Origin of the sequence: Nonomuraea sp. NPDC049684, assembly GCF_044465345.1 — a bacterium.
Lineage (GTDB): Bacteria > Actinomycetota > Actinomycetes > Streptosporangiales > Streptosporangiaceae > Nonomuraea.
The window spans coordinates 1-56,281 of sequence record NZ_JBITLO010000016.1; the positions used below are offsets into that span (position 1 = coordinate 1).

Below are 56,281 nucleotides of genomic sequence, written 5' to 3' on the forward strand. Positions count from 1 at the left end.
TCCGGCACGATCCACGGGGGCTGCTCGCCCTTCCTCACACCGTGATCAACTCGAAGGCGATCACCAGTATTCCTAGATCATTTTGTTAGGAGTTCTAAGGTGACGGGGAGGCTGTGGGGGCTACAGCGCGAGGGGGCATGGCTGTCGAGGCTCCATGCGGCCCCTCGTGCACCCCGGGCGTTCTGATGAGGCTCACTGCGGCAAACGCACGTGCTCACAGCGCCCCCAACCAAGACGCCAACCGCTGGCGCAGCCGCCCTCGCGGAAGTGCCACTCCCAGCCGCCCGAAGCGTGATCTTCTGACGCCTGTCTGAGCGGGAGCTTGCGGAGCTCGTTCGAAGTGGCGGAGTTAGCCGTTCGCCTCGCCGGTGCCCCTGGCTCGCCGCGCGTCCTGGCATGGCCTGGGGGTGCGGGGTGCTGTTCAGCGAGGGGGGACAAGCCGGTCAGGTGGTAGATGCGGGGGTGGAGCGGCTGGTCGTCGTACGTTGGGTGCGTCACTTCCGTGTATGGCGCGGATCGGGTCGCAGGCTTCGTGGGGCGAACTTTCAGAGGGTTGATGTTCGTGCGCCTGGGGTGAGGGCCGGGTCATCGGAGGTGAGGTCTAGATCTCTGGAGAGTCATGAAGAATCCGGTGCAGTCGAGCGAGGGCGTGCCCGCAGTGCAGGTGATGCTCTCGCCTGCCAACGTCTGGCGTGCCGGGCTTGCCATGGCGGCCGTCGTCGCGGTGGCGTTCTTCGTCCGGTTCGTGATCACGGACGCGGGTGCGCTGATCGCCATGCTGGTGATGGCGTGGTTCCTCTCGCTGGCCATGGAGCCCGCCGTGCGGCGCATGTCGCGGCACATGCCCCGAGGCAGAGCGACGCTGCTGGTGATGACGCTGTTCATCCTGGCTTTCGTGATCTTCATGCTGCTGTTCGGCAGCATGTTCGTGCAGCAGGTCGCGGTGCTGCTGAAGGCTCTGCCCGACGTCATCGCGGGCGTGGTCGAGTGGGTCAACGCCCGTCTCGGCACCCGTTATGAGATCTCCGACATCCTCAAGTCCATCAAACTCACCCCGCAGCAGGCGGCCGAGTACGCGCAGGGCGCGCTCGGCGGGGTGCTGGGTCTGCTGGGCACGGTGACCGGAACGCTGTTCAACCTGTTCACCCTGGCGCTGCTGACGTTCTACTTCTCGGCCGACGGGCCGAGGCTGCGCCGGTGGCTCGCGCAGCTGCTGCCGGGCCGGCTCCAGCAGGTCTTCATCAGCGTCTGGGACGTCTCCACGATCAAAACGGGTGGATACGTCTCCTCCCGGCTCATCCTGGCCGCCATCAACGGCACGGCGTCGGCCCTGGTGTTCCTGCTGCTGGGCATGCCCTCCTGGCTGGCCCTCGGTGCGTGGACGGGGCTGGTCGCCCAGCTCGTGCCCACCATCGGCACCTACATCTCCATCGCCCTGCCGGTGGTGGTGGGACTGGTCTCGTCGCGTCCCTGGATCGGAGTGGCGGCGCTGGCCTGGGGCATCGTGTACCAGCAGGTGGAGAACCTGACGCTGGAGCCGAAGATCAGCTCGCGGGCGGTGGACATCCATCCCGGGGTGTCCTTCGCCGCAGTGATCGCGGGGGCGTCGCTGTTCGGCGCGATGGGCGCGCTGCTGGCCATCCCCATCGTGGCCATGCTGCTGTCGCTGATCGACACGTTCGCCACTCGTCAGGAGCTGCGGGAGGCCATGGCCGCCGAGTCGGCGCCGCCGAAGGGCGAAGGCGGGGAAGCGTCCTCGAAGGGCGGTTCCGGCTCGCCGCCGCCGAAGTGACGTGGGTCCGTGCGGATGGACGATCGTTCCGGCGGCGGTGCCGGGCGGAGACCGCGCCGGGCCCTCCGGCCGGTGTGCACGTGCGACGGTACGGGCGGTGGCCGGTCAGCCGCGGGGATAGCCGGGGATCTGGCGACGTTGGCTCGCGGTGCCGATCCAGTGGAAGAGGTCCAGCGCGACCGATACGGCGATCCAGAACCAGTCGGCTCCTCGCAGTCCGACGCCGGGCACGTAAAGGATCACGTACATCAGCGTGGTGAACGGCAGGAAGATCAGGCCGAGGAGAGGCCAGATCCACGTGTCGAAGGCGGCGCTGACCAGAGCGGGCCGCGCCACCCAGATGATGAACACGGCAAGTCGCGGAAAGAGGCCCGCGAAGATCGCGAACAGACATCCCATGGCGGCCCACGTCCCTCCATCACGCCTCGCCGGAAGGTAGGCGAAGTGGATGGTCCCCGCAGCTAGGGCTGCTCATCCTCGACGTTGTGCATGGAAAGTCCCTTTTTCTCGGCGCGCTGAGGGTTGTTTTCGTAGAACGCCCAGATTTGTCCGAGGGGAATCTTTGCCTTGTCGCGGTGGCCGCCCGATCGGGAACAGGGGATCAGAAGCATGAACGGCGGCTTAGCCGGGCGATGCCGTCCTGTGTGCCGCGATGCGGCTGTTGCGGGTCTTCCACGGAGGGCGCTGGACACCGGAAAGCCGGTCACGGACCTGTTCCGGCGGCGGCCCGCACTGCCTTCCGGGGCATCCGCAGCTGCTCGTCGATGCAACCGATCAGGAGGAACAAGCCCAATGAGCCATCTCATCGCGATCTCCTATCCCGCCCTCAGCGCCGCCATCGCCGTCCGTGACCGCCTTGCTGACCTGAAACGGCAGAACCACGGATCGGTGGCGCGTACGGCTGTCCTTCGCGGACGGCGCGGCGGCGACGCGCCCGGTCACGCCGCGTGAGCCCGACGCACCCGCTCTGCCGTTCGAGCGCACTGCACCTGCTCTGCCGCATGAGCGCGGTGGATTCGCCCCGCCGCGTGGGCGCGGCGCGTCCGCCTCACCGCGTGCGCGCAGCGCGCGTCGCGTGGGCGTGGCGCGGTCGCTTTCGTCGCGAGGGTGAGAGTTGAGCGCCCTTTGTTGAGAGATGGTCAGGTAACCACCGAGAGAGGTCGTCATGGGGAAGGTGCCCGATCCGGCCGACGGTCATCGGTCGCCGGCCGATGGCGCCCACAGGGACTACACCGGTGCGGTCTACGGATCGCTGCTCGCCGCCTCCGTGGTGGCCGGTGCCGCGTCGCTCGGCAGGTTCCCGCGTCTGGAGATGATCGTCTTGCTGCTGGGGACCAGCGCGGTGTTCTGGGCGGCTCATGTCCACGCCCGCCTGTTCGGCGCCCGTACCGTCTTCCAGAGCATGAGCGTGGCCGACATCCGCCGGGCCTGCGCCGAGGAGTGGCCGATCGTCACGGCGGCCGTTCCGCCGGCCGTCGCCGTGGCCGTCGGGCCGCTGCTGGGCCTCGAAGCGCGGGGCACCGCCTGGCTGGCCCTCGGGGTCGCGGTGGCCGGGCAGGTCGGCTGGTCGGCCGCGGCGGCCGTGGGGATCGGCGCCTCCTCCCGCATGGTGCTGGTCACGAGCGTGATCAATCTGCTGCTCGGGCTGGTGATCGTGGTGCTGAAGGCCGCGTTCCACCATTGACCGGACGCCCGCCGGCACGGCCGCCCCGACCGCAGAGGCGGCCGGGCATCCGTGGCGGCGACCACCCGGGAGGCGGCCGGCCATCCGTGGCGACCACCCCGGGGGTGGCTGTCAGAGAGGCGGTTACCCCGGAGGCGGCGAACATCGAGGTGGTCATGTGCAGGTGGATGATGTGCCGCGACGATCCCGTCCTTGAAAGGGCCGGCGCCGGTTCGTACGGCGAAGGCCCCGACCCCGTAGCCACCGATCGACCTCAGCGAGCGCGACGGCGGGGTGGACCATGACCGGACCCGCAGCCCCCGGGAATTCGGCCGCCTTCGCGAAGAGCCCGCTGGCCCCGCTGGCCCTCGCCCAGTTCATCTGCAGCTTCGCCGGCTCGAACATGAACGTGATGATCAACGACATCGGCCGGGACCTGAACACCACGGTCAAGGGCGTGCAGAGCACGATCACGCTGTTCCTGTTGATCATGGCCGTGCTGATGATCCCGTGCAGCAAGCTGACCGATCGCTGGGGTCGCAAGAAGTGTTTCCTCGCGGGCCTCACCCTGTACGGGATAGGCGCTCTGACCAGCGCGTTCTCGCCCAGCCTCGCGGTGCTGATCCTCGGCAACTCGGTCCTGGAAGGGGTGGGGACCGCGTTGCTGATCCCGCCCGTCTACATTCTGGCGACGATGGCCTTCGACGATCTGCGGTCGCGGGCCCGCGCCTTCGGCCTGATCAGCGGGCTGGGGGGTGTCGGCGCGGCCGCGGGCCCGCTGATCGGCGGCTTCATCGCGACGGCGATCACCTGGCGTGCCGCGTTCGCCTTCCAGGCGGCGGTGGTCGCGGTGATCGTCTTCCTCAGCCGCCGGATCGCCGACCCGGTGCCGCCGGATCCGAGCCGGCCCTTCGACGCCGCCGGCGCGGTCCTGTCGGCCGTCGGCATGTTCTGCGTGGTGTTCGGGATCCTCCAGGCCGGCAAGAACGCCGTGCTGATGACGGTGTTCCTCGTCGCCGGAGCAGGCTTCCTGATCTGGTTCTTCCTGCACATCCGGGCCCGGGAACGCGCCGGGAAGGAGCCGTTGCTCACGACAAGTCTGTTCCGGAACCGTACGTCCGATCTCGGCCTCGTCACCCAGAACATGCAGTGGCTGGTCCTCATGGGGACGTCCTTCGTCGTCGCGGTCTTCCTGCAGAAGGTCCGCGGGTACAACGCGATCCAGACGGGGGTCGTCTTCACCGCGGCGACCGCGGGGATTCTGGTGAGCTCCCTGGCGGCGGAGCGGCTCGCCAGGAAGCACTCCCAGAAGAGCCTGATCTCGGCGGGTTTCGCCATGACCGTGGCCGGGATCGCCGTCCTGCTCGCCCTGGTGGAAGCGTCGTCGCGGGTCGTCGCCTTCGTGCCGGGGCTGTTGCTGATCGGGCTGGGCGTGGGCGTGATGCTCACGCCGTCGGTCAACGTCGTGCAGTCCAGCTTTCCCGAGGAACAGCAGGGCGAGATCTCCGGATTGTCGCGCAGCGTGTCCAATCTCGGCTCGTCGTTCGGGACGGCGATCGCCGGCACGATCCTCATCTCCGGGCTGGCCGAGGGGAACCGCTCCTACGCCCTCGCCATGATCGCGCTTGCGATCTTCGCCCTGGTGGGCCTGGCCGCCGCGATCCGGCTCCCCGCCGACCCCCGGTGAGCTCCGGGGACGTCGTGTGCGGTCTACCGGCCGCCCGGTTCGGCACGGTCGAGTTGCTCGTCGAGGGCGATGGCCGCGGCGATGAGCGCCAGATGGGTGAACGCCTGCGGGAAGTTGCCGAGCTGCGCGCCAGACGGGCCGATCTCCTCGGCGAACAGGCCGACGTGGTTGGCGTAGGTGAGCATCTTCTCGAAGGCGTAACGGGCCTGCTGCAGCCGTCCGGCGCGGGCCAGGGCCTCGACGTAGAGGAAGCTGCACAGGTTGAACGTCCCCTCCGAACCGCGCAGGCCGTCGGGGGACGCGGCGGGGTCGTAGCGGTAGACGAGGCTGTCGCTGACCAGCTCCTCGTCGATGGCGTCCAGGGTGCTCAGCCAGGCCGGGTCGCGGGGGGAGATGAACCCGACCCGGGGCATGAGCAGCAGCGAGGCGTCCAGCACGTCGGTGCTGTAGTGCTGGACGAAGGCCTGCCGGTCCGGGCTCCAGCCGCGGTCCATGATCTGGTTGAAGACGGCGTCCCGGACGCTCATCCAGCGCACGAGGTCGGCCGGACGCGAGTGGGTGGTGGCCATCCGGATGCCGCGATCGAAGGCGACCCAGGTCATCAGCCGGCTGTAGGTGAAGTTCTGGCGCCCGCCGCGGGTCTCCCAGATGCCTTCGTCGGGACGGTCCCACGTGTCTGCCAGCCAGTCGAGCAGCCCGGCGAAGGACCGCCAGCCGCGGATGCCGCCGATCTCCTGGGCCTGGGCCAGGGCGTCGGCGACTTCGCCGTAGATGTCGAGCTGGAGTTGATCGGAGGCGGCGTTTCCGGCCCGTACCGGTCGGGACTGCCGGTATCCCTCCAGATGGTCGAGCACTTCCTCGGTCAGATGGGGATCGCCGTCGATCCGGTACATGATCTGCAGCGGCTCGCCGGAGGCGCGGCCGGCGAGGAGCCGCTCGTGCAGCCACGTACGGAACGCCTGGGCCTCCTCGACGAAGCCGAGGCCGATCAGGGCCCGGACGGACAGGGAGGCGTCGCGGACCCAGGTGTAGCGGTAGTCCCAGTTGCGCTCGCCGCCGATCTGCTCCGGCAGCCCCATCGTGGCGGCGGCGATCGGGGCGCCGGTGGGCGCGTACGTGAGGAGCTTGAGAGTGATCGCCGACCGGTTCACCATGTCACGCCAGCGCCCCCGGTACCGGGACGCGCGCAGCCAGCCGTGCCAGAAGGCGCGGCAGGCCTCGAAGCTGTCGCGTATCCCGGCGGCGGTCACGGGCGGCACGGCCTGGTCATCGCCGCTGCAACTGGTCAGGACGATCGCGGCGGTCTGGCCGGCGTGGAGGGTGAAGTCCGCGACGATGTCCTCACCGTCAGGGCGCAGGGCGACAGGGCCGGCGGCCTGCAGGTGGAGGCTCGTGCCGGGGCCCTGGAAGACCGCTGATCCGGCGTCGCCGAGCGCGAGGGTGTGCGGCGCCCGCCCGTAGTCGAAGCGGGGACGGCAGGCGAAGACGAAAGGCAGGCTCCCGCGGACCACCCGCACGAACCGCACCAGGCGGTGCCGGCCGGAAGGGGTGCTGGACGTGTTCGGCTCCATGAAGTCGGCGACCTCGCCGACGCCGCCGGAGGCCATGAAGCGGGTGACGAGGACGGCGGTGTCCGGCAGGTAGAGCTGCCGCACGGCCGCCTCGTCGCTGCCCCCCATGTCGGCGGCCAGCCGGCAGTGGCCTCCGCGCCCGCTGTCGAGGATGGACGCGAAAAGGCTCGGGGAGTCGAACCGGGGCGTGCACCACCAGTCGATGGTGCCGTCGCTGGAGACGAGCGCGGCGGTCTGCAGGTCTCCGATCATGCCGTGGTCTGCGATCTGCGGGTAGCCGTTCATCGATGCCTCCGTTGTTCGCCGGACATACCGGACGACTGCCTCCGGACGGGTCGACCGAACGACCGTCACCGGGGGGACGGAGCAGCCTTTTCAGGCTAACTCCTGGCATCACAGGAAGTCATCCGGGGTGACGCGGTGTGTCCCTCCTGCCGCGATCGCCGGACGGCGTCCAGGGGGTGTGCCCGCGCCGTCGGTGGTTGGCTGGTGTGGTGCGCAACCATCGCTCGTGGGGAGCCCTGCCGACCATGCCGGGTTCGTCTCGGTACGGGTCCGCGGAGAGGCGGGCGTACGAGCCCATGGGCCCGCCGTCCGGCGCCACCAATGGGCCGGTGGCGAGCGGGCGGGCGTGGAGAAGCCGGAGACGCCGGAGACGCGGCGGGGGCCGGTGGGCACGGCGGCTGCGCCGCGTCGTGGCCGGGGTCGCGGTGCCGGTGGTGCTTCTCGCCGGTGGGTGTGGCCGTCCTGAGGAGCGGGCGGGGCGGGGGATCGGCTGGTCGGGCTGCGGGGACGGCTTCGAGTGCGGGACGTTGCGGGTGCCGCTCGACCACGACCGTCCCGACGGTGAGTCGCTTGGGCTGGCGGTCGTCCGGCTGCCCGCCACGGGCGACCGGATCGGCTCACTGGTGGTGAACCCGGGCGGTCCGGGGGCGTCCGGGGTCGAGTACGCCAGGGCCGCCCGGCTGGTGGTGGGTGAGAAGGTACGGGAGCGGTTCGACGTCGTCGGGTTCGACCCGCGCGGGGTCGGCCGGTCGGCGCCGGTCGAGTGTCTCGACGACGAAGCTCTCGACGCGTTCGTCGCCATGGACACCACCCCCGACACCCTTGAGGAGCGGGGTGCGCTGGAGGCCGCGGCGCGGCGGTTCGCGGACGGCTGCCGGAAGCGCTCCGGCCGGCTCCTGCCCCACCTGGGCACCATGGACGTGGCCCGCGACCTGGACCTGCTGCGCCAGGCCCTGGGCGACCAGAAGCTGACCTATCTCGGCAAGTCCTACGGCACCTTTCTCGGGGCCGTCTATGCCGACCTGTTCCCCGGCAACGTGCGCGCCCTCGCCCTGGACGGCGCCCTCGACCCGGCCGGCCCGCGGATGCTGGTGAACACCGAGCAGGCCGTGGGGTTCGAGGCGGCACTGCGCGCGTACGTCCAGGACTGCCTGGGCGACCGCGACTGCCCGCTTGCCGGCCGGACGGCCGAGGAGGCGATGGACGAGGTCGGGGCCCTGATCCGCCGCGCCGACACCCGGCCCCTGGCAGGCGGCGGCCGGCTGGTCACCGAGGCGCTGGCCACCCTCGGCGCGCTGACGCCGCTCTACGACCGCGCCTCCTGGCCGGAACTCACCGAGGCGCTACGCCGGGCGCTGCACGGCGACGGCTCACTCCTGCTGCACAACGCCGACCAGCTCGCGGGCCGGCAGGACGACGGCACCTACTCCAACCAGCTCGCGGCCAACCTGGCGGTGAACTGCGTAGACGGACCGTATCCGGCCACGGCTGCGGCCTTCGCGGAGGATGCGGCGGAGGCGTCCAGGAAGGCGCCCCGGTTCGGGCCGTACATCGTGTGGTCGTCCCTGCCGTGCGCGTTCTGGCCGGCTCGGCCCACCTTCTCGCCGCATCGCCTGACCGCCGCCGGAGCCCCTCCGATCCTGGTCGTCGGTACGGAACGGGACCCGGCGACGCCGTACGGGTGGGCTCGGGCGCTGGCCGGTGACCTGCGGTCCGGCGTCCTGCTCAGCTACGACGGCGACGGGCACACCGCGTACGGGAACGGCTCCCCATGCGTGGACGACGCCGTGGACCGGTATCTCGTGGAGGGGGTGCCGCCGAAGGATGGCGCGATCTGTCCGGGCATCCGGTGATCAGGAGGAGCAAGAACCCTTCGATCTCCTGTAGACTCTTTCAAGCCGTACAGGCACGCCGCCTTAGCTCAGTCGGCCAGAGCACTTCACTCGTAATGAAGGGGTCTGGGGTTCGAATCCCCAAGGCGGCTCCCAGTTCAAAGGCCCTTCCGGATGATCCGGGAGGGCCTTTTGCGTGGGCGTACAGCCACGGGGACGGGTCACTACTCGAAGAGGTCCTGGCCCTCGCGGCCCGAGGGGTCCATGCCGAGCAGGTCCTCATGGAGCGATCGGACCGCGCGGCCGGTGAGTTCGCCCGTCGCTGTGGTCTCCATCAGTCGCCAGCCAGGAGAGTTGTCAGGCGCTTCGTCGTCCTGGCCGTGGGCGGTGAGGCGGTACAGCAGGCCGAAGACCGCTTCATAGGCCGAGGCGCGCGCGAGCCGGGCGAGGTCGTCGCGGTCGGCGCCGTGCGTCATGGAAAGGCCCCGAGGGTGATTCCTGGGGCCTTTCCCCCAGGGGGCGAGGTGGACGGCGACGCCCAGCGACATGGTGATCACCTGAGCCTGCTGCACCACCCGCGGCGCCCCTCCAGCACGGGTGCGCCTGCATGCGCTGCCCCATGCCGAACGTCGATCCCAGGGCGTGTCGATCGGCTCTACGCCCGCTCGGCGAGGACGTGGGTCAGAGCCGCAACGCGTCGATAGGGATCTGTGGCGCCGGCTTGTTCCTCGCAGTCCAGCAGCGCGGCCAGAGCCTGGTCGTCGGGGAGTTCCGCGTCGGCCGGCGCGGTGTCGGTGAACACGCGCACGCCGTACCAGGCGCGTACCTTCAGCCGCCGGTCGGCGAGCGCGGCGGTCAGGGCCTCCAGGCGGTCGGCGCGTGCCGTGACGCCGATGCGGTTGTCGTACGTCAGTTCCCGGAAGGCTCCCTGCGCTGTGGCCCAGTCGCCGAGCAGGCCCGGCCGCATCGCCAAGGCGTCCCCGTTGCGGACCAGCAAAGACGCCATGCCCCCGGGGGCCAACAGCCGCGCCAGATCATCCAGCAACGGCCCGGGGTCGGCGAAGTACATCAGAACGCCATGGCACAGCACGACGTCGAAGCTCTCGGGCCGGAACAAGCTCGCGAGGTCCCGTACGTCGCCTTGGCGGATCCGCACGCGCTCCCGGACGCCCTCGGGCTCGTCCGCCAGAGCATGTTGAAGGTCGCCAAGGAGTGCCGCCGAGGAGTCCAGCCCGGTCACGTCGTGTCCGCGCCGGGCCAGCCGCAGCAACTGGGTTCCCTGGCCGCAGCCCACGTCCAGAACGCGCTGCGGCACCGCATCGGGCAGGTGAGCCGCCAACTGCCGGGCCACCAGCTCCTGGCGGACGATCTGCCGGAGTGTCCCCAGGCGAGCTCGCCACTCCTGCTCGCCGGCCGCGAAGCCAGAAGTCATCGCGCCTCCCTCTGCATGCCACCAGACCCGCGGCGAGCCTATGACGTCGTGGTTCCAGGTCGAATGCCGGGGGAAGGGGAGTGTAAACGGAAGGTGATTGATCGAACACCCTGAGTTGCGACATGGTGCATGAGCCCTGTTCAACGCACCCTCGGAGGGACACTCATGCTGGTTCGTCGCCTTCTGTCTGGAGCCGTCCTCGTCGTCACCGCCAGTGCGGGTCTCGTTCTGCCTGCCGCGGCTGCCGCTCCGAACCCCATGTGCATCGACGTCACCAACGACCGTGGCAACGGGGTCCGGATCTACCAGTGGGAGTGTCAGAGCAACAACAACAACCAGAAGTTCGTGATCGACGAGGGTCAGATCAAGATCAAGGACACTCTGGGGACGTCGCGGCCGATGTGTGTGGATGTCACCAACGATCGCGGTAACGGGGTCCGGATCTATCAGTGGGAGTGTCAGAGCAACAACAACAATCAGAGGTTCGTGATCGACGGGGGTCAGATCAAGATCAAGGACACTCTGGGGACGTCGCGGCCGATGTGTGTGGATGTCACCAATGATCGCGGTAACGGGGTCCGGATCTATCAGTGGGAGTGTCAGGCCAACAACAACAATCAGAGGTTCGTGATCGACGGGGGTCAGATCAAGATCAAGGACACTCTGGGCTGAGCCGGTGGGTCGGTGGCGGGGGCCGGTCCGCGGTGAGCGGGCGGGCCCCCGCCGTCCTTGTGTCGGACATCGGCCCCCGCTCGCCCTGTGCCGCGGGCCGTGGCGGGGCCGGAGGTCAGGCGGTGGCGTCGCGGGCGAGGGGGGTGAAGTCCTGGACGAGGGGGGTGAAGTTCCGGACGAGGGTGACGAAGTCGTCGGGGCGTTCGGCGCTGGAGACGTGGCCGGTGTCGAGTTCGAGGTACGAGCTGCCGGGGATGGCGGCGTGGAGCTCGCGGGAGTTCTCCACCGGGATCAGGCCGTCGCGGGCGGCGCCGACGACCAGCGTGGGGGCCTTGACGCCGGGCAGCAGGCGGCGGAGGTCGACGCGGCGGCCGAGGTCGATCTGGCGCAGGCGGTTGGGGTGCGGCTGGAAGTACGTCGCCCGGCTCTCCAGGTCCTCGGGGGAAAGGGAGTTGAGGTAGCGGGGGCTGAAGGCGGTCAGCATGGAGAAGCGGGCGAAGGCGTCCGGGTTGCCGGCCAGGCCGAGCCAGGTCTGCAGGGCGGTGCGCAGGTAGGCGTCCTCGGTGTGGGCCCAGCCGGAGACCGGGATCAGGCGGCGGACGAGTTCGGGGCGGGTGGCGGCGAGGGACAGGACGACCACCGCGCCCAGGGAGAAGCCGAGCAGATCCACGGGGGCCTTGCCGGAGTCCTCGATGACGGCCGCGAGCTGCTCGGTCAGGCCCTCGACGGTCAGCGGGGCGCCGTCGTCCTCGACGAGGTCGCTGCCGCCGAGGTCGGGCAGGATCACGGTGTTGCGGTCGGCGAAGCGCTCGGCGACGCCGTTCCAGGTCGACGAGCCCGGGCCGGTGCCGTGCAGGAGCACCAGGCCGGGGCCGTCGCCGAGGGTGCGGTAGGCGAGGCGGGTCCCGGAGACGGTCAGGTGTCGGGTCATGGGCGTCACCGTGCCAGGCGGGGGCGCGGATGAGGAGCGGACCGGATTCCCTAGGACAGATGGTCCTTGGATGCGATATTTCGCGGTATTGCAGGATGGGCTCATGGATCGTACGGAGCTTGCCGACTTCCTTCGCCGCTCGCGCGAGCGGCTGCTGCCCGGCGAGGTGGGGCTGCCGTCGGGGCCGCGGCGCCGTACTCCGGGGCTGAGGCGGGAGGAGGTGGCGCAGCTCGCGGGCATGTCGGCCGACTACCTGATGCGGTTGGAGCAGGCGCGCAGCCCACAGCCGTCCACCCAGTTGCTGGGCGCGCTGGCGCGGGCGCTGCGGCTGACGAGCGACGAACGCGACCACCTCTACCTGCTGGCCGGGCACCGGCCCCCGGCCGGGCCGCGGGCGGGCGAGCACGTCAAGCCGAGCCTGCTCTACCTGCTCGACCGCCTCGTCGGTACGCCCGCGCAGGTGCTGAGCGACCTGGGCGACGTGCTGGCGCAGAACGCCATGGCCGAGTCCCTGTTCGGATGCAGCTGCACGGTCGAGGAGCCCGATCGCAACATCGTGTGGCGCTGGTTCACCGACCCGTTCAGGCGCGCGGCCTACCCGGAGGAGGAGCACGCCGAGCGCTCCCGCGCGCACGTGGCCGACCTGCGCGCGGCGGTGGTCCGCCGGGGCAACGACGAGCAGGCCAGGGCCCTGGTCGAGCGCCTGCGCCGGGCCAGCCCGGAGTTCGTCTCGCTGTGGGAGCGGCACGAGGTCGCGGTGCGCCGCGGCAGCCGCATGCGGGTCCGGCATCCGGCCATCGGCGCGATGGAGTTCGACTACGAGGTGCTGCTGGCGCCGGCCGAGGACCAGCGGCTGCTGATCTTCACGCCGCCGCCCGGCTCGAAGACGTTCGAGGCGCTGGAGCTGCTGAGGGTGGTGGGGCCGGAGACCGTGCACCGGAGCCATCGGTAGCCGTACGAGGGACGCCGCGTCAGCGGGCGCGTCAGGACGGCGACGGTCCCGTGTCAGCGCGGCCGGGGATGGTTGGACCATCACCGGTTCGGGGAATCGGCCCGAAGGCTCTGAAAGGCGTACGAAGCATGACGAACGACAGCGTTTCCGTGAACGACGTGACCGAGCGCCCGGAGCTGCAGAAGATCCTCCAGGAGATCGTGGACTCCGGTTTCGTCGGCGTGCAGCTGCGGGTGAACGACGAGCGGGGCGAGTGGGTCGGCACCGCCGGGGTGCGCGAGCTGGGCGGCCTCGCCGAGCCGCCGGCGGACGGGCGCTTCCGGGTGGGCAGCGTCACCAAGACCTTCACCGCGGCCCTCGTCCTGAGCCTGGTGGCCGACGGCGTGCTCGGCCTGGACGACGTCGTGGACGACCACCTGCCCGAGTTCGGGCTGGACCGCCGGATCACCCTACGGATGCTGCTCCAGCACACCAGCGGCGTGTTCAACTTCACCGGCGAGTACTACGAGGACGGCACCGTCGTGCCGGGGATCGTCTGGTCGGGCAAGGAGTGGGTGGAGAACCGCTTCAGGACCTACCAGCCGCAGGAGCTGGTACGGCTGGCGCTGTCCAAGCCCGCCCGCTTCGAGCCGGGGGCGGACTGGAGCTACTCCAACACCAACTACGTCCTGGTCAGGCTGCTGGTCGAGAAGGTCACCGGCCGCACGCTGGCCGAGGAGATGCGGCTGCGCGTCCTGGACCCGCTCGGGCTGCCGGACACCGTCGTGCCGGGCACCGACACGGAGATCGCCGGGCCGCACGCCCACGCCTACTACCGCTACGAGGAGGACGGCCAGGAAAGGACGGTCGACGTCACCCGTCAGAACCCCTCCTGGATCTCCACCGGCGGCGACATGATCTCGACCACCCGCGACCTGCACACGTTCGTCTCCGGGCTGATGGGCGGCCGGCTCCTGCCGGCCCCGCTGCTGGCCGAGATGCGCGACGCGCATCCCAAGGTCGGCTACGGCCTCGGGGTGTTCGTGCAGGACGCGGACCCCGACACCGGCACCCTCATCACGCACAACGGCGGCATCTCGGGCTCGGCGGCGCTGATGTACAGCACGCCCGACGGCCGCAGGACCCTGACCGCCTCGGTCACCTACGTGGACGACGCCGCGATGTCCCAGGCGGCGGCGTTCCAGGAGGTCCTGCAGCGGCTGGTCAAGGAGGTCTTCGGCGGCGCGGCCGCCTAGGGCCGGGCCGGACGGCAAGCGGCCCGGTGCCGGGCCGCCGTGCCGGCGATCCGCCGCCTTGACAGGGCCCCTTGCGCGCCTGGGGGAAATCGTCTAACTCTTAGGAAGGTTTCCTTTTTAATGGAAGGCGCGCAGAGTGGCCGCAACCCCCCGATCCGGCGCCCTGAAGCTCGTCCTGGCGGCCCTGTGCCTCCTGCTGGCCACCGCCTGCGGGGCGGCCGGGGCCCAGGCGCCTCCGGTGAACGCTCAGGACGTGATGTTCGTGCAGATGATGCTGCAGCACCACCGTCAGGGCATAGAGATCGCCAAGCTCGGCAGCCAGCGGGCCACCGACGACCAGCTCCGGATCCTGGTGGCCGCCGTGGCCAGCACGCAGCAGGACGAGGTCGAGATGATGCTGCGCTGGCTGTACGCCTGGGAGCAGCCGCTCACCGCCGCCTCCGGCGCCCATGACCACCACGGCGGCATGCCGGAGACCGACCGCAAGCAGATCAGGGCACTGAAGAAGTCGAAGTCCTTCGAGCACGACCTGATGACCCTGCTGATCGCCCACCAGGGCGACGCGATCAAGATGGCCGACACCGAGGTGGCCTCCGGCGCGGACCCGGAGGTCAAGGAGTGGGCGGGGCAGGTGCAGGCGTCCCGCAAGGCGCAGATCGACCTGATGAAGGACCTGCTCAAGCGCTGATCGGGGAGATCCCCGGTCGGCGTAGACGTGCGTCGGATTAAGTGATTAGATCACTTGATATGTCCGAGGTTGCGCGGCCGACGCTTTCCGACGCTCTGACCGAGCGCATGCTGGAGCTCATCCGTAGTGGAGGGCACCGGCCGGGCGACAGGCTGCCCTCCACCAGGGAGCTCTCCCAGCGTTTCGCCGTCACCACCCCGACGCTGCGCGAAGCGCTGCGCAGGCTGGAGGCCACCGGGGCCATCGAGCTGCGGCACGGCTCGGGCATCTACGTCGGCGCCGACATCGAGCGGCTCGTGCTGCCCAACCCCAACATGCGCGAGATGCACGCCGCCCAGCTCCTCGAACTGCTCGGCGCGCGGATCGTGATCGAGCCGCCGCTGGCCGCCATGGCCGCCGAGCACGCCGAGGGCGCGGAGCTGGCCGCGCTCAAGCGGGTGCTCGACCAGGCCGGCCGGCACCTGCGCGGCGAGGACGCCGAGCTGCACGAGGCCAACATGTCCTTCCACCGGGCGACCGCGCGGATGGCGGGCAACAGCGTGCTGAACGAGGTCGTCGACTCGCTGCTCACCGTCCACGGGCCGGAGCAGCGGGAGATCCTGCAGATCTTCGACGACCGGCGCCGCGACTACGAGGAGCACCTGGCCATCCTGGAGGCCATCGAAGCGCGTGACGCCGCCGAGGCGCAGGCGCGCATGCGGGCCCATCTGGTCGACGTCCGGACCGTCGTCGAACAGAGGTTGCCACCCAGATAGAGCAAGTCCCCCCGAAAGAGCAAGGAGGCCGGCCATGTTCCGGTCACGTGTGGCCACGCTCGGCGTGGCGGCGCTGGTCCTGACCGCCTGCGGCGGCAACAGCGCCGAGGCGCCGAAGAAGAAGACCGAACTGACGCTCTACAACGACAAGGGCGCCTGGACGAAATACTTCGACGAGATGGGCGCGCTGTCCAAGCAGCAGATCGGCCTGGGCATGAAGCCGACGGGATACACCGACTCCGCTCAGTACCAGGCCTTCATCAAGGCGTCGTTCCGCACGGACGTCAAGCCCGACCTGTTCACCTGGCAGACCGGGGGGATGCTGGCGGAGATCGTCAAGCAGAAGCAGGTGGCCGACACCACGGCCGTCTGGCAGGAGGCGATCAAGGCGGGCGACCTGTCGCAGGACCTCGCCCCGTACTACACCATCGGCGGCAAGCAGTACTGCGTGCCGATGAACGTCGCCTACTGGGGCATGTTCTACAACAAGAAGATCTTCGACAAGTACGGCCTGAAGCCCCCGCAGACGTGGGACGAGCTGGTCCAGGCCGCCGAGACCCTGAAGAAGAACGGCGTCAAGGCCTTCTACCACACCAGCGTGCTGTTCTCCTTCGTCTGGTTCGAGCAGCTCCTGGCCGGCTCCGACCCCGACCTGTACGACCGGCTGTCCACGGGCCAGGCCAAGTACACCGACCCGGGTGTGGTGCAGGTGATGGAGAAGTGGAAGTCGCTCATCGACGCCGGATATTTCATGAACCCGGGTGACAAGACCGACCCTGGGGACGTCATGAAGACCGGCAAGGCGGCGATGGTCTCCTTCGGCACCTGGTTCAGCACCAGCATGACGCAGCGCGACCTGAAGTCCGGCACCGACTACGGATTCTTCGTCATCCCCAACGTCAACCCGGCGCTGCCGAAGACCTCGATGATCTTCGAGAGCGGGCCGCTGTGCTCGCTCGCCAAGGGGGCCGACCCCGACTCCAGCCTGAAGTACCTCAAGTGGTGGACCACCGCCGACGCCCAGAAGAAGTGGGCCACCACCAGGGGCGACGTGAGCGCCAACCCGAAGGTCGAGATCGCCGACGAAGCGCTCGGCGCGGTCACCAAGGACGCGGGCGGCGGCAAGTACCGCCTGGTCAACCGCTACTTCGAGGCCACGCCGCCGCCGGTGCTGACCGCCGCGCTCGACGGCTTCGGCAAGTTCGTCACCGAGCCCGGCACGTACAAGGAAGTGCTGGACACCATCCAGAAGGCCGCCGACGAGTACTGGGCCACGCATCAGTGATGAGCGCGCGGACCCCGATGCTCGGCCGGTTCAGGCACGGTTACGTGGCGCCCGCGGCCGTGCTGGTCGCGGGGCTGCTCTACGCGCCGTTCCTGTGGACGGCCTACCTGAGCCTCACCCGCTACGACGGCCTTGAACCCCCGGCGTGGGTCGGCGTGCACAACTTCGTCAAGCTGCTGGACGACCCCGCGCTGCTCACCTCGACCCGCAACACGCTCATCTGGGTGGCCGGCACGATGGTGCTGCCGGTCGGGCTCGGCCTGCTGGTCGCGGTGCTGTCCTACGACATCAAGGGGGGCGCCTGGTACCGGGTGCCGTTCATGCTGCCGTACGCGCTGAGCGGCGCGGGCCTGGCCATGGTGTGGAGCCCGGTGCTGTCCCACGACGGCATCGCCAACCGGCTGCTCGGCGTGGACACCGCGTTCCTGCAGGTCGCGCCGGACAACACGCTGGCCATGCTGCTGGTGTGGACCTGGCAGCAGCTCGGCGTGAACACGCTGCTGTTCGTCGTGGGCCTCCAGTCCATCCCCAAGGAGCCGATCGAGGCCGCCCGCCTGGACGGCGCCTCCGGCTGGCGGCTGTTCCGGCACGTGATCTGGCCGCTGATGCGCCCGCTGACCGCGGTCGTGGTCGGGCTGGCCCTGGTGGCGAGCCTGAAGACGTTCGACATCGTGTGGGTGCTGACGCAGGGCGGCCCGGGACGCAACTCCGAGACGCTGGCGGTGACCATGTACCGCGACACGTTCGTGGCCAGTGACTACGGCTACGGTTCGGCGGTCGCGGTGCTGCTCACCGTGGTCACCGGGCTGGCCTCCTACCTCTACCTGAGGAGGCAGGTGCGATGATCCGGCGCGTCGTGCTCATCGTGCTCGGGCTGATCTGGCTCGGCCCGACCTACCTGCTCGTCGTCAACGCCTCAAGGCCGGCGGCCTCGTACGACCCGGGCAGCGCGTGGGCGCCGTCCGGCGACTTCGCGCTGCTGGACAACTTCGGCCGCGCCCTGGACAGCGCCGACCTGACCGGCAGCCTGGCCAGTACCGCACTCTACGCGGTCGTCTCGCCGCTGCTCGGCGTGCTGATCGGGGCGCTGGCCGGCTACACGATCGTGGTGCTGCGGCTGCGTCACGGGTTCTGGTGGTTCCTGCTGATCTTCGGCGGCACCGTGTTCCCGTCGCAGATGCTGCTCGTGCCGCTGTTCGTCGGCTACAGCGACGCCGGCCTGTACGACAGCAGGCTCGGCATGATCCTGATCTACACCGCGATCAACGTGCCGCTGGCCGCGTTCGTGCTGCGCAACTTCTACACGGGGGTCGCGTTCTCGATCTTCGAGGCGGCCCGCATGGACGGCGCGTCCACGTGGCGCATCTTCTGGCGCATCTACCTGCCGATCTCGCTCAGCGCGCTGACGGCGGTGTTCATCCTGGAGTTCACCTTCATCTGGAACGACCTCATCTTCGGCCTGACGCTGACGCAGACCGGGAGCGTACGGCCGGTCATGACCGCCCTGGCCGGGCTGATGACCGACGTCTACGCCGGCACCCCGGTCCCCGTCGGCCTGGCGGCGGGCCTGGTGGTCTCGCTGCCGACGGTCGTGCTGTTCCTGGCAACCCAGCGCCTCTTCGCACGGGGCCTGTCCCTAGGGAGTGTTTAGATGACGAGCCGGTTGCTCCAGCGGAGCCTGGGTAGCCCCGACTACGACGGGATCAGGCAGGCGCTGCGCAACGACACCTCGACACCGGTGATCAGCGCGCGCGGGCTGGAGGTGCGGGTCGCGGTGCTGCCGCTGTTCACGCACGACGGCCGCCAGGCGGTCAGGGTGTCGAGCACGCAACCCCTGACCCACGTGCTGGTGGGCGTCGACAGCGCCTCCGGCACGGACGTGACGCTGCTGGTGCCCGAGGTGGACGCGCCGCGCACGCTCACCCTGGAGTGCCGCGACGACGCCGGCGTGGTCGGCAGCGCGCAGGTGACGGTCACCCCGCAGCGCAAGTGGAGCGTGTTCGTCGTGCACCACTCGCACCTGGACATCGGCTACACCGACCCCCAGGGCACGGTGCTCCGCCACCACCTCGACTACCTCGACGCGGCGCTGCGCCTGGCCGAGGAGACCGCCTCCTGGCCCGACGACGCCAGGTTCCGCTGGACGGTCGAGTCGTCGATGCCCGCGCTCAAATGGCTCGACGCCCGGCCCGCCGGGCAGGTCGAGTCGTTCGCCGCGCTGGCCAGGGCGGGCGTGATCGAGGTGACCGCGCTGCCGTTCCAGCTGCACACCGAGGCGTGCTCGACCGAGGAGCTCTACCGCCAGCTCCGCTTCACCGCGCAGCTCCAGGACCGCTACGGCTTCGCCACCAGGTCCGCCATGCACACCGACGTGCCCGGCGCGGTCGTCGGGCTGGTGGACGCGCTCAACGCCTCAGGCGTGCGTTACCTGGCCGCCGCGCACAACTGGGCCGGGCGGTCGGTGCCGTACCTGCACGGCGGCGACAAGCTGACCAGGCCGTTCCGGTGGCGGGCGCCGAGCGGGAACGAGCTGCTGGTCTGGTTCACCGACACGCCGCACGGGATGGCGTACATGGAGGGCAACACGGTCGGGCTGACCGACTCCTACGAGCTGGCCGACGACCTGCTGCCGCGCTACCTGTCGGCGCTGGCCACGCGGGGCTACCCGTACGGGCCGGGGACGTTCGGATGGCAGGGGCCGGACGCGCCGCGTGAGCCGTACGAGCTGGACGTGCTGCACCTGCGGGTCCAGGGGGCGCACGCCGACAACGCCGGGCCGTCGATCGTGCCCGCCTCCGTCGCCCGCCGGTGGAACGAGACGTGGGCCTGGCCGCGCCTGCGCACGGCGGTCAACAGCGACTTCTTCCAGCACGTCGAGGAGCGCTACCACGACCGCCTGGCCGTGCACGAGGGCGACTGGACCGACTGGTGGGCCGACGGCCTCGGCTCGGGCGCCCGCCCGCTGGGCTACGTGCGCCGCGCCCAGTCGGCCCTGCGCGTCGCCGAGACCCTGCACACGATCGCCGGGGCGGACGCCACGGACGAGATCGACGCGGCCTACGACAAGGTCGCCCTGTTCAACGAGCACACCTGGGGCGCGGCCAACCCGTGGGAGGACGCCGAGGAGGCGGGCGACTCCGGCGGCCTCCAGTGGACCCGCAAGTCGTCGGGCGCCTACCAGGCCCAGGACGACGCCTCCGACCTGCTGCACGCCGCCACCCGCCGCTTCGCCGCCGCCCTCTCGACCTCGGACGCGGAAGGCGGCGCCCTGGCCTCGTTCGCCGTGTTCAACCCCGGCACCAGGGCGCGGACCGACGTGGTCCGCGCGTTCCTGCCGCGCGACGTGGTGGCCGTGGACGTGCCGATCGCGCTGGTCGACGCCCGGACCGGCGAGACCGTGCCGCACCACGAGGAGTACGTCGACCCCGACGACTGGCCGACCCGCCCGATCGGCCGGCACGTGCACGCGGTCGTGCCGGACGTCCCCGGCTTCGGCTACGCGCGGCTGGACGTCGTCCGCGGGCCGTCCCAGGCCCCCGAGCCGGCCGAGCCGGACCTGGACGGCGTGATCGAGAACGAGTTCTACCGGGTGGCCTACGACGTGCGCGAGGGCCACATCAGCTCGATCTTCGACAAGTCCGCCGGCCGCGAGCTGGTCAACGGCGAGGCCGCCGCCGGCTTCGGCCAGTACGTCTACGACCGCTACGCCACCGCCCCGCACTTCAACCACCTGTCGGGCCACGTCGGGGCGCACGACAGGACGCTCCTCGGCGACCGGGCCGTCGCCCGCAACGCGACGATCGTCAGGGCCCAGCGCACGGCGGTCGGCGAGAAGCTGGTCGTCGAGCTCCAGGGCAAGGGCGTCGACTGGCTGCGCACCACGATCGAGCTGCACCGGGGCGTCCCCAGGCTCGACCTGACCTACCAGCTCGCCAAGCAGGGCACCCCGGCCAAGGAGGCGGTGTTCCTGGCGTTCCCGTTCGCGACCGGCCCGGCCACGGCCTGGGAGCTGACCGGCGGGGTCGGCGGCCCCGGCGTGCCGCGCGTGCCGGGCTCGGCCGAGTACATGTTGCCGATCAGGCACTGGATCGCCTTCGAGGACCCCGAGCTGACCGTCGCCTGGGCCACCCTGGAAGCGCCGCTGGTGCAGCTCGGCACCATCCACATGCCGTACGCGCCGTTCCCGCCCACGCTCGACCAGGAGGACGGCACGGTCTACTCCTGGGCGCTCAACAACATCTGGGACACCAACTTCCCGGCCCAGCAGCAGGGCGAGACCACCTTCCGGTACGCCGTCACGTCGGCGGCCGGCGTCAAGGGCGGCAGGCTGGGCGCGGCGGCGGCCTCGGGGCTGACCGAGCCGTTCGTCGGCGCGCTGATCACCGGCGGTTCCGGCGCAGGCGAGACCTACGCCTCGGTGGACCACCCCGACGTGCTGATCACCTCGATCGGCCGGGTGGACGGCGAGCAGGTGGTCCGGCTGCAGTCGCTGGCCGCCGAGCCGGTGACGGCGACGGTCACGGTCCCTGGACGGGATCCGGTCGAGGTCCACCTGCCCGCCTGCGGGGTCGCCGTCGTCGGAGGGAAGCGCGCGTGAAGATCGTTGACATCCGGGCCACGACGGTCGCCGTCCCGCTGGAGGCGCCGCTGCGGCACAGCAACGGCGCACACTGGGGCCGGTTCGTCCGCACGATCGTCGAGGTCGAGGCCGACAACGGGCTGGTCGGCCTGGGGGAGATGGGCGGCGGTGGGGAGAGCGCGGAGTCGGCCTTCCGGGCGCTCGTCCCGTACCTGAAGGGGCACAACCCGTTCGAGCTGGAGGCGCTGCGCTTCAAGATCGCCAATCCGACCGCCTCGCTCTACAACAACCGCACCCAGCTCCTCGCCGCCGTCGAGTTCGCCTGCCTCGACCTCGTCGGGCAGCACCTCGGCGTGCCCGTCCACGACCTGCTGGGCGGGCGGCTGCGGGACGCGGTCCCGTTCGCCTCCTACCTGTTCTTCCGGTACGCCGCCGACGGCCACCCGGAGATCCGCACCCCCGCCCAGCTCGTCGAGCACGCCGCCCGGCTCAAGGAGGCGCACGGGTTCACCGTGCACAAGCTCAAGGGCGGCGTGTTCCCGCCGGACTACGAGCTGGAGTGCTACCGGGCGCTGGCCGAGGCGTTCCCGGGCGACCGGCTCAGGTACGACCCCAACGCCGTCCTGTCGGTGGCCGAGGGGCTGCGGTTCGGCCGGGCCATCGAGGGGCTGAACAACGACTACCTGGAGGACCCCGTCTGGGGGATGGAAGGGCTCAGGGCCGTCCGGGAGCAGGTCAGGGTGCCTCTCGCCACCAACACGGTGGTCGTCAACTTCGAGCAGCTCGCCTCCAACGTGCTGCGCAGGTCAGCCGATGTGGTGCTGCTGGACACGACGTTCTGGGGCGGCGTCCGGCCGTGCGTGAAGGCGGCGGCGGTGTGCGACACGTTCCAGGTCGGGGTGGCCGTGCACTCCTCGGGCGAGCTCGGCATCCAGCTCGCGACCATGCTGCACCTCGGCGCGGTGCTGCCGAACCTCACCTACGCCGCCGACGCCCACTACCACCAGTTGCGCGACGACGTGATCGAGGGCGGCAGGCTGCCGTACGCGGACGGCGCCATCGCCGTGCCCTCCGGGCCGGGGCTCGGGGTGCGTCTCGACCCCGACCGCGTGGCCCGCTACGCCGAGTTCTACCGGGAGACCGGCGGCTATCCCTACGACCGCGACCCGGGACGTCCCGGCTGGTACGCCACCGTCCCGAACGAGCGCTTCGCCGACCCCGCGATCTCGGTGGACGTTGCCCCATAATTGGCCGCTATGTCCGACGAAGTACAGACAAAGAAGCCCGCCGACAACCTCGTCACCACCCGGCACACCCTGCCGACCGGTCAGGCGTACACCGCCACCGCCGGAACCATGGTGGTGCGCGAGGAGGTCTTCACGGACGGCACGTTCGACGGCCACCGCCCGAAGGCCGAGGTGTTCCTCACCTCCTACACCCTCGACGACGCCGACCCGCTGACCAGGCCGGTCACGTTCGCCTTCAACGGCGGGCCCGGGTCGTCGAGCGTGTGGCTGCACCTCGGCATCCTCGGGCCGCGCCGGGTCGTGATGGGGGACGCGGGCGCGCTGCTGCCGCCGCCGTACGCGCTGGCCGACAACGACGAGACCCTGCTCAAGGTGAGCGACCTGGTCGTCATCGACCCGATGTCCACCGGCTACTCGCGGGCGGCCGAGGGCGAGAAGGCCGAGCCGTACCACGGCTTCAGCGGCGACGTGGAGTCGGTCGGCGAGGTGATCCGGCTCTGGACGACCAGGAACGCGCGGTGGATGTCGCCGAAGTTCCTGGCCGGCGAGTCGTACGGCACGGTCAGGGCGGCCGGGCTGGCCGACCACCTCCAGTCGCGGTACGGCATGTACCTCAACGGCGTGATGCTGATCTCCTCGGTGCTCGACTACGCGACCGTGGAGTTCAACGAGGGCAACGACGTGGCCTACGCCCTCTATCTGCCGACATATGCCGCCATCGCGCACTATCACGGCCTGCACGGCGACCGCCCGCTGGCCGACGTGCTGCGCGAGGCCGAGGAGTACGCCTCCCGCGACTACCCGTGGGCCCTGGCCCGCGGCAACCGCCTCACGGCCGACGAGCGCGCCGCCGCGGTCTCCAAAGTCGCCGCCCTGTCCGGCCTGTCCGAGGACTACGTCGACCGCGTGAACCTGCGCATCGAGCACATCCGCTTCTTCACCGAGCTGCTGCGCGAGCGCCGGCTGACCGTCGGCAGGCTCGACGGCCGCTTCACCGGCTGGGACCCCGACGGCGGCCGCGAGCACTTCGTCTCCGACCCGAGCATGGACGCCATCACCGGCCCCTACAGCGCCGCGCTCAACCACTACCTGCGGACCGAGCTGGAGTACGCCAACGACCTGCCCTACGAGATCCTCAGCTCGCGGGTGCACCCGTGGTCGTACAAGGAGTTCGAGGGCGTGCACGTCAGCGTGACCGACCGGCTCGGCGCCGCCATGCGCGCCAACCCGCACCTGCGCGTGCACGTGGCCTGCGGCTACCACGACGGCGCCACGCCGTACTACGCGGCCGAGCACGCCTTCGCCCACCTGCCCGTGCCCGCCGAGCTGGCCGCCAACGTCGAGTTCAAGTACTACGAGGCCGGCCACATGATGTACGCGCACGAGCCCAGCAGGCTGCGCCAGTCAGCCGACCTGGCGGCCTTCGTGCTCGGACAGCAGGCGTGAGGCGCGCTCCAGCCGCTGCCGCAGGCTGGCCGCGAGCGCGTCGAAGCGTTCCCGGTTGTCCCGGATGACCGCGCGCTGAAGCTCGGCGTCGGCGGTGAACCAGGCGGCCACCAGGCCCGATGACCACTTGCAGGTGGTGTCGGCGACGGCCGTCAGCTTCTCCTCCTCGCTCACGTCCGGTTTCTCCAGGTTCCAGCGGGAGTCGGCGATGGCCGACTCCGGGTCCGGGTAGGGGTGTCCCGCCTGGCTCATGCACGACTGCCAGCGCTTGGTCGCCGCGGCAACGTCGCCGTGCTTGGCGGCCTGCTCCAGGGTGAGCGAGTCCTGCAGGCCCAGCCAGGGCCAGTCCGCCTGGCGGGTGCCGCCCTCCAGCTCGGCGGAGGCGCGGTCGAGGCAGCCGCGGTCGGCGGCGGTGCCGTACAGGCGGTGGCGGGTTTGCTTGGGCAGCTTGTTGACCCAGGAGCCGGTGGTGTCCGGGGACGGCGGCCTGGCCAGGTGGTAGCCATACCGCTGGGCGGCCGAGGTGTCCACGACGCCGTAGCGGCGGGAGTTGCCCGGGTCGATCGCCGCCAGCTCGGCGGCGTCCTCCGCGGGTGGGGTGACGGTGAGGCCGCGGCGGCTCATGCACCGCGCGACCAGGTGGTTGTGGGCATTGCCCAGGACGGCCCGCTGCTCGGGAGTCGGCTTGTAGGCGTCGAACGGCAACACGAGCTGCGACACCGAGGTCACGCCCGCCGGGGGCCGCTCGCGTACGGGCTCGCCGGCGGCGCAGGCCGCGACGGACAGCAGCAGCGCGCCCGCGAGGAGGCCGCGACAGCCGGTTTCCGGCGGCCAAGCCCGGAAACCGGCACTCCCGTTATTTCTCAGCGGCACCAGATGTCGATCGAGCTGGTGCGGTTGTTGCCGATGGCGTTGTTCGACAGGTAACCGTCGTTGCTGTTGTGGGTGAAGGTGCTGTGGGCGCCGGTGTAGTCGGCGTGCTGCCAGAGGGTGGCGCTGCAGCCGACCCGGTTCCTGACGGAGCTGGTCTCGTTGTCCATGCTGTGCCAGGTGTTGCTGAAGTCCCAGTTCAGCCAGTTGTTGTCGGCCAGGTCGGAGTCGTCGGCCGTGAAGTCGCGCCAGTGGTCGCTCTGGCCCCGGTTGTAGTCGAAACCGGCGTACAGGCAGACGCGGCCGCCGTAGCACGTCGAGCGCGGGCTGGCCTCCGCCGCGGCAGCCGGGACGACCACGGTGAACAGCGCGGCCGCGGCGATGAAGCCGGCGGCCTTCTTGGTGAGCCTCACAGGTCTCTCCTAGATCGGTGAGTCGTTTCGGAACCCGTACCAAGCGTGCGGTGAGGGGGCTCGGGACCCACCCTCGAATACACGCAGAGACCCTGGTTACCAGGCTCACCACCTGGCACTTCGCCGCATTGACGCAACGATTGCCAGGTTCGGGAGGCGACTGGGGACTTACTCGACCTAGTCGGGGAGCGCCGCCGGGTTCCGGGCCAGCAGGCCGCCGTCCACGCGGTGCTCGGCCCCGGTGATGAACGACGAACGCGGCCCCGCCAGGAACGCCACCAGCTCGGCCACCTCTTCGGCGCGGCCCACGCGGCCCAGCGGATGGGCCTTCCCCCACTGCGCGACCTGCTCCTCCTGCGACAGGTCGCCCCGCCACAGGTCGGCCGCCCAGCGCAGCATGGGGGTGTCCACCGAGCCGGGGCAGACCACGTTGACCCGGATGCCGTCGGCCGCGTGATCGAGCGCCATGGCCCTGGTCAGGCCGTTCAGGGCGGCCTTGCTCGCGGTGTAGGCGGCCACCTGCGCCTGCGACGAGAACGCCTGCACCGACGACATGACCACGATCGAGCCGCCGCCGCGTTCCCTGAGCCGCGGCACGGCGGCCTTGCAGGTGAGGTAGACGCCCTTGAGGTTGACGTCCATGACCTCGTCCCACACCTCCTCGGGGGTGTCCTCGACGGTGCCGTACCGCTGGACGCCGGCGCAGGTGACGACGATGTCGAGGCCGCCGTACCGGGTCACGGCCAGGTCCACGAGGTCCCGCAGGTCCCCGGCCCGGCGCACGTCGGCGACGACGCCGGTGACGTGCTCGCCGTCGAGCGCCGCGTTCTCGTCCACGCCGCAGAACACCACGTTCGCGCCGCCCTCGGCCAGCCGGTCGACCACCGCCCGGCCGATGCCCGTCGAACCGCCGGTGACCAGCGCCACCTTGCCGGAAAACTCACTCACGCCAGCACCTCCGCGCGCCATCTCGACACCTTGGTCTCCTGCGGTCCGAGCGACAGGGCGCTGCCGTTGGCCACGGCGGCGGCCAGGCCGTCGGTCGGCATGCCGGCGAACGGTTCGAGCCCCAGCGTCCAGGCCCGCCCCCACCAGGGGTAGCCGGTGGACGCGCCGAGCTCCTGCCACATCCACAGGTAGGGGAGGAGCGCCGCATCCCACTCCACCCGGATACCGATATCCCCTGAAATTTCGTACCAACCCTCCGGGAAACCCGTGAGGTAGACGATGTCGCTGGGCCCGCCACGCTCCGGCACCACGCTCAGGTCCGTCTCCCCGCCCCCGTCGGCGGGCACCACCGGCCACCGCCACGGCCCGCCGGCCCGCACCCGGCGCCCGGCCGGGCCGATCGGCGCCGCGTGCGGGATCACCCGCACGCCTTCGGGCAGCCGGATCCGCGCGCCCGCCCGCAGGAACGGCGCCCCGAAGACGAGGTGCTGGCCCCACATCGCGTGCAGCGCGAGGTCCGCCTCGTTGGTCGCCCGCCCCTCGACCTCCAGCGCGGCCGTGCCCGCCCGGAGCCGGAACACCTTCTCCACCCGGTACGGCAGCCGCCGGGTCCGCACGGCGAGCCGCACCGCGACCTCCTCCTCGCGGTCGGCCACCACCTCGCACGACCACGGCAGCCCGGCGACCTCGCCGTGCTGGGCCAGGCGCGCGCCCCGGTACTCGCTCGGCGCGCCGCCGTTGGGGAAGACCTCCTGCCAGCCGCCCTCGTAGTGGTCGACGAACTGGGCGACGTCGTCGGCCGCGCCGTGACGGTGGTCGCGCGGGTCGCGCAGGCCCTGCGGGGAGAGCCAGACGAAGTCGGTGTCGGTGGGTTTGTGCAGGAACTCCACCACGTCGCCGCCCTTGTCCGTCAGGACGGTCACGCGCAGCCGTTCGTTCTCCAGCGTGACCGCCCGCAGCCCGTCGAGGGTGAGGTGCCGCAGGCGCGCCGCCCAGTTGCGCCTCACCCGAACGTCACGTCCAGGAACCTGGGCCGGTAGATGGACACGTCCCGGTAGTGGTCGGTGTTGACGAAGCTGTTGACGTTGTAGGAGACCACCAGGCCGGTCCCGGCGACGTCGGGATGGGCGTGGGCGTTGTAGGTGAAGACGTTCCCGCTGGTCTCGGGGGTGGTGTAGACGTGCTGCTTGCCGGTGAAGGGGCCGGTGGGCGAGCAGGAGGAGTAGGCCACGATGTTCGGGCTGAGCACCTCGGTGGTGTCATGCGTGATCAGGACATATCCGGATCCGACCCGGGTGACGCTGTACTCGTTCGCCACCCCGCCCATGATCCGGGCCGAGTCGGTCTCGTCCGGCGACCATGAGCCGTCGGCCGTGCGGAACTCCCACGCGCCCAGCAGGCTCTGGCCCCTGACCCTGGCCAGGTGCATGTACTTGGCCGAGCCGAGGTCCTCGACGCCGTACACGTAGGTGTAGCCGCCGTCCTTCAGCAGGCCGGAGGCCCAGGAGACGCCGTGGCCCGAGGGCAGGTCGTGCACGCTGACCGGCCGGTCGAGCCGGCCGGGCGCGAACCTGGCCACCACGTTGCGGTGCCAGCGCCAGTCCCATGCCCCTGGGCCGAACCGCTCGTACTCCTGGTAGGTGACCTCGACCAGGCCGCCCGCCAGCGTGGCGTCCCCGGCCCAGAACCAGTGCTGGTCGTCGCGCGGCGGCATCACGGCCTCGGGCTTCGCGGCCGTGCCGTCGTGGACGGTGGACAGCCGCCCGTCCCGCTCGACGGCGAAGGAGTTGTTCAGGAAGACCGTGCTGCCGCCCTCCTCGACGACGGGCGGCCGGGAGCCGTCGGCGTTGACCTGGCCGAGGAAGGTGTCGGAGAACACCCACAGCTCGCGGCCGTTCGGCAGGCGGAGCGAGTACGTGCCGTCGGCTCCCGTCCAGTCGTCCAGGCGGCTGTTGTCGTTGCCGTAGGAGGTGAACAGGCTGGTCAGCCGGGCGTCCACGGACGCGCCGCGCACGGTGGGCGCGCACGCCGAGACCGGCCCGGACGGTTCCCGCGCCACGGCGGCCGAGGGAGGCACGGGCTTGGGCGGCGCGGCCCACGCCTGCTGCGGGACGGCGACCAGGCCGAGCACGGCGACGGCGAGAGGGACGAGGGAGGAGCGGAATCGCGTCATCACCGGTTCCTAGGGGCTGGGGGAGTCCCGTACAGTTCTAGTCATTAGATCACTTGCTGTCCAGGGCCCCCGGATCACCGGCCGAAAACCGGGTGCCGGTGGTCGCGGGCGGCCGGTAGCCTGCCCGGATGGGCCACGTTGAAGTAGGACATCTGACGTACGTGCTGCCCGACGGCAGGCCCCTGCTCAACGACGTCTCCTTCCGGATCGGCGACGGTGTCAAGGCGGCGCTCGTCGGGCCCAACGGCGCGGGCAAGACCACCCTCATGCGCCTGGTCGCGGGCGACCTGGAGCCCGTCGAGGGCAGCGTCACCAGCTCCGGCGGGCTGGGCGTGATGCGCCAGTTCATCGGCAACGTGCGCGACGGGAGCAACGTGCGCGACCTGCTGCTCGGCGTGGCCCCGCCGGCCGTGCGGCAGGCGGCCGAGCGGCTCGACGCGGCCGAGCTGGTGATGATGGAGCGCGACGACGAGAAGGCGCAGATGCGCTACGCGCAGGCCATCAGCGACTACACCGACGCCGGCGGCTACGAGATCGAGGTGCTCTGGGACACCTGCACGGTCTCGGCCCTCGGCGTCCCGTTCGACCGGGTGAAGTACCGCGACGTGGCCACCCTGTCCGGCGGCGAGCAGAAGCGGCTCGTCCTGGAGGCGCTGCTGCGCGGCCCCGACCAGACGCTGCTGCTCGACGAGCCCGACAACTACCTCGACGTGCCCGGCAAGGAGTGGCTGGAGCAGCAGCTCCGCGAGACGTCCAAGACCGTCCTGCTGGTCAGCCACGACCGCCAGCTCCTCGCCAACGCCGCCGACCGCATCGTCACGGTCGAGTCGGGCAACATCTGGATCCACGGCGGCGGCTTCGCCGGTTACGCCGAGGCCCGCAAGGCCCGCAACGAGCGGCTCGACGAGCTGCGCAGGCGCTGGGACGAAGAGCACGCCAAGCTCAAGGCCCTGGTCAACATGCTGAAGAACAAGGCCAGGTACAACGACGGCATGGCCGCCCCCTACCACGCGGCCCAGACCCGGCTGCGCAGGTTCGTCGAGGCGGGCCCGCCCGAGCAGGCCCCCGCCGACCAGAACATCAAGATGCGCCTGCGCGGCGGCCGCACCGGCAAGCGCGCGGTCATCTGCGAGGGCCTGGAGCTGACCGGCCTGATGCGCCCGTTCGACCTGGAGATCTGGTACGGCGAGCGGGTCGCCGTCCTCGGCTCCAACGGCTCGGGCAAGTCCCACTTCCTGCGCCTGATCGCCGGCGAGCCCGTCGCGCACACCGGCGTGGCCAGGCTCGGCGCCCGGGTCGTCCCGGGCCACTTCGCCCAGACCCACTCCAGGCCCGACCTGCTCGGCCGCACCCCGGTCGAGATCGTGATGAACGAGCACGCCAGGCTCAAGAACGAGGCCATGAAGACGCTGGCCCGCTACGAGCTGGCCGGGCTGATCGCCGAGCAGCGGTTCGACACGCTCTCCGGAGGCCAGCAGGCGCGGCTGCAGATCCTGCTGCTGGAGCTGTCGGGCGCCACGCTGCTGCTGCTCGACGAGCCGACCGACAACCTCGACCTGGCCAGCGCCGAGGCGCTCCAGGTGGGCCTCGACGCCTTCGACGGCACGGTCATGGCGGTCACCCACGACCGCTGGTTCGCCGCCGACTTCGACCGTTTCCTGGTCTTCGGCTCCGACGGCACGGTCTACGAGTCGTCCGAGCCGGTGTGGGACGAGACGAGGGTCGTCCGGAGGCGTTAAAGAGTTGGTACGCCCGGCGCGTGTCATCTGCCAGCCGTGCCCATGCACGGGTTATCACGGCAAAGTGATCCCGCGTAGCCGAACCGTCAGCCTCCTCGCACTCGGGGCGATCTGCCTCGCCGGTTGTTCAAGTGAGGACCAGCCAGCCCAATCGCTCAAGCCGCTCGTTCTCAAGGAGCAGGTCTCGAACATCGCCAAGTCCACCGACGGTTACGCCGTCAACTGGGCCGGCGTGCTCACCAACGCCAACCCGTGGCACTTCGGCGAGCACGTGGTGGCCACCATCGTGGGCCGCGACGCCGCCGGCACCGAGGTGGTGCGCATGGACCAGCCGCTCGACGCCGTGCCGCCGGGCGGCTCCCTGGCCTTCACCGGCCAGGCGTCCGCCGCCGAGAAACCGGTGAAAGTGACCATCCAGTACCGTCCGGCGCAGTGGCGGTCCGCCGCGCGCATCCCGTCGTCGTTCCAGTCCTTCCCGATCACGCGCGTCCAGACAATGCGCCAAAAAGACGGCTCTTACCTTATTACCGGCTATGTCGGGAATCCGTATCAATTGCCGGCGAGCAGCCTGGTGGTGAACGCGTTGCTGCGCGACGCGGCCGGAAAACTGCTCGGCGGCGGCAGCACGTTCGTGGACGACGTCAAGGCCGGCAGCCCGCCCAGGTTCATCCTCACCGTGGCCGGACTGCCCAAGGACAGCAAGGTCGTCAAGACCGACGTCACCGCCCGGACCTGGGGCTCGACCGGCCGTCCTTACGAGGACCTGGCGATGGGCGGCGCGCTCCCGGTGCACACCGTCAAGCCCACCTCCGAGCCGTTCGCGGTGGACCGGGGGAGCGAGGCCATGGGACAGGTAAAGCAATAAACGGTATTAGTCCGAACAAAAGGGTGGGAAATTGGCGGGGTCGCGGTAGACAAGCGGCGGAACCGGTAGAACTACTAGTTACCGATCCATTACCTTCGGTCACATGAATGACCGCGTCCTGGTGGAGGCACTCCGCACCCGCGACCCGGGAGCCCTCGCCGCGCTCTACGACACGCACGCGGAGAGCGTCTACCGCTACTGCTGGTCCCTCCTCCTCGACACCGACAGCGCCCAGGTGGCCCTGCGCGACACGCTGATCGCCGCCGAGGCGCACGCGGGCGCGCTGTCCCAGCCCGACAGGTTCCGGGTCTGGCTGCTCGCCCTGGCCCGGCAGGAATGCCTGCGCCGCCGGATGGCCGCGCCGCCCGGCGCCGACGAGGTCCTGGCCGAGGCCCCGCCGCTGGACGACCCCGCCGACGCCGACCTACGGCTCATCGCCTGGAACGCGGTCGTGAGCCTGCCCGTCGCCGACCGCGAGGTGCTGGAGCTGGCGACCAGGCACGCGCTGGACACCGCCGAGCTGTCCCAGGTGCTCGCGATCCCGCCGCGCCAGGTCGAACAGGCCAGGGAGCAGGCGCGCGACCGTCTCACCGACGCCGTCACCGCCGAGATCCTGGCGCGCAAGGGCCCCTACGACTGCCCGCGCCGGGCCGCGATCCTGGCCGGCTTCACCGGCGACCTCACCAGGGAGATGCGCGAGCACCTGGTCGGGCACGTCGCCCGCTGCGAGGTCTGCGCCCCCCACCGCGCCCGCCAGGCCTCGGCCGCCAAGGTCTTCGGCCTGCTGCCCGCCGCCGCGCTGCCCGAGGCCCTGCGCATCAGGGTCATGAGCTGCTTCGCCGACCCCGAGCTGCTGCCCTACCGCCGTTACGTCGCCCGGCGCACGGCCTCCCTGGACGCCGCCGGATTTCCCGTTCCCACGCAGACGACGGCTCGAAGGTGGCCTCAGGCGGTGGCGGGCGCGCTGGCGGCGGTCGCGACCGTGGTGGCGATAGCAGTGATCTTCAACCAGTTCGGCAAGGACAACGGCGGTCTCGCCGGGGTGGCGACGGCCGCGTTCCCCGCCACCGGCGAGCCGCCCGGCATCAGACTGCCCTGGCAACCCGACCCGCAGGACGCCCACTTGACCGTAGAGCCCATCCTCGACAGCGCCGCGCCCGAGCCGTTCGGCATGCTCGGCTCGACGACGCCGGTGCCGCCGGCCGTGCTCGTGCCCACGTACGCGACCACGCCGCCCGCCGAATCCACGCCCGGCGAGCCGCGGCCGACGCCCGACGGCCCGCCGCAGGCCGACCCGCCGGGCGAGGACCCCGGCGACCCGACGTACGGCCAGCCCGGCCAGCCCGGTCTGCCCGGCCGTACCGGCCACCCTGGTCACCCGCCGCACGGCGAGCCGGGCCGTCCGCCGCACGGCGAGCCCGGCACGCGTCCGCCCACCCGAACCCCGCCGGTGCCGACCCCCACCCCCGCCCCGACGCCCACCGAGACGCCCGCGCCCACCACCACGCCCTCGGAGACGGCGACGCCCGCCCCCACGCACACCCCCACCGAGGAGCCCGTCACCCCCGTCGAGAGCGGCTGAGCACCCCGTGGAAGCATCGGAGCCGCACCAGGACCGGCTCGCCGGGCGGGCCGTGGAGGTCCTGGAGGCGCGCCGGGACCGGCTGCCCGAGGGGGCCGTGGAGGCGTTCGAGGTGCGCCAGGATCCGCATCTGGGGCGCCGGGTCTGCCCGCTGCCCGTCCCTGGGCGGGTGGCCGAGCTGGTGCCGAGGGGGCACCGCGTCGACTGGCCGACCTGGCTCGACCGCGGCCCCCGCATGCTGCGCCACGTGCTCGACCTGTGCCGCCTGCGCACCGCGCGCGGGCTGGCGGTGCTGTCCTGGCTGGCCGGCGGCCCCCAGCCGGACGACCTCGACTGGCTGTGGGACGCCCGCCGCCTGACCGGCCCCCGCCAGGACCGCATGTACGCCGCCGCCGCCGACGTCCCCGAGCCCGTGCTCGGGCTGGTGACGGCCAACTGGACCTGGGTGCTCGACACCTGCCACGGCGGCCGGGTCACCGCCCCCTACCTGGCCGGCACCGCCTACCCGGCCGACGGCCACGCCGCCGCCGACGCCGCGATGACGCTCTTCCAGACCTACGACCGCCATCCGGAGGCCAGGCCGGCCATCGCGGCGGCGTGGGCCGCGGCCCGCGTGACCGCCGACTGGTGCAAGGCCGCCGAGCTGCACGCCGCCTACGGCGTCCAGACCCCCGTCTTCACCTACCCGCGGGCCGCCCGGCCGGTGGTCGCCGGGATCCGTCCGTGGATAGAACGGCTCTTCCGCCTGCGGTGATGACGTTACGTACATGAAAGCGCTGGGAACTGTGTGCATAGAGTAACCATCTGTTTTCAGGGGGACCTATGCGCGCATTTCGGGCCGGGCTCCTGGCGTGCGCCCTGCTGGCCACTCTGTGTCCGTTCACCCCCGGCTCGCCGGTGCTGGCCGACCCCATGCCGTCGGCCAAGGACGTGAAGAAGGCGCGCGAGGCCGCCCGCGACCGCTCGAAGGAGCTGGGGGTGGCCAGCGCCGGGCTGGCCGCGGCCCAGTCCAGGCTCGACGAGCTGGCCGCGGCCGTGGAACGGCAGGTGGAGGCGTACAACGGCGAGCTGGTCCGGCTGCGGCAGGCCGAGCAGTCGTACGCGCAGGCCCAGGCGCGCCGGGCGGCGGCCGACGCCGAGGCCGAGCGCGCCCGGCAGGCCGTCGCGCTGCTCGCCGCGCAGAGCTACGGCGGGATGACGCCGATGGACCCGATCGTCGGCATGCTCATCGACGAGGGCGGCGTCGACGGCTTCCTGCACCGGGCGAGCGTGCTCGGCCAGCTCGGCGACGAGCGGGCCCAGATCCTGCGCAGGATGCGCGACGCCCAGGAGGTCGCCGCCATCCTCGGTACGCAGGCGCAGAAGGCCTACGACGCCCGGCAGGCCGCCTCGGAGCGGGCCCGGCGGGCGAAGCTGGCCGCGGAGGCGGCCGTCGCCCGGCAGCGCCGCGAGACGCGCACCCTCCGGGTGGAGCGGCGGCAGCTCCAGCACCGGGTCAACGCCGCCCGCAGCCACGCCGAGCTGCTGGCCAGACGGCGGGCCCTGGCCCTGTCGGCGGCCGGCCTGGCGGCCGGGTCGGCGGGCGGCAACCTGGCCGCCAACTGGGCGCTGACCCAGCTCGGCAAGCCGTACGTGTGGGCCGCCGCGGGCCCCGACACCTACGACTGCTCCGGCCTGGTCATGCGCGCCTGGGAGCAGGTGGGCGTGCGCCTGGACCACTGGACCGGAACCCAGTGGACGTCCGGCCCACACGTGCCGCTGGACCAGCTCCGCCGCGGCGACCTGCTGTTCTTCGGCCGCATCACCGACGACCCCGGCACGATCCACCACGTGGGCATCTACGTCGGCCAGGGCCAGATGGTGCACGCGCCCCAGACCGGCGACGTGGTGCGGGTCGCCCCGATCTGGAGAGGGGACCTGGTGGGCGCCACCAGGCCCCGGTGAGGATCAGTGGTGGTGACCCGCGTCCTTGGCCCGGTGGAACGAGCGCTCGATCTCGGCCTCGGCCTCGATGCGCCCGACCCAGTTGGCGCCCTCGACGGACTTGCCGGGCTCAAGGTCCTTGTAGACCTCGAAGAAGTGCTGGATCTCCAGCCGGTCGAACTCCGACACGTGGTGGATGTCCTGGATGTGGTGCATCCGGGGGTCGGTCGAGGGCACGCACAGGACCTTGTCGTCGCCGCCCTTCTCGTCGGTCATCCGGAACATGCCGACCGCGCGGCAGGTGATGTAGCACCCCGGGAACGTCGGCTCCTGGAGCAGCACCAGCGCGTCGAGCGGGTCACCGTCCTCGCCGAGGGTGTTCTCGATGAAGCCGTAGTCGGCGGGGTACTGCGTGGAGGTGAACAGGAGCCGGTCAAGCCTGATCTTTCCGGTCTCGTGGTCCACTTCGTACTTGTTCCGTTGCCCCTTGGGAATCTCAACGACAACGTCGAACTCCACCGCGGTTCCTCCGCTCAAGGCCCCCGGGAAGTCCCGGCTGGGCGTTAATGTCTCGTAGGCGAACACCAGGAGAGAGGTCAGGCGACGTGGCGCGGCACGAGCGTTCGATGATGCTGGCCACTCTCGCCGTGCTTCAGATCGTCACGATCGTCATCGGCGTCTACGCCATGACCAGCGACTTCAACCTGAGCGCGCTGACGAGGCAGCCGTCACCGATCGGGCCGACGGCGTCTCCCCGGGGAATCCCCCCCGCCCCCGTGGTCACCTCGGGGCCTGTGCTGGCCCAGCTTTCGGCGACGTCAGGGAACGGACCTCTCCCGACTAAGAGTACTTTGACCCGCCAGCTCACCGACGCGCTGGGTGACAAAGCACTCGGCGGCCGGGTGGGCGCGGTCGTGCTCGACGCCGCCACCGGCGCCCGGATCTTCGCCTCCAACCCCGACACGGGCATCACCCCGGCCTCCACGAACAAGGTCGTCACGACCACGGCGGCGCTCGCCTCGCTGGGCCCCGACACCCGCTTCTCCACCCGCGTCGTCCAGGGCCGCGCGCCCGGCGCGATCGTCCTGGTGGGCGGCGGCGACCCGCTGCTCGCCGGGCCGTCGGCCAGGCCCGGCTACCCCAAGCAGGCCTCCCTCGCCACCCTGGCCGCCCGGACCGCCGCCGCGCTGAAGGCCAAGGGCGTCAGGAAGGTCACGCTCTCCTACGACGACAGCCTGTTCACCGGGCCGGCCATCGCGCCCGGCTGGAAGCCCAACTACGTGCCCGACGGCGAGGCGGCCCCCGTCCACGCCCTGGCCATGGACGAGGGACGCCAGCGCCCCGGCGCCCGGCCCCGCGTGCCCGACCCGGCCGCGTACGCCGCCGCCGCCTTCGCCCGGCTGCTGCCCAGGTACGGCGTCACCGTCTCCAAGGACATCCGCCAGGAGCGGGCCGCGGCGGGCGCCGCCGAGCTGGGCAAGGTCGACTCCGCCCCCCTGTACGCCCTGGTCGAGCACACCCTGACCCACAGCGACAACGACATGGCCGAGGCCCTGGCCAGGCACGTCGCCATCAAGGAGGGCAAGGAGGCGTCGTACGCGGGGGCCGCGGAGGCGGTGATCGGGGTCATGCGGCGGCTCGGCGTGACCAAGGGCGTCAGCGTCGCCGACGGCAGCGGCCTGTCCATCCGCAACCGGGTCAGCGCCGACGCCATGGCCAGGATCATCGCCGTCGCCGGCTCGGCCGCGCACCCCGAGCTGCGGGCCGTCGACTCGGGCATGCCGATCGCCGGTTTCTCCGGCACGCTGGGCAACGGCAAGCGCTTCACCCGCGCCGACAGCAAGGGCCAGGTCGGCCTCGTCCGCGCCAAGACCGGCACCCTCAACAACGTCAACACCCTGGCCGGCCTGGCCACCACCAAAGACGGCCGGCTGGTCACCTTCGCCTTCCTGGCCGACGACGTGCCGGTGAACGCCGAGCCCGTGCTCGACAGGCTCGCCGCGATCGTCGCGCGATCCTGACCGCCGCTTCTTCGCAGGCGTGACGAGAACAACGTACGGTGGACGTCATGCAGGTGATCGACTGGGATCTGGCCGTCACGACCGGCACGCGCCTGGTGCGCCCCGGTCCTCAGGTGAGCAAGGAGGAGGCCAGGCAGGCCGTCGCCGAGCTCCGCACGCTGTCACGTGAGGCCGAGGGCCACGTGCGCGAGTTCACGAAGATCCACACCGAGACCGCGCCGCAGCCCGCGACCATCGTCGACCGGCCGGGCTGGATCAAGGCCAACGTCGAGGGCTTCCGCGTGGTCCTCGAACCGCTGACCCAGCGCATGGGCGGCGGAGACAACCCGCCGCCCGCCATCGTCACCGCGGTGGGCTCGCGCATCACCGGCGTCGAGGTCGGGGCCGTCCTCGCCTTCCTCGCCTCCCGGGTGCTCGGCCAGTACGAGCTGTTCCTGCCGCCCGACCCGACCGGCCAGGAGCCGACCGGCCGGCTGACGCTCGTGGCGCCCAACATCGTCCACGCCGAGCGCGAGATGAACGTCGTGCCCCGCGACTTCCGCCTGTGGGTGTGCCTGCACGAGGAGACCCACCGCGTGCAGTTCACCGGCGTCACCTGGCTGCGCGAGTACGTCAGGTCGCAGATGACCGAGTTCCTGCTCGCCTCCGACCTCGACCTGCCCACGCTCCTCGACCGCCTGCGCAACGCCGCCGACACGGTGGCCGACGTGGTCAGGGGCGGCGAGGGCAACCTGATCGACGCCATCCAGTCGCCCGCCCAGAAGGAGATCCTCGACCGCCTGACGGCCGTGATGACCCTGGTGGAAGGCCATGGCGACTTCGTCATGGACGCCGTGGGCCCCTCGGTGGTCCCGTCGGTCTCGGAGATCCGCGCCAAGTTCGCCCAGCGCCGCGAGGGCGGCTCCCGGCTCGACCGCACGGTCCGGCGCCTGCTGGGCATCGAGGTCAAGATGAAGCAGTACGCCGAGGGCTCCGCGTTCGTCCGCAAGGTGGTCGACCGGGTCGGCATGGACGGCTTCAACAAGGTCTGGACCTCCCCGGAGACCCTGCCCACGACCCCCGAGATCGCCGACCCCGACGCCTGGATCCACCGCGTCATCGGCACCCCGGCTCTTCCCGCCTGACCTTCCCGTCCCGGGGGCCCGGCCGTGCGCGTGGCGTGCGGTGGGTTCCCCCAGCCGGGACAATGGCTCCTGTGGGTCCCCGTCCAGCCGTCGCCGACGTGCGCCGGGCCGTCCGCGAGTCGCTGACCGACCTCGCCGGCACCGGCGCGCTGGTCCTGGCCGCGTGCAGCGGCGGCGCCGACTCGCTGGCCCTGGCGGCGGCGCTGGCCTTCGTCGCCCCCCGCGCCGGCCTGCGCGCGGGCCTGGTCACGGTGGACCACCAGCTCCAGCCGGGCTCGGCCGGTCGCGCCCGGCAGGTCGCCGGCATCGCCGCCGGTCTCGGCCTGGCCCCGGCCGAGGTGCTCACCGTCACCGTCGGCACCGACGGCGGCCCAGAGGCCGCCGCCCGCGAGGCCAGGTACGCCGCGCTGGCCGAGGCGGCCGACCGCCTGGAGGCCGCCGCCGTCCTGCTCGGCCACACCCGCGACGACCAGGCCGAGACCGTCCTGCTGGGCCTGGCCAGGGGGAGCGGCTTGCGCTCGATCTCCGGCATGGCCGCCCGCGCGGGCCGCTACCGCCGGCCCTTCCTCGGCCTGTCCAGGGCCACGACGGTCGCCGCCTGCGCCGCCATGTCCCTCGCCCCCTGGGACGACCCGCACAACGACGACCCCCGCTACACCCGCGTCCGCGTCAGGAAGCGCATCCTGCCGATGCTCGACGAGGAACTCGGGCCGGGGGTGGCCGAGGCGCTCGCGCGGACCGCCGCAATGGCACGGGAGGACGCCGACGCCCTCGACCAGTGGGCCGAATCGGCGTTCCCGAATTGCGCTCTTAGCGATATCGGAGAGGCGGTCGTCCTGTCCGTTCCCGAGTTGGAGAAACTGCCCGACGCCGTGCGCCGCAGGGTGCTGCGGCGCGCGGCCATCGCGGCGGGCACGCCCTCCGGCGCGCTTTCCGCCACCCACGTGCTGGCGGTCGATCGGCTGGTCACGCAATGGCACGGGCAGAAGGCGGTCGATCTACCCGGAGGTCTGTCCGCAGTTCGGCGGTATGGCACCCTGATACTCGCCATCAGTCCCATCGTTTAAGGAACCACAGGTGGACGCTGCCGACATGGGCAAAGACCTGGAGAAGGTCCTCATCCCCGAGGACGACCTCCAGGCCAAGATCAAAGAGCTTGCCGGGCGCATCGACGAGGACTACGCGGGCAAGGACGTCCTGCTCGTGGGCGTGCTGAAGGGCGCGGTCATGGTGATGGCCGACCTGGCCAGAGCCCTGCACGTGCCGGTGCAGATGGACTGGATGGCGGTGTCGTCCTACGGCGCGGGCACCAAGTCCTCCGGCGTCGTACGGGTGCTGAAGGACCTCGACACCGACATCTTGAACCGCCACGTCCTCATCGTCGAGGACATCATCGACTCCGGCCTGACCCTCCACTGGCTGCTGGAAAACCTGAAGTCGCGCAATCCGGCGTCGTTGGAGATCTGCGCCGCGCTGCGCAAGCCGGACGCGGTGAAGGTGCCGATCGACGTGAAATACGTCGGCTTCGACATTCCCAACGAGTTCGTCATCGGCTACGGGCTCGACTACGCGGAGCGCTACCGCAATTTGCCGTTCATCGGAACGCTCGCGCCGCACGTTTATAAGTAGTAATCCCGGCCATGGCCGGGAACATCGCGCAACGTGACGTACGTTGATAGGGCAAGACCGGTGTAGCGGGCGGGTCCCTCCGTGCGCCGTGCCGGTGTACCTTCAGACTCCGGAAGGGTGACCGCAAGTCCCCTTCGGGTAGTCAGAAGTCGCGGTGTCGGATGCCGCGGCCCCGGGCCAGCCCGGGGTTCCAGGCCATGGTCAGGAAGGGACGGGCCCGCAAGGGGTTCCGCATCGGATGGATCTCAAGCGATTTACACGTGGGCCACTGCTGTGGATCCTGGGCATCGTCGTGCTGCTCCTGCTCGTCACCCAGCTCTGGAGCGGCGGGGGCAATTTCAAGCAGGCCGACACGTCCACGGTCCTCCAGCAGATTCGCGCCGGCAATTTCACCAGCGCCAAGGTCGTCGACAAGGACAATCGGGTCGAGCTCACCCTCATCAAGCCGATCGTCGTCCGGCCGGGTGACGCCCCGGCGAAGCTGATCCAGTCCAACTGGGTCAGCGGCTACGGCGCGAAGCTGACCGACGAGCTGCAGGCCCAGGTCGACGCCAACAAGACGAAGAGCTTCACCACCGAGGTGCCCCAGGAGAACTTCCTGCTCAGCATCCTGGTGAGCTTCCTGCCGATCGTCATCATCGTGCTGATCTTCCTGTTCATCATGAACCAGATGCAGGGCGGCGGCTCCCGGGTGATGAACTTCGGCAAGTCGAAGGCCAAGCTCATCACCAAAGACACCCCCAAGACCACGTTCGCCGACGTCGCCGGCGCCGACGAGGCCATCGAGGAGCTCCAGGAGATCAAGGAGTTCCTGCAGGCCCCGGCCAAGTTCCAGGCGATCGGCGCGAAGATCCCCAAGGGCGTGCTGCTCTACGGCCCGCCCGGCACCGGCAAGACCCTGCTGGCCCGCGCGGTCGCGGGCGAGGCGGGCGTGCCCTTCTACTCGATCTCCGGCTCCGACTTCGTCGAGATGTTCGTCGGCGTCGGCGCCTCCCGCGTGCGCGACCTGTTCGAGCAGGCCAAGGCCAACGCCCCCGCGATCATCTTCATCGACGAGATCGACGCCGTCGGCCGCCACCGCGGCGCCGGCCTGGGCGGCGGTCACGACGAGCGCGAGCAGACCCTCAACCAGCTGCTCGTCGAGATGGACGGCTTCGACGTCAAGGGCGGCGTCATCCTCATCGCCGCGACCAACCGGCCCGACATCCTCGACCCGGCGCTGCTGCGTCCGGGCCGTTTCGACCGGCAGGTCACGGTCGACCGTCCCGACCTGGAGGGCCGCAAGGGCATCCTCAAGGTCCACGGTCGCGGCAAGCCGTTCGCGCCCGACGTCGACCTCGACGTCATCGCGCGCCGCACCCCCGGGTTCACCGGCGCCGACCTGGCCAACGTGATCAACGAGGCGGCCCTGCTCACCGCGCGGGCCGACCAGAAGCTGATCACGATGGAGGTCCTCGAGGAGTCGATCGACCGTGTCATGGCAGGGCCCGAGCGCAAGTCGCGGGTCATGTCCGACAAGGAGAAGAAGATGATCGCCTACCACGAGGGCGGTCACGCGCTGGTGGCGCACGCGCTGCCCAACTCCGACCCGGTCCACAAGATCACGATCCTGTCCCGCGGCCGCGCGCTCGGTTACACGATGACGCTGCCGATGGAGGACAAGTTCCTGGCCACCAGGTCCGAGATGATGGACCAGCTCGCGATGCTGCTCGGCGGCCGCGCGGCGGAGGAGCTCGTCTTCCACGAGCCCACCACCGGCGCCTCCAACGACATCGAGAAGGCCACGGCGGTCGCCCGCCGCATGGTGACCGAGTACGGCATGAGCGAGCAGCTCGGCGCCCGTAAGTTCGGCACCGGCCAGGCCGAGGTCTTCCTCGGCCGCGAGATGGGCCACGAGCGCGACTACTCCGAGAAGATCGCCTCCTCCATCGACGAGGAGGTCCGCCGGATGATCGAGACGGCGCACGACCAGGCCTGGGACATCCTGGTCGAATACCGCGACGTGCTCGACAACCTGGTGCTGGAGCTCATGGAGAAGGAGACCCTCTCCCGCGAGCAGGTCCTGCAGATCTTCGCCCCGGTGGTCGTCAAGGAGCACCGGCCCTCGTACGCGGGCTACGGCAAGCGGCTCCCCTCCGACCGCCCGCCGATCCTGACCCCGAAGGAGCAGTCGGCCAACGGCTCGCTCACCTCCGGTCACCAGGACGCCTTCCAGTCCGGGGACAGTGCGTGACCCAGCACGAGGTTGACCTGGGGCGGATCGAGAAGGCCGTACGCGAGATCCTCTACGGCATCGGCGAGGATCCCGACCGCGACGGCCTGCTCGAAACGCCCGCCAGGGTCGCCCGCGCGATGGCCGAGCAGTTCTCCGGGCTCGGCCAGACCCCCGAAGACGTGCTCAACAAGGTCTTCGACGTCGACCACGACGAGATGGTGCTGGTGCGGGACATCGAGGTCTACTCGACCTGCGAGCACCATCTGGTCCCGTTCCACGGCGTGGCCCACGTGGGCTACATCCCCAACGAGCGCGGCCAGGTGACCGGGCTGTCCAAGCTGGCCCGGCTGGTCGACGTCTTCGCCCGCCGTCCGCAGGTGCAGGAGCGCATGACCTCGCAGATCGCCGACGCCCTCATGCGGGTGCTGGAGCCGCGCGGGGTCATCGTGGTGGTCGAGGCCGAACACCTGTGCATGACGATGCGCGGCGTGCGCAAGCCGGGGGCCAAGACGGTCACGTCGGCGGTCCGCGGCGACTTCCGTACCAGCGACAAGACCCGCTCCGAGGCGATGGCGCTGATTCTCGGCAGGTGACGATCGTTATCCACAACTGGGGACCCGAGATGTCGGCAGGTGTGGGGGAACGCCTAGGCTTGCCCCATGACTAGCGTGCCCATCAACGTGCCGGGCGGTACGGAGCGGTGCCTCGTCATGGGCGTGGTCAACGTGACCCCCGACTCCTTCTCCGACGGCGGCCTGTGGTTCGACGAGGAGGCCGCCGTCCGGCACGGGCTCGACCTGGTGCGGGAGGGGGCCGACATCGTCGACGTGGGCGGTGAGTCCACCCGTCCCGGCGCCGCGCGGGTGTCGCTGGAGGAGGAGCTGGCCAGGGTCGTCCCGGTGATCCGGGCGCTCGACGCCGAGGGCGTGGCCGTCAGCGTCGACACGATGCGCGCCGAGGTCGCCAGGGCCGCGGTCGAGGCGGGCGCCAGGCTCGTCAACGACGTCAGCGGCGGCCTGGCCGACCCGGAGATGCCGCGCGTGGTCGCCGCGACGGGAGCGCCCTACGTGGTGATGCACTGGCGCGGCCACAGCCATGACATGGACAGCCGCGCCGTCTACGCCGACGTCGTGACAGAGGTGCGCGAGGAGCTCAGCAAGCGGGTCGATCTCGTGCTGGCCGAGGGGGTGTCCCCCGAGCAGATCGTGCTCGACCCCGGTCTCGGCTTCGCCAAGAACGCCGAGCACAACTGGGCGTTGCTGGCCGGCATCCCCCAGCTCGCGGAGCTGGGCTACCCGCTGCTGATCGGAGCCTCGCGCAAGCGCTTCCTCGGGCGGCTGCTGGCCGGCCCCGACGGCGCGCCCCGCCCGTTCAGCAGGAGCGACGACGCAACGCTGGCGGTCACCGCGCTGGCGGCTCAGGCGGGGGCCTGGTGCGTGCGCGTGCACGAGGTAGGTCCCAATGCCGATGCCGTGCGCGTGGCGGCCGCATGGAAGAGAGCCGGAGCAGGCACATGAGCGTCGACACCGCCGCCATCGAGACGGTCAACCAGGAGTTCTACACCGCGATCGAGAGCGCCGATCTCGACAAGATGACCGAGATCTGGGCCGAGGACACCGCCGACGACCAGGTGAGCTGCGTCCATCCGGGCTGGACGTTGCTGACCGGCCGGTCGGAGGTGCTGCGGTCGTGGGCGCTGATCATGGCCAACACCACCTACATCCAGTTCGTGCTGACCGACGTCAACACCACCGTGCTGGGCGACGTGGCCGTGCTCACCTGCGTGGAGAACATCCTGACGGCGGGCGAGGAGGGTGAGTCCAGCTTCGCCGCGGGCAAGGTGGTGGCGAGCAACGTCTACATCCGCACCGCGCAGGGCTGGCGGTTGTGGATGCACCACGGCTCCCCGGTGCTCCAGGGAGACGACGACGAGGACGAGGAGGGCGAGCTTGAGGTCTGACCGCATCGCTCTCAAGGGCCTGCGGGCCAGGGGCAGGCACGGCGTCCTGCCCGCCGAGCGGGAGCTCGGCCAGGAGTTCGTGATCGACGCGACGTTGTTCCTCGACACCGCCCCGGCGGCGGCCGGCGACGACCTCACCAAGACCGTCCACTACGGCGAGCTGGCCCAGGCGCTGGTGGAGGTGGTCGAGGGCGAGCCGGTCGAGCTGATCGAGACGCTGGCCCAGCGGCTGGCCGACGTCTGCCTGGCCAGTGAGCTGGTGCACAGGGCCGAGGTGAGTGTGCACAAACCGGCGGCGCCGATCCCGCTGCCGTTCGACGATGTGATCGTGACGATCGAGCGGAGCCGCGCATGAAGGCCGTCCTCGCTCTCGGCAGCAACCTGGGCGAGCGGTTCCAGACGTTGCAGGGAGCCATCGACACGTTGTTCGACGCCCCCGGCCTGGAGTTCGTCAAGGTGTCCCCGGTCTACGAGACCGACCCGGTCGGGGGGCCGGGAGGCCAAGAGCCGTACCTCAACGCGGTCGTCGTCGCCGAGACCGCGCTGCCGCCGCGTACGCTGCTGGAGCGGGCGCTGGGCGTGGAGAACGCCTTCGGCCGGGTGCGTGCGGAGCGGTGGGGGCCGCGTACGCTCGACGTCGACCTGATCGTCGTGGGCGAGACCGTGTCCGACGACCCCGAGCTGACGTTGCCGCATCCCCGCGCCCACGAGCGCGCTTTCGTGCTGGTGCCCTGGTCGGTGATCGACCCCGAGGCCACGGTGCCGGGCCGGGGCCGGGTGGCCGACCTGCTGGCCGAGCTCGACCGGCACGGCGTGCGCCTGCGTGACGACCTGAAGCTGCAGAGGCCCGATTGAAGCCGACGCATCCCGGCCGGCTGGCCGCTCTCCTGCTCGTCGTCGCCCTGGTCGTCTGGGCGGCGGTCCGGCATTTCTACTCCGACCTGCCCATCATGCCCTGGACGGCCATCCCGACCGTGCTGCTGCTCGCCCTCGGCGAGGGTTACAGCGGGTGGGTGACCAAGGCCAGGATCGCCAGGAAGCCCGACACCAAGCCGGTCGAGCCGCTGGCGGTGGCCCGGCTGGCGGCGCTGGCCAAGGCGTCGGCGTACGCGGGGGCGGTGTTCGCCGGGATGTTCGCCGGGTTCGCCGCGTACACGCTGCAGATCTTCGACCGGGAGACGCCGCGCTCGGAGTTCTTCGTGGCGGCCGGGTCGTTCGTGGCCTGCGTGGTGCTCGTCTGCGCGGCCCTGTACCTGGAGCACTGCTGCCGGATCCCGAAGGACTCCGACGAGCGCAAACCCGACTAGCGGCGGCGGCCGAAGAGGTAGATGACCGGCAGCGTGCAGATCAGCGGCCCGACGATGGCGATCGGCCGTTCCAGCCACCACTTCAGGTCGGGCGGGATCTTCGTGCCGAGGCTGCCGAACAACCACCACGACAGCCCTAAGGCGATCGCCATGCCGGTGGTGTGGAACAGGAACAGCGGCAGGGCGTAGCGGTTGATGAAGGAGTTGGCGCGGGCCCAGCGGGGGCGTTCGAGCACGTGTTCCATGGCCGGGCGCAGCACCTCGACCAGGCCGATCTGGAAGATCAGCAGGGCGACGATGACGAACGTGGGCGGCGCCATGTTCGACCACTTGTCGCCCGGCACGCCCACCATCGAGCCCGGGTAGATGCCCGAGTAGACCAGGCCGATCAGGGCGAACAGGCCGGTCCACAGGATGCCGACGTCGTACCGCCGGGGCAGGACGACGATCCGGTCGTAGAAGAAGCCCGCCTGGTGGGCCAGCCCCCAGACGATGATCATGTTGAGCCAGCCGGCCCACTCGTAGCCGTAGCGGAAGCGCACGACGTCGACGACCAGGGCCGAGCCGCCGAGCCAGATCAGGGCCAGCACGTCGTAGCGCCGGTGCAGCCACAGGGCCACCGGCAGCAGCGCGATCAGCACCAGGTAGACGCCGAGGAACCACAGCGGGCTGAGCACGAGCAGCACCACCCGCCACATCCACTCCACGTGGAACGCCCAGGTGACGACCGCCCCGACGGAGATCCACACGCCGCACAGGAACAGCGCGGGCAGGGACAGCGCGCGGATGCGCCGCCAGACGAACGCCCCGATGCCGACGCCGCGCGCCTGGGCCCGGTTCCAGGACAGCAGGTGCACGTGGCCGCCGACGTAGAAGAACAGCGGCAGCACCTGGAGCAGCCAGGTCAGGATCCACAACCCGGAGGTGAAGCCGAGCGGGCTGGTGGGCTCGGGCCCGCTGGGCTTCCACTCCAGGATCGTGAACGCCCAGTGCCAGACCACCACGACGATGAGGCTGAGGGCGCGCAGCCAGTCGACGTACTTGTCGCGTTCGGGAGCGGTGCTCACTTGTCGATGTCACCCACGACGAAGAACATCGAGCCCAGAATGGCGATCATGTCGGCCACCAGGTTCCCCGGCAGCAGCTCGCGCAGCGCCTGGACGTTGCCGAACGACGCCGAGCGCAGCTTGAGCCGCCACGGCGTCTTGTCGCCCTTGGAGACCAGGTAGTAGCCGTTGATGCCGAGCGGGTTCTCGGTCCACGCGTACGTGTGGCCCTCGGGCACCTTGAGCACCTTCGGCAGGCGCTGGTTGACGGGCCCTGGAGGCAGCTCGCGCAGCCGGGCGACGCACGCGTCGGCCAGGTCGAGCGAGACCTTGAGCTGCTCGAACAGCACCTCGAACCGGGCATGGCAGTCGCCGTCGCGCCGGGTGACGACCGTGACCGGCAGCTCCCCGTAGGCCAGGTACGGGTCGTCGCGCCGCAGGTCGAGGTCCACGCCGGAGGCGCGGGCGATGGGCCCGCTGACGCCGTACTGGAGGATCTGCTCGCGGGTCAGCACGCCGACGCCCTTGGTGCGGGCGAGGAAGATCTCGTTGTTCAGGATGAGGCCCTCGATGTCGGGCACCCGGCGGCGGGTCTCGGCGACGGCCGCGGCGACCCGGTCGAGCCAGCCGAGCGGCAGGTCCTCCTTGAGGCCGCCGACCCGGTTGAACATGTAGTGCATGCGGCCGCCGGAGATCTCCTCCATGACGGCCTGGATGCGCTCGCGCTCGTCGAAGGCGTAGAAGACGGGGGTGATCGCGCCCAGTTCGAGTGGGTAGGAGCCGAGGAACATCAGGTGGTTGAGCACCCGGTTGAGCTCGGCCAGCAGCGTACGCGCCCACACGGCCCTGACCGGGGTCTCCATGCCGAGCAGCCGTTCGGCGGCCAGCACGACGCCCAGCTCGTTGGCGAACCCCGACAGCCAGTCGTGCCGGTTGGCGAGCATGATGATCTGACGGTAGTCGCGGACCTCGAACAGCTTCTCCGCGCCCCTGTGCATGTAGCCGATGATCGGCTCGGCCGCCTCGATGCGCTCGCCGTCGAGGGTGAGCCGGAGCCTGAGCACGCCGTGCGTGGAGGGATGCTGGGGGCCGATGTTGAGGATCATGTCCTCGGTCGCCAGCTCCTTCGCGCCGGCGCCGATCCCGACCACGCGTTCCTTCATAGGGCCCATGCTGCCACCGTCCCACGGGGTGATCCAGCGTGGGGGATGGTCAAGGAATCGTATGGCAACGCATCCCGAAGCCAGACATGGGGATCAATACCGGGAACGGGGGGAGAAAGCACTGTGAAGAGAGTCCTGTTTGATGTGGCGGCCCTGATCTCCCGGGTGGTACTCGGTGTGATCTTCGTGGCGCACGGCTGGCAGAAGTGGCAGGGCGGGCTCGGTGCCGCGGCGGGGCAGTTCCGCGAGATGGGCGTGCCCATGCCCGAGTTGTCGGCCGGATTCGCCGCCATCGTCGAACTGGTCGGCGGCGCCCTGTTGATCCTCGGCCTGCTGGTCCGGCCGGTGGCGTTGCTGCTGCTCATCGACATGATCGGCGCGATCGTCTTCGTGCACGCGGGCCACGGGGTGTTGTCGCAGACCGGGGGATGGGAGCTGCCGGGCGCGCTCGGGGCGCTGTCCCTGATGCTCGCCGCGCTGGGCGGCGGCCGCATCGGCCTCGACGGCATCTTCCACTCGACGTACCGCCGCCGCAGGGAACGCCAGATCGCCGAGGACGACCTCGCCGCGCACCGGCCGGCCCGCCGCGCCGAGCCGACGACGGTCGTCACCGAGGGGCCGGTCGCGCAGACCGGGCCCGAGGGCGGCCCGACGACGCCGGCCCGGCCCGCAGGCGAGGCCGAGCAGCCCAATGTGCCGCGGCAGCCCAACGCGCCGCGTCCCGGGCACCTCAACGACGAGGACATGCGGGACATCGACGCCCTGGTGTCCGACGAGCCGCACCAGCAGAAGCCGCCCAACCGCTGAGCCTCAGCGGCTGACCAGGTCGCGCAGGGCCTCGATCAGGCGGTCGACGTGCTCCTGCGTGCTGCCGATGCCGATGGAGGCGCGCACCGCCGAGGCGGTGCCGTCCTCGCAGCCCCCGTCCGAGGTGCCCAGCAGGTGCCGGACGAACGGGTGCGCGCAGAACTTCCCGTCCCGCACGCCGATGCCGTACTCGCCGGACAGCGCCTCGGCCACCTCCCGGGCCGAGTAGCCGTCCACGACGAACGACACGATCCCCACCCGCGGGTGGTCCTCGCCCCACAACGACAGCTCGCGCACCCCGTCGATCGAGGCCAGACCGGTGCGCAGCCGGGCGATCAGGCGCTCCTCCTCGCGCACCAGCTCCGTCCACCCCGTGGCGGTGAGCGCGTCGCAGGCGGCGGCCAGGGCGATGGCGCCGAGCACGTTGGGGGTGCCGGCCTCGTGGCGGGGCTCGGGGTCGTCGTGCCACTCGGTGGCCTCGCCCACCGAGCGCACCGCGCCGCCGCCCTTCAGGTACGGCTCGCCCGTCGCCAGCCAGTCACGGCGTCCGATCAGCACGCCGGCGCCGAAGGGCGCGTACAGCTTGTGGCCGGAGAAGGCGACGTAGTCCAGGTCGAGCGCGGTCAGGTTGAGCCTGCGGTGCGGGACGAGCTGGGCCGCGTCCACCAGGATCCGGGCGCCGTGCCGGTGGGCGATGTGGGCGAGGGCGGCGATGGGCCACAGCTCGCCGGTGACGTTGGAGGCGGCGGTGACCACGAGCAGCTTGGGGCCCTCGATCCCGGCCAGCGCCTCGTCGGCGGCGCGGACGGCCGCGCCGGGGAAGGCGGGCGGCGCCAGGCGCACGGACCGCTCCCAGGGCAGCAGCGAGGCGTGGTGCTCGGAGTCGAAGACGACGACGGTCGTGCCCTCGGGCAGGCAGCCGGCCAGCAGGTTGGTGGCGTCGGTGGTGTTGCGGGTGAAGATGACGGCGTCGTCCGGGCGGGCGCCGACGAAGGCCCGGACCGTGTGGCGGGCCTGCTCGTAGCGGGCGGTGGTGAGCTGGGAGGCGTAGCCCGCGCCGCGGTGGACGCTGGAGTAGGCCGGGAGCGCGGCGGCGACGGCGGCGCTGACCGGCTCAAGACAGGGCGCGCTGGCCGCGTAGTCGAGGTTGGCGTAGCTCACCAGCCGGCCGCCCTTGACCGGCACTTCGAGGTCGGCGCCGAGCACGGCGGGGATCGCCCGCCCGGAGTCGGCGGCGGGGGCCTCGGCGGCGGCCTGGGCGGGGACGGAGTTGAAGATCGTCAGAGTGGACACGGCACAGCTCCTCACGGGTCGGTCGGACCCCTGGAAGCAGCCACGGAGCCCGCGCTTGCCCGCCACACCTCGTGACGGACCAGGTCTTCACCCGGGGCACCCCGCCGCGGACGCGAGGGTTGCCGGCCAGCTAGCCGGGGCTTGTCGCTGGCACTCATGACCTACGACGGCACTATAACCGACACCCGGGCATGATTCGCAAGCTCAGCAGGTCAACCCGTCTCATAAGATGAAATAGTGCGCTTTGATCCCTGGAATCCGGATTTCGTCGTCGACCCCTATCCGGCGTACGACGAGCTGAGGCGCGAGGCGCCCGTCCGCTACTTCGAGCCGTCCAACCAGTGGCTGATCTCCCGGCACGCCGACGTGAACGCGCTGCTCCGGGACCGGCGGCTGGGCCGCGACTACACCCACGTCGCCACGCACGAGGAGTTCGGCCGGCAGCCCGCGCCGGAGTTCCAGGAAGCCTTCTGGCGGGTCAGCAGGAACGGCATGCTGGAGGTCGAGCCACCGGACCACACGAGGCTGCGCCGGCTGGTGTCCAAGGCGTTCACGCCGCGCATGGTCGAGTCGCTGCGCCCGCGCGTCCGGGCCATCGCCGAGGGCCTGATCGACGCCTACGTCGAGAAGGGCGGCGGCGACCTGATCGCCGAGGTCGCCGAGCCGCTGCCGGTCACCGTCATCGCCGAGATGCTCGGCGTGCCCGAGCAGGACCGTCACCTGCTGCGCCCGTGGTCGGCCGACATGTGCGGCATGTACGAGCTCAACCCCAGCCTGGAGACCCAGCACCAGGCGGTCCGCGCGGCCGAGGAGTTCGAGTCCTACCTCAAGGACCTGGCCCGCGACCGGCTCGCGAACCCCGGCGAGGACCTGGTCAGCGCCCTGGCCGCGATCCCCGAGCTGACCCTCGACGAGCTGGCCGGCACCTGCGTGCTGCTGCTCAACGCCGGCCACGAGGCCACGGTCAACGTCACCGGCAACGGCTGGCGGGCCCTGCTGAAGAACCCCGGGGAGCTGGCCCGGCTGCGCGCCGACCGTTCGCTGCTGCCGACCGCCATCGAGGAGCTGCTGCGCTACGACACCCCGCTGCAGCTCTTCGAGCGCTGGGTGCTGGAGGACATCGAGGTGCACGGCGTGCGGATCCCGCGCGGCTCGGAGGTCGCCTGCCTGTTCGGCTCGGCCAACAGGGACCCCGAGGTGTTCGAGGACCCGGACCGGCTCGACCTGGGCCGTCCGGACAACCCGCACATCTCCTTCGGCGCCGGCATCCACTTCTGCCTGGGCGCGCCGCTGGCCAGGATCGAACTGACGGAGTCGTTCACCGCCCTGCTGGACCGGGTCGGGACGATCGAGCTGCGCGCCGAGCCGGTCTACAAGCCGGGCTTCGTCATCCGCGGCCTGCGCTCGCTCGACCTCGACGTCACCGGCTCTGGCTGAGCCAGCCGAACCCGCCGAGCCCGGCCGGATCGATCAGCTCGCCCTCCTCCGACGCTCTCGACAACGCGCGCACGTAGCCGCGCGGATCGGTGCGGGCGAGCTCGACCGGCGGCCGGGCGCCGGTGAGGCCCAGCGCCCGCAACATGTCACGCTGTGTGGACAAGGTTGTGGATATCGCGCCGGCCCGCCGCCCGGCCTCGGCGCACGCGTCGAGCGCGACGTGGGCGGTGATGTCGCAGGTCCCGTCGGGGACGGGGGCGACGACCGCGCCATCGCGGTAACCGGTCAGCGTGCCACAGAGCGGTCGGTTATCCACAGGGTGTGCATAATCCACGGCTATCGCCCGGCCGCGGGCGAGGCGTACCAGAACGGAGGCCCAGGCGTCGTCACGGGGACGGCCGATCTCGGCGCGGGTGCCCACGTGCGGCAGCGGCCACCAGCGCTCGAGCCACTCGCGGTCGGCGGGCCGCAGCGGGCCGCCGAGGCGCTCCTCCCCGGTACGGGTGTTGACCATGACCAGGCGCGGGCCGCCGGAGGTCTGCTCGGCCACGTCGAGCGGGATGTTGTCGAGCCACTCGTTGGCCACGGCCAGGCCGGTGATGCTGGACGGCAGGCAGCGGCGCCACTCGACCTCGTCGGGCAGGCCCGGGGGCCTGGGCGACAGGTCGACGCACGTGACCCGGAGCCGGTCGCGCAGAGCGGGCTCGGCCAGGTCGAGGACGCGGCGGACCAGCACCCCCTCACCCGAGCCGATGTCGACCAGGTCGAGCCACTCGGGTGAGCCGAGGTCGTCGTCGACCTCCGCCAGCAGGGTCAGGATCGCCTCGGCAAACACCGCCGAGGCCCCGACCGAGGTGCGGAAGTGGCGCGAAGGGCGTTCGCGGAGGTAGAAACCCTCCTCGCCGTAGAGCGCGCGCTCGGTCGCTGCGCGCCAGGTGAGCCACATGACGCTGACTATCTCATGACTCCGGCTCTCACCACGCTAAGTCATTGATTGACTACACTTGGTCGCTACATTGCGCTAACGTTTACGTACTGTCACCGAGCGACTGCGTTTCGCCCATCCGCGGTAAGCGGCGAGCCGGATCGCTCCACCAAAGCATTGCGGCCGCAACGGCCGCATACTGAGAGGAGCCCCCCGTGAAGAAGACTCTGGTCATGGCAGGTGCCATTGCCCTGCTGGCGCTGGCGGCCCCCGCGTACGCCGACGACGTCACCCACGGCAACAACGGCATCCTGAGCGGCAGCCCGATCCACCTCCCCATCACCGCCGTCGTGCCCGTCTGCGGCAACAACATCGGCATCCAGGCCGTGCCGATCAACGGCTGCCAGGGGAGCCCCAACACCGCGGTCTACAGCCGCTGAGGCAGGGAGAGCCCGGACCGCTCGCGCGCGGTCCGGGCTCTGATCCCGGCCGGTCAGTCGGCGGATGACCGGTCAGTGCACCTCCAAGAGGTCGCATCCAGGCGGGCGTCGGGTTGTCAGGACCCGGCGCCCGTCGTCGTGCGTGGACCCCTCTCCTCATCTCTTTCGACAGGGGGTGCACGATTCGTATGCCCCTGTCGCATTTGTCGTTAACTCAACGGTCGGTAAAGCGGCGGACATGCCTGACCGCGTTCCTCGGCCCGCGACATGTGCGGCGCCGCCCGCCGGTTACGCTGGTCGGCAGTGCCATCACGGTCGACAGGGGTGAGACGTCATGGACGCAGGTGATCGCCCGGCACGGCTGACCGTCGGCGTGCTCGGCGCTGGCAAGGTCGGCTCCGCGCTCGGCGCCGCGCTGGCGCAGGCGGGCCACCGGATCGTGGCCGCGAGCGGGGTCTCCGACAGGTCGCGAAGGTGGGCCGCCGACCGGCTCGGGGTGGAGCTGACGCGGCCCGACGAGGTGGTGGCCGCCGCCCAGCTCATCCTGCTGACCGTCCCCGACGACGCGCTGCCCGACCTCGTGGCCGGCCTGGCCCGTACGGGCGCCGACCTCCAGGGCAAGCTGCTCGTCCACACCAGCGGCGCGTACGGCCTGTCGGTGCTCGAACCCGCAGCCGGCGTGGGCGCGCTGCCGCTCGCGCTCCACCCGGTCATGACCTTCACCGGCCGCGACGACGACCTCAACAAGATCACCGGCATCTCGTTCGGCGTCACCGCCCCCGACCTGCTGCGGCCGGTCGCCGAGGCGCTGGTGATCGAGATGGGCGGCGAGCCGGTCTGGATCGCCGAGAGCGACCGCGCGCTCTACCACGCGGCCCTGGCCAACGCCGCCAACCACATGGTCACGCTCATCGCCGAGTCCGAGGAGCTGCTCGGGCGCATCGGCGTCGAGCACCCGGGCCGGATGCTGGGCCCGCTGCTCGGCGCGGCGCTCGACAACGTGCTGCGGCTGGGCATCGCCGGGCTGACCGGGCCGGTCGTCCGCGGCGACGCCGGCACGGTGCGCAAACACGTCGACGCGCTGATCCTGGCCGCCCCGGAGGCCGCCGACGCCTACATCGCGCTGGCCCGGCTCACCGCCGACCGGGCGCTGGCCGCGGGGCTGCTCAAACCGGAGGAGGCGGAGCGGCTGCTCGACGCGCTTGGGGGCAATATATGGACCTGACCGTCGGGTGTGGAGGGCAGCAATGGATCTGATCGTGGCCGGCAACCGGGACGACCTGGCGAAGGCGCGCGGCACGGGCCGGGTGGCGCTGGTCCCGACCATGGGGGCGCTGCACGAGGGCCACCGGTCGCTGATCAGGGCCGCCCGCGTGCGCGCCGACCAGGTCGTCGTCAGCATCTTCGTCAACCCGCTGCAATTCGGTCCTAACGAGGATTTTTCCCGCTATCCCCGTACGTTCGACGCCGACCTCGACGTGTGCCGGGAGGAGGACGTGCACGTCGTGTTCGCGCCCTCGCCCGAGGACATGTACCGCCCCGACCGGCAGGTGAGCGTCTGCGCGGGCGAGATGGGCTCGATCGTCGAGGGCGCCTCCAGGCCTGGCCACTTCGACGGCGTGCTGACGGTGGTGCTCAAGCTGTTCAACCTGGTCCGTCCCGACGTGGCGATCTTCGGCCAGAAGGACGCCCAGCAGCTCGCCGTCATCCGCCGCATGGTGGCCGACCTCGACCTGGCCGTCGAGATCGTCGGCGCGCCCACCGTGCGCGAGCCCGACGGCCTGGCCCTGTCCAGCCGCAACCGTTACCTGTCGGCGCGCGACCGCACGGTGGCGCTGGCCCTGTCCCGCGCCCTGCGGGCGGGCGCGGCCGAGCTCACCGCCGGCGCGATCCGCTCCACCGCCCGCGCGGTGCTCGACGAGGCCGGGCCCGACCTCGACCTCGACTACCTGGCGCTGGTCGATCCGGCGACGTTCAAGGAGGTCGACGACTCCTACCAGGGCTCGGCCGTGCTCGCCGTGGCGGCCCGGGTGGGCGGCACCCGGCTGATCGACAACGTCGTGCTGAGCCTTCGTCACTGATCCGTAGGGCGCCCCCGGGGCATGTCCATGCCGCTGGAGGCGTTATCGTCATAGTGACGAAATCGCCTCAGTGAGGAGACCCCCATGAGTGCACCGGCGATTCCCCGGCGTCTGACGGCCCCCGAACCCGGCTGGACGGTCGAGGCGGACGTGGTCGTCGTCGGCTCCGGCGTCGCGGGCCTGACCGTGGCGCTGCGTCATGCCGAGCTGGATCCCGCGGCCAAGGTCCTGGTCGTCACCAAGGACGTGCTGTCCGCCGGGTCCACCAAGTTGGCCCAGGGGGGCATCGCCGCCGTGCTCGACCCGCGCGACACCCCCGAGGAGCACCTGAGCGACACGTTGCTCGCCGGGGTCGGGCTGTGCGACACCAGGGCCGTACGAACCCTGGTGACCGAGGGGCCGGGCGCGCTGCGGCGGCTCATGGAGCGCGGCGCCCGGTTCGACCGCACCCCCGACGGCGAGCTCCAGCTCACCAGGGAGGGCGGCCACCGGCGTCACCGGATCGTGCACGCCGGCGGCGACGCCACGGGCGCCGAGGTGCAGCGGGCGCTGGTCGAGGCGGTGCGCGCCGGCTCGATCGAGGTGATCGAGCACGCGCTCGTGCTCGACCTGCTCAAGGACGCCCGCGGCCGGGCCAGGGGAGTGACCCTGCACGTCATGGGCGAGGGCGCCCGTGACGGCGTCGGGGCGGTCCTGGCGCGGGCGGTCGTGCTGGCCACCGGCGGCATGGGCCAGGTCTACGCCGCGACCACCAACCCGGTCGTGTCCACCGGCGACGGCGTGGCGCTCGCGCTCAGGGCGGGGGCGGTCGTGCGCGACATCGAGTTCGTGCAGTTCCACCCGACCGTGCTGTGGCTGGGGGAGGGCTCGACCGGCCAGCAGCCGCTGATCTCCGAGGCGGTCAGGGGCGAGGGCGCCTTCCTCGTCGACCACGAGGGCAACCGGTTCATGCAGGGCGTGCACGAGCTGGCCGACCTGGCCCCGCGCGACATCGTGGCCAAGGCGATCACCAGGACCATGCGCGAGAGCGGCCGCGACCACGTCTTCCTCGACGGCCGCCACTTCGGCAGGGACAAGTGGGAGAGCCGCTTCCCCACCATCTACGCCGTCTGCCGGGAGCACGGCATCGACCCGGTCACCGAGCCGATCCCCGTCTCCCCGGCCGCCCACTACGCCAGCGGCGGCGTCCGCGCCGACCTGTCCGGCCGCACCTCGATCGAGGGTCTGTACGCCTGCGGCGAGGTGGCCTGCACCGGCGTCCACGGCGCCAACCGGCTGGCGTCGAACTCGCTCCTTGAGGGCCTGGTCTTCGCCGAGCGCATCGCCGAGGACATCCACCGGACGCGTCCCGAGCCGGGCGAGCCGGTCGCCGGGCGGGCCGCGACGGGCCTGGTGGACCCCAGGGCCAGGCCCAGGATCCAGGCGCACATGAGCGCCGGCGCCGGGGTGCTGCGCAGCCGCGCCTCGCTGCAGGCCACGTCGAAGGCGCTGCGCGACGCGCTCTGGACGCCGGTCGAGGTGCCCGTCTGCACCGAGTCGTGGGAGGCGAGCAACCTCCTCACCGTCGCCGCCGTCCTGACCGGCGTGGCGGCGGCCAGGCTGGAGACGCGCGGCTCCCACTGGCGCGAGGACCACGAGAGCCGCGACGACAATGAGTGGCTGGGCCACCTGGACGTGACCCTGACCGAGGAGGGCCTTCGCATGACGTACACCCCGCACGGCGAGGCGATGCCGCCGCGGCTGGCGCAGGAGCTGACCGCCGCCGGGCTCGACCCGGCCGAGGTCGACGCGCTGATCGACCGCGCGCTCGAAGAGGATCTGCAGGAGGCGGGCGACGTGACCAGCCTGGCCACGATCCCGGCCGAGCAGCGTTCGGCCGCCGACGTGGTGGCCCGCAAGGACGGCGTGGTGGCCGGGCTGGCCGTGGCCGAGGCGGTCTTCCTGCGGCTGGGCGCCGCTCGCGCCGAGCGGCGGGCCAAGGACGGCGAGCGGGTGGCGGCCGGCGACGTGCTGATGACGGTCGAGGGCCCGACGCGGGCCGTGCTGACCGCCGAGCGCACCGCGCTCAACCTGCTCACTCACCTGTCCGGGGTGGCCACGCTGACCGCCAGGTGGGTGGCCGCGATCGAGGGCACGCGCGCGCGGGTGCGCGACAGCCGCAAGACCCTGCCGGGTCTGCGGTCCCTGGAGAAGTACGCCGTGCGCTGCGGCGGCGGCGTCAACCACCGCATGTCGCTGTCGGACGCGGCCCTGATCAAGGACAACCAC

Annotated in this window: 53 protein-coding genes, 1 tRNA gene and 1 riboswitch (1 of these 55 cut by a window edge); of the genes, 38 read left to right on the forward strand and 16 right to left on the reverse strand. The window is 71.0% G+C overall.

Annotated features, from left to right (window positions below; genetic code table 11):
* Positions 1 to 619 precede the first annotated feature (619 nt).
* Entirely contained in the window at positions 620 to 1,792 is a 1,173-nt protein-coding gene (locus tag ACIBST_RS38335; protein ID WP_397178474.1) for an AI-2E family transporter, read from the forward strand.
* A 105-nt stretch (positions 1,793 to 1,897) separates the two neighbouring features.
* On the opposite strand, the gene ACIBST_RS38340 is transcribed toward ACIBST_RS38335, so the two are convergent.
* Both ACIBST_RS38340 and ACIBST_RS38345 read right to left on the reverse strand, forming a co-directional pair.
* Positions 1,898 to 2,191 carry a hypothetical protein gene (locus ACIBST_RS38340; RefSeq protein WP_397178475.1) on the reverse strand — a complete coding sequence of 98 codons (294 nt, stop codon included), beginning with the start codon at positions 2,189 to 2,191 and terminating at the stop codon, positions 1,898 to 1,900.
* A 62-nt stretch (positions 2,192 to 2,253) separates the two neighbouring features.
* Positions 2,254 to 2,403, reverse strand: coding sequence for a hypothetical protein (locus ACIBST_RS38345; protein ID WP_397178476.1), 150 nt, complete (start codon positions 2,401 to 2,403; stop codon positions 2,254 to 2,256).
* Between the two features lie 554 nt (positions 2,404 to 2,957).
* Here ACIBST_RS38345 and ACIBST_RS38350 point away from each other — a divergent pair.
* Together ACIBST_RS38350 and ACIBST_RS38355 are read left to right on the forward strand one after the other, a co-directional pair.
* The gene (locus ACIBST_RS38350; protein WP_397178477.1) at positions 2,958 to 3,476 is read left to right on the forward strand and encodes a hypothetical protein; all 519 of its coding nucleotides are present in this window, start codon (positions 2,958 to 2,960) and stop codon (positions 3,474 to 3,476) included.
* Between the two features lie 280 nt (positions 3,477 to 3,756).
* Complete coding sequence (locus ACIBST_RS38355) at positions 3,757 to 5,142, forward strand: MFS transporter (RefSeq protein WP_397178478.1); 1,386 nt, start codon at positions 3,757 to 3,759, stop codon at positions 5,140 to 5,142.
* A 23-nt stretch (positions 5,143 to 5,165) separates the two neighbouring features.
* On the opposite strand, the gene ACIBST_RS38360 is transcribed toward ACIBST_RS38355, so the two are convergent.
* A complete protein-coding gene (locus ACIBST_RS38360) occupies positions 5,166 to 6,998 on the reverse strand; it encodes a glycoside hydrolase family 15 protein (protein ID WP_397178479.1) in 1,833 nt (610 codons plus the stop codon).
* A gap of 434 nt (positions 6,999 to 7,432) precedes the next feature.
* Between ACIBST_RS38360 and ACIBST_RS38365 the strand changes: the two genes are divergently transcribed.
* Both ACIBST_RS38365 and ACIBST_RS38370 read left to right on the forward strand, forming a co-directional pair.
* A complete protein-coding gene (locus ACIBST_RS38365) occupies positions 7,433 to 8,851 on the forward strand; it encodes an alpha/beta hydrolase (RefSeq protein WP_397178480.1) in 1,419 nt (472 codons plus the stop codon).
* A gap of 57 nt (positions 8,852 to 8,908) precedes the next feature.
* Positions 8,909 to 8,982, forward strand: a tRNA-Thr gene (locus tag ACIBST_RS38370).
* 72 nt (positions 8,983 to 9,054) lie between these two features.
* Here the strand turns inward: ACIBST_RS38370 and ACIBST_RS38375 are convergent.
* A complete protein-coding gene (locus tag ACIBST_RS38375) occupies positions 9,055 to 9,405 on the reverse strand; it encodes a hypothetical protein (RefSeq protein WP_397178481.1) in 351 nt (116 codons plus the stop codon).
* An 80-nt stretch (positions 9,406 to 9,485) separates the two neighbouring features.
* Positions 9,486 to 10,262: a class I SAM-dependent methyltransferase gene (locus ACIBST_RS38380; protein ID WP_397178482.1), complete on the reverse strand. Its 777-nt coding sequence runs from the start codon at positions 10,260 to 10,262 to the stop codon at positions 9,486 to 9,488.
* Between the two features lie 165 nt (positions 10,263 to 10,427).
* Between ACIBST_RS38380 and ACIBST_RS38385 the strand changes: the two genes are divergently transcribed.
* Positions 10,428 to 10,934 (forward strand): RICIN domain-containing protein, encoded by a 507-nt coding sequence (locus ACIBST_RS38385; protein WP_397178483.1) that lies wholly within the window; start codon positions 10,428 to 10,430, stop codon positions 10,932 to 10,934.
* A gap of 115 nt (positions 10,935 to 11,049) precedes the next feature.
* Here ACIBST_RS38385 and ACIBST_RS38390 read toward each other — a convergent pair whose 3' ends face one another.
* On the reverse strand, positions 11,050 to 11,865 hold the full coding sequence (locus ACIBST_RS38390) for an alpha/beta fold hydrolase (RefSeq protein ID WP_397178484.1): 816 nt from the start codon (positions 11,863 to 11,865) through the stop codon (positions 11,050 to 11,052).
* A gap of 103 nt (positions 11,866 to 11,968) precedes the next feature.
* Here ACIBST_RS38390 and ACIBST_RS38395 point away from each other — a divergent pair, with 103 nt between their 5' ends.
* The 10 genes from ACIBST_RS38395 (at position 11,969) to ACIBST_RS38440 (ending at position 24,052) form a co-directional block, all read left to right on the forward strand.
* Positions 11,969 to 12,817 carry a helix-turn-helix transcriptional regulator gene (locus tag ACIBST_RS38395; RefSeq protein WP_397178485.1) on the forward strand — a complete coding sequence of 283 codons (849 nt, stop codon included), beginning with the start codon at positions 11,969 to 11,971 and terminating at the stop codon, positions 12,815 to 12,817.
* Positions 12,818 to 12,945: 128 nt separating this feature from the next.
* The gene (locus ACIBST_RS38400; protein WP_397178486.1) at positions 12,946 to 14,052 is read left to right on the forward strand and encodes a serine hydrolase domain-containing protein; all 1,107 of its coding nucleotides are present in this window, start codon (positions 12,946 to 12,948) and stop codon (positions 14,050 to 14,052) included.
* A gap of 136 nt (positions 14,053 to 14,188) precedes the next feature.
* On the forward strand, positions 14,189 to 14,740 hold the full coding sequence (locus ACIBST_RS38405; RefSeq protein WP_397178487.1) for a DUF305 domain-containing protein: 552 nt from the start codon (positions 14,189 to 14,191) through the stop codon (positions 14,738 to 14,740).
* Between the two features lie 59 nt (positions 14,741 to 14,799).
* A complete protein-coding gene (locus ACIBST_RS38410; protein ID WP_397178488.1) occupies positions 14,800 to 15,495 on the forward strand; it encodes a FadR/GntR family transcriptional regulator in 696 nt (231 codons plus the stop codon).
* Positions 15,496 to 15,529: 34 nt separating this feature from the next.
* A complete protein-coding gene (locus ACIBST_RS38415) occupies positions 15,530 to 16,780 on the forward strand; it encodes an ABC transporter substrate-binding protein (RefSeq protein ID WP_387671552.1) in 1,251 nt (416 codons plus the stop codon).
* Complete coding sequence (locus ACIBST_RS38420) at positions 16,780 to 17,625, forward strand: sugar ABC transporter permease (protein ID WP_357975433.1); 846 nt, start codon at positions 16,780 to 16,782, stop codon at positions 17,623 to 17,625. Before ACIBST_RS38415 ends, ACIBST_RS38420 begins: the two co-directional genes overlap by 1 nt.
* A complete protein-coding gene (locus tag ACIBST_RS38425) occupies positions 17,622 to 18,431 on the forward strand; it encodes a carbohydrate ABC transporter permease (RefSeq protein ID WP_397178489.1) in 810 nt (269 codons plus the stop codon). Before ACIBST_RS38420 ends, ACIBST_RS38425 begins: the two co-directional genes overlap by 4 nt.
* A complete protein-coding gene (locus ACIBST_RS38430; RefSeq protein ID WP_397178490.1) occupies positions 18,432 to 21,377 on the forward strand; it encodes a glycoside hydrolase family 38 C-terminal domain-containing protein in 2,946 nt (981 codons plus the stop codon).
* Positions 21,374 to 22,606: an enolase C-terminal domain-like protein gene (locus ACIBST_RS38435; RefSeq protein ID WP_397178491.1), complete on the forward strand. Its 1,233-nt coding sequence runs from the start codon at positions 21,374 to 21,376 to the stop codon at positions 22,604 to 22,606. The genes ACIBST_RS38430 and ACIBST_RS38435 overlap by 4 nt, the downstream gene beginning before the upstream one ends.
* 9 nt (positions 22,607 to 22,615) lie before the next feature.
* Positions 22,616 to 24,052 carry a S10 family peptidase gene (locus ACIBST_RS38440; RefSeq protein ID WP_397178492.1) on the forward strand — a complete coding sequence of 479 codons (1,437 nt, stop codon included), beginning with the start codon at positions 22,616 to 22,618 and terminating at the stop codon, positions 24,050 to 24,052.
* Here the strand turns inward: ACIBST_RS38440 and ACIBST_RS38445 are convergent.
* The 5 genes from ACIBST_RS38445 to ACIBST_RS38465 all read right to left on the reverse strand — a co-directional run bounded on the left by ACIBST_RS38445 (position 24,011) and on the right by ACIBST_RS38465 (position 28,456).
* Positions 24,011 to 24,925, reverse strand: coding sequence for a hypothetical protein (locus ACIBST_RS38445; RefSeq protein WP_397178493.1), 915 nt, complete (start codon positions 24,923 to 24,925; stop codon positions 24,011 to 24,013). The two genes, ACIBST_RS38440 and ACIBST_RS38445, sit on opposite strands and share 42 nt — an antisense overlap.
* Positions 24,916 to 25,335: a peptidase inhibitor family I36 protein gene (locus tag ACIBST_RS38450; RefSeq protein WP_358291533.1), complete on the reverse strand. Its 420-nt coding sequence runs from the start codon at positions 25,333 to 25,335 to the stop codon at positions 24,916 to 24,918. The genes ACIBST_RS38445 and ACIBST_RS38450 overlap by 10 nt, the downstream gene beginning before the upstream one ends.
* A 177-nt stretch (positions 25,336 to 25,512) precedes the next feature.
* Complete coding sequence (locus ACIBST_RS38455) at positions 25,513 to 26,283, reverse strand: SDR family NAD(P)-dependent oxidoreductase (protein WP_397178494.1); 771 nt, start codon at positions 26,281 to 26,283, stop codon at positions 25,513 to 25,515.
* Entirely contained in the window at positions 26,280 to 27,290 is a 1,011-nt protein-coding gene (locus tag ACIBST_RS38460; RefSeq protein WP_397178495.1) for a DUF4432 family protein, read from the reverse strand. Before ACIBST_RS38460 ends, ACIBST_RS38455 begins: the two co-directional genes overlap by 4 nt.
* Positions 27,287 to 28,456, reverse strand: coding sequence for a DUF4185 domain-containing protein (locus ACIBST_RS38465; RefSeq protein ID WP_397178496.1), 1,170 nt, complete (start codon positions 28,454 to 28,456; stop codon positions 27,287 to 27,289). Before ACIBST_RS38465 ends, ACIBST_RS38460 begins: the two co-directional genes overlap by 4 nt.
* 128 nt (positions 28,457 to 28,584) lie before the next feature.
* Between ACIBST_RS38465 and ACIBST_RS38470 the strand changes: the two genes are divergently transcribed.
* From ACIBST_RS38470 to ACIBST_RS38490, 5 genes are all read left to right on the forward strand, one after another.
* Positions 28,585 to 30,195 carry an ABC-F family ATP-binding cassette domain-containing protein gene (locus tag ACIBST_RS38470; RefSeq protein ID WP_397178497.1) on the forward strand — a complete coding sequence of 537 codons (1,611 nt, stop codon included), beginning with the start codon at positions 28,585 to 28,587 and terminating at the stop codon, positions 30,193 to 30,195.
* A 64-nt stretch (positions 30,196 to 30,259) separates the two neighbouring features.
* The gene (locus tag ACIBST_RS38475) at positions 30,260 to 31,060 is read left to right on the forward strand and encodes a hypothetical protein (protein ID WP_364332684.1); all 801 of its coding nucleotides are present in this window, start codon (positions 30,260 to 30,262) and stop codon (positions 31,058 to 31,060) included.
* A 103-nt stretch (positions 31,061 to 31,163) separates the two neighbouring features.
* Entirely contained in the window at positions 31,164 to 32,642 is a 1,479-nt protein-coding gene (locus ACIBST_RS38480) for a hypothetical protein (RefSeq protein ID WP_397178498.1), read from the forward strand.
* A 7-nt stretch (positions 32,643 to 32,649) separates the two neighbouring features.
* Positions 32,650 to 33,396 (forward strand): hypothetical protein, encoded by a 747-nt coding sequence (locus ACIBST_RS38485; protein WP_397178499.1) that lies wholly within the window; start codon positions 32,650 to 32,652, stop codon positions 33,394 to 33,396.
* 68 nt (positions 33,397 to 33,464) lie between these two features.
* Positions 33,465 to 34,586: a C40 family peptidase gene (locus tag ACIBST_RS38490; protein ID WP_397178500.1), complete on the forward strand. Its 1,122-nt coding sequence runs from the start codon at positions 33,465 to 33,467 to the stop codon at positions 34,584 to 34,586.
* A gap of 3 nt (positions 34,587 to 34,589) precedes the next feature.
* Here the strand turns inward: ACIBST_RS38490 and ACIBST_RS38495 are convergent, their stop codons facing one another.
* The gene (locus ACIBST_RS38495) at positions 34,590 to 35,084 is read right to left on the reverse strand and encodes an inorganic diphosphatase (protein WP_397178501.1); all 495 of its coding nucleotides are present in this window, start codon (positions 35,082 to 35,084) and stop codon (positions 34,590 to 34,592) included.
* A gap of 332 nt (positions 35,085 to 35,416) precedes the next feature.
* Between ACIBST_RS38495 and dacB the strand changes: the two genes are divergently transcribed.
* The 11 genes from dacB (at position 35,417) to ACIBST_RS38550 (ending at position 44,821) form a co-directional block, all read left to right on the forward strand.
* The gene (gene dacB, locus ACIBST_RS38500; RefSeq protein ID WP_397178502.1) at positions 35,417 to 36,586 is read left to right on the forward strand and encodes a D-alanyl-D-alanine carboxypeptidase/D-alanyl-D-alanine-endopeptidase; all 1,170 of its coding nucleotides are present in this window, start codon (positions 35,417 to 35,419) and stop codon (positions 36,584 to 36,586) included.
* Between the two features lie 47 nt (positions 36,587 to 36,633).
* Positions 36,634 to 37,710, forward strand: a complete 1,077-nt coding sequence (locus ACIBST_RS38505) for a zinc-dependent metalloprotease (RefSeq protein ID WP_352318602.1) — start codon at positions 36,634 to 36,636, stop codon at positions 37,708 to 37,710.
* Between the two features lie 62 nt (positions 37,711 to 37,772).
* Complete coding sequence (tilS, locus tag ACIBST_RS38510) at positions 37,773 to 38,777, forward strand: tRNA lysidine(34) synthetase TilS (RefSeq protein ID WP_397178503.1); 1,005 nt, start codon at positions 37,773 to 37,775, stop codon at positions 38,775 to 38,777.
* Positions 38,778 to 38,787: 10 nt separating this feature from the next.
* Positions 38,788 to 39,339, forward strand: coding sequence for a hypoxanthine phosphoribosyltransferase (hpt, locus tag ACIBST_RS38515; protein WP_352318606.1), 552 nt, complete (start codon positions 38,788 to 38,790; stop codon positions 39,337 to 39,339).
* A 238-nt stretch (positions 39,340 to 39,577) separates the two neighbouring features.
* A complete protein-coding gene (gene ftsH, locus ACIBST_RS38520) occupies positions 39,578 to 41,572 on the forward strand; it encodes an ATP-dependent zinc metalloprotease FtsH (RefSeq protein WP_352358549.1) in 1,995 nt (664 codons plus the stop codon).
* Positions 41,569 to 42,147 carry a GTP cyclohydrolase I FolE gene (gene folE, locus ACIBST_RS38525; RefSeq protein ID WP_352318609.1) on the forward strand — a complete coding sequence of 193 codons (579 nt, stop codon included), beginning with the start codon at positions 41,569 to 41,571 and terminating at the stop codon, positions 42,145 to 42,147. Before ftsH ends, folE begins: the two co-directional genes overlap by 4 nt.
* A gap of 117 nt (positions 42,148 to 42,264) precedes the next feature.
* Entirely contained in the window at positions 42,265 to 43,071 is an 807-nt protein-coding gene (gene folP, locus ACIBST_RS38530; RefSeq protein ID WP_352358846.1) for a dihydropteroate synthase, read from the forward strand.
* Positions 43,068 to 43,514, forward strand: coding sequence for a nuclear transport factor 2 family protein (locus ACIBST_RS38535; protein ID WP_397178504.1), 447 nt, complete (start codon positions 43,068 to 43,070; stop codon positions 43,512 to 43,514). Before folP ends, ACIBST_RS38535 begins: the two co-directional genes overlap by 4 nt.
* Positions 43,504 to 43,869 (forward strand): dihydroneopterin aldolase, encoded by a 366-nt coding sequence (gene folB / locus ACIBST_RS38540; protein ID WP_397178505.1) that lies wholly within the window; start codon positions 43,504 to 43,506, stop codon positions 43,867 to 43,869. Before ACIBST_RS38535 ends, folB begins: the two co-directional genes overlap by 11 nt.
* Positions 43,866 to 44,369, forward strand: coding sequence for a 2-amino-4-hydroxy-6-hydroxymethyldihydropteridine diphosphokinase (gene folK / locus ACIBST_RS38545; protein WP_352358556.1), 504 nt, complete (start codon positions 43,866 to 43,868; stop codon positions 44,367 to 44,369). Before folB ends, folK begins: the two co-directional genes overlap by 4 nt.
* A complete protein-coding gene (locus ACIBST_RS38550) occupies positions 44,366 to 44,821 on the forward strand; it encodes a DUF3180 domain-containing protein (RefSeq protein WP_352358558.1) in 456 nt (151 codons plus the stop codon). The genes folK and ACIBST_RS38550 overlap by 4 nt, the downstream gene beginning before the upstream one ends.
* On the opposite strand, the gene ACIBST_RS38555 is transcribed toward ACIBST_RS38550, so the two are convergent.
* Positions 44,818 to 45,888 (reverse strand): acyltransferase, encoded by a 1,071-nt coding sequence (locus tag ACIBST_RS38555; RefSeq protein WP_397178506.1) that lies wholly within the window; start codon positions 45,886 to 45,888, stop codon positions 44,818 to 44,820. The genes ACIBST_RS38550 and ACIBST_RS38555 overlap by 4 nt on opposite strands.
* The gene (locus ACIBST_RS38560) at positions 45,885 to 47,030 is read right to left on the reverse strand and encodes an NADH-quinone oxidoreductase subunit D (protein WP_397178507.1); all 1,146 of its coding nucleotides are present in this window, start codon (positions 47,028 to 47,030) and stop codon (positions 45,885 to 45,887) included. The genes ACIBST_RS38555 and ACIBST_RS38560 overlap by 4 nt, the downstream gene beginning before the upstream one ends.
* Before the next feature lie 123 nt (positions 47,031 to 47,153).
* On the opposite strand from ACIBST_RS38560, the gene ACIBST_RS38565 reads away from it, so the two are divergent.
* Entirely contained in the window at positions 47,154 to 47,837 is a 684-nt protein-coding gene (locus tag ACIBST_RS38565) for a DoxX family protein (protein ID WP_397178508.1), read from the forward strand.
* A gap of 3 nt (positions 47,838 to 47,840) precedes the next feature.
* On the opposite strand, the gene ACIBST_RS38570 is transcribed toward ACIBST_RS38565, so the two are convergent.
* The gene (locus ACIBST_RS38570; protein ID WP_397178509.1) at positions 47,841 to 49,130 is read right to left on the reverse strand and encodes an aminotransferase class V-fold PLP-dependent enzyme; all 1,290 of its coding nucleotides are present in this window, start codon (positions 49,128 to 49,130) and stop codon (positions 47,841 to 47,843) included.
* A 46-nt stretch (positions 49,131 to 49,176) separates the two neighbouring features.
* A riboswitch (SAM riboswitch) is annotated at positions 49,177 to 49,292 on the reverse strand.
* 75 nt (positions 49,293 to 49,367) lie between these two features.
* Here ACIBST_RS38570 and ACIBST_RS38575 point away from each other — a divergent pair.
* Entirely contained in the window at positions 49,368 to 50,567 is a 1,200-nt protein-coding gene (locus tag ACIBST_RS38575) for a cytochrome P450 (protein ID WP_397178510.1), read from the forward strand.
* Here the strand turns inward: ACIBST_RS38575 and ACIBST_RS38580 are convergent.
* The gene (locus tag ACIBST_RS38580; RefSeq protein ID WP_397178511.1) at positions 50,551 to 51,513 is read right to left on the reverse strand and encodes an SAM-dependent methyltransferase; all 963 of its coding nucleotides are present in this window, start codon (positions 51,511 to 51,513) and stop codon (positions 50,551 to 50,553) included. The two genes, ACIBST_RS38575 and ACIBST_RS38580, sit on opposite strands and share 17 nt — an antisense overlap.
* 194 nt (positions 51,514 to 51,707) lie before the next feature.
* Between ACIBST_RS38580 and ACIBST_RS38585 the strand changes: the two genes are divergently transcribed.
* The 4 genes from ACIBST_RS38585 to ACIBST_RS38600 all read left to right on the forward strand — a co-directional run.
* Positions 51,708 to 51,932, forward strand: coding sequence for a chaplin family protein (locus ACIBST_RS38585; protein WP_352358570.1), 225 nt, complete (start codon positions 51,708 to 51,710; stop codon positions 51,930 to 51,932).
* A gap of 334 nt (positions 51,933 to 52,266) precedes the next feature.
* On the forward strand, positions 52,267 to 53,157 hold the full coding sequence (locus tag ACIBST_RS38590) for a DUF2520 domain-containing protein (protein ID WP_352318630.1): 891 nt from the start codon (positions 52,267 to 52,269) through the stop codon (positions 53,155 to 53,157).
* A 22-nt stretch (positions 53,158 to 53,179) separates the two neighbouring features.
* A complete protein-coding gene (gene panC, locus ACIBST_RS38595) occupies positions 53,180 to 54,013 on the forward strand; it encodes a pantoate--beta-alanine ligase (RefSeq protein WP_397178512.1) in 834 nt (277 codons plus the stop codon).
* A gap of 84 nt (positions 54,014 to 54,097) precedes the next feature.
* Positions 54,098 to 56,281, forward strand: partial view of an L-aspartate oxidase gene (locus ACIBST_RS38600; protein WP_397178513.1) — the 5' portion only. 342 nt of this gene lie beyond the right edge of the window; the window shows 2,184 of its 2,526 coding nt (coding positions 1-2,184); the start codon lies at positions 54,098 to 54,100; its stop codon lies off the right edge, out of view.

What these genes read in the sequence shown, in the direction of transcription:
- ACIBST_RS38335 (WP_397178474.1), top strand. Translation starts at nt 620, where the DNA reads ATGAAGAATCCGGTGCAGTCGAGCGAGGGCGTGCCCGCAGTGCAGGTG.
- ACIBST_RS38340 (WP_397178475.1), bottom strand. Translation starts at nt 2,191, where the DNA reads ATGGGATGTCTGTTCGCGATCTTCGCGGGCCTCTTTCCGCGACTTGCC.
- ACIBST_RS38345 (WP_397178476.1), bottom strand. Translation starts at nt 2,403, where the DNA reads ATGCTTCTGATCCCCTGTTCCCGATCGGGCGGCCACCGCGACAAGGCA.
- ACIBST_RS38350 (WP_397178477.1), top strand. Translation starts at nt 2,958, where the DNA reads ATGGGGAAGGTGCCCGATCCGGCCGACGGTCATCGGTCGCCGGCCGAT.
- ACIBST_RS38355 (WP_397178478.1), top strand. Translation starts at nt 3,757, where the DNA reads ATGACCGGACCCGCAGCCCCCGGGAATTCGGCCGCCTTCGCGAAGAGC.
- ACIBST_RS38360 (WP_397178479.1), bottom strand. Translation starts at nt 6,998, where the DNA reads ATGAACGGCTACCCGCAGATCGCAGACCACGGCATGATCGGAGACCTG.
- ACIBST_RS38380 (WP_397178482.1), bottom strand. Translation starts at nt 10,262, where the DNA reads ATGACTTCTGGCTTCGCGGCCGGCGAGCAGGAGTGGCGAGCTCGCCTG.
- ACIBST_RS38385 (WP_397178483.1), top strand. Translation starts at nt 10,428, where the DNA reads ATGCTGGTTCGTCGCCTTCTGTCTGGAGCCGTCCTCGTCGTCACCGCC.
- ACIBST_RS38390 (WP_397178484.1), bottom strand. Translation starts at nt 11,865, where the DNA reads ATGACCCGACACCTGACCGTCTCCGGGACCCGCCTCGCCTACCGCACC.
- ACIBST_RS38395 (WP_397178485.1), top strand. Translation starts at nt 11,969, where the DNA reads ATGGATCGTACGGAGCTTGCCGACTTCCTTCGCCGCTCGCGCGAGCGG.
- ACIBST_RS38400 (WP_397178486.1), top strand. Translation starts at nt 12,946, where the DNA reads ATGACGAACGACAGCGTTTCCGTGAACGACGTGACCGAGCGCCCGGAG.
- ACIBST_RS38410 (WP_397178488.1), top strand. Translation starts at nt 14,800, where the DNA reads ATGTCCGAGGTTGCGCGGCCGACGCTTTCCGACGCTCTGACCGAGCGC.
- ACIBST_RS38415 (WP_387671552.1), top strand. Translation starts at nt 15,530, where the DNA reads ATGTTCCGGTCACGTGTGGCCACGCTCGGCGTGGCGGCGCTGGTCCTG.
- ACIBST_RS38420 (WP_357975433.1), top strand. Translation starts at nt 16,780, where the DNA reads ATGAGCGCGCGGACCCCGATGCTCGGCCGGTTCAGGCACGGTTACGTG.
- ACIBST_RS38425 (WP_397178489.1), top strand. Translation starts at nt 17,622, where the DNA reads ATGATCCGGCGCGTCGTGCTCATCGTGCTCGGGCTGATCTGGCTCGGC.
- ACIBST_RS38430 (WP_397178490.1), top strand. Translation starts at nt 18,432, where the DNA reads ATGACGAGCCGGTTGCTCCAGCGGAGCCTGGGTAGCCCCGACTACGAC.
- ACIBST_RS38440 (WP_397178492.1), top strand. Translation starts at nt 22,616, where the DNA reads ATGTCCGACGAAGTACAGACAAAGAAGCCCGCCGACAACCTCGTCACC.
- ACIBST_RS38465 (WP_397178496.1), bottom strand. Translation starts at nt 28,456, where the DNA reads ATGACGCGATTCCGCTCCTCCCTCGTCCCTCTCGCCGTCGCCGTGCTC.
- ACIBST_RS38470 (WP_397178497.1), top strand. Translation starts at nt 28,585, where the DNA reads ATGGGCCACGTTGAAGTAGGACATCTGACGTACGTGCTGCCCGACGGC.
- ACIBST_RS38480 (WP_397178498.1), top strand. Translation starts at nt 31,164, where the DNA reads ATGAATGACCGCGTCCTGGTGGAGGCACTCCGCACCCGCGACCCGGGA.
- ACIBST_RS38490 (WP_397178500.1), top strand. Translation starts at nt 33,465, where the DNA reads ATGCGCGCATTTCGGGCCGGGCTCCTGGCGTGCGCCCTGCTGGCCACT.
- ACIBST_RS38505 (WP_352318602.1), top strand. Translation starts at nt 36,634, where the DNA reads ATGCAGGTGATCGACTGGGATCTGGCCGTCACGACCGGCACGCGCCTG.
- tilS (WP_397178503.1), top strand. Translation starts at nt 37,773, where the DNA reads ATGGCTCCTGTGGGTCCCCGTCCAGCCGTCGCCGACGTGCGCCGGGCC.
- ftsH (WP_352358549.1), top strand. Translation starts at nt 39,578, where the DNA reads ATGGATCTCAAGCGATTTACACGTGGGCCACTGCTGTGGATCCTGGGC.
- folP (WP_352358846.1), top strand. Translation starts at nt 42,265, where the DNA reads ATGGGCGTGGTCAACGTGACCCCCGACTCCTTCTCCGACGGCGGCCTG.
- ACIBST_RS38535 (WP_397178504.1), top strand. Translation starts at nt 43,068, where the DNA reads ATGAGCGTCGACACCGCCGCCATCGAGACGGTCAACCAGGAGTTCTAC.
- folK (WP_352358556.1), top strand. Translation starts at nt 43,866, where the DNA reads ATGAAGGCCGTCCTCGCTCTCGGCAGCAACCTGGGCGAGCGGTTCCAG.
- ACIBST_RS38560 (WP_397178507.1), bottom strand. Translation starts at nt 47,030, where the DNA reads ATGAAGGAACGCGTGGTCGGGATCGGCGCCGGCGCGAAGGAGCTGGCG.
- ACIBST_RS38580 (WP_397178511.1), bottom strand. Translation starts at nt 51,513, where the DNA reads ATGTGGCTCACCTGGCGCGCAGCGACCGAGCGCGCGCTCTACGGCGAG.
- ACIBST_RS38590 (WP_352318630.1), top strand. Translation starts at nt 52,267, where the DNA reads ATGGACGCAGGTGATCGCCCGGCACGGCTGACCGTCGGCGTGCTCGGC.
- panC (WP_397178512.1), top strand. Translation starts at nt 53,180, where the DNA reads ATGGATCTGATCGTGGCCGGCAACCGGGACGACCTGGCGAAGGCGCGC.